Below are 57,671 nucleotides of genomic sequence, written 5' to 3' on the forward strand. Positions count from 1 at the left end.
GTTGAAGAATGGGGTACTATCTATCGTATGCGGTCACTCTGAAAATGGTGTGAATCCGCCGAGATTGGACATGCAAAAGACCCATCCTTGCCGGATGGGTCTCGCGGAAAAAGGTTCACTTTTGCTGTTGCAGGGCTTCATAATCAATCCAGGTATCGACGTCTGCAAATGGTCGTTCGTCCGCCCAGTCGACCGAAACAACACAGCCCGGGTTTTTCTGGATCAGATCCCGGCCTCCCCGGTCACCGGTCAGTGTTGACAAGGCAGATCGCCAGGCGGCGCCGAAGAGGACCGGGCTGCGCCACTGTCCCTCGTGCCGGGGAACAACGATGGCGCGCCGATCATTTTTTTGAAAAAAGGCGTCAGCCATGGCTGTCACCAGAGTCGGTTCTATAAAAGGCTGATCGCCCGGCAAAAAGACAAAGCCGGACAGGCCATCTAGTGGGCACAACGTGGAGACTGCCAGCCGGACCGAAGACGCCTGGCCTTCCTCGCGCCATTCGTTGTAAACGGCCTGAAACCCCCGACTCATAGACAGATCGGCGAGCGATTGCCTTGGCTCACCGATGACAACGAGCCGACGGCCCCAAGGCAATTGGTTCATCCGGTCCATGGCATGGGCCAAGACAGGTTTCTCTCCTAAGGGCAACAGAAGTTTCTGCTGCCCCATGCGTCGCGAGAATCCTGCTGCCAGGATGGCGATGCCCAAAGAAGAGAAAGAAGCACCGCCATGCGGTGAAGAGGAAGAGGCGCATAAAAAGAAAGAGGGCACTCCCTCTTCCCTATCGCGGCTGATAGACCCGCAGCGCCCGCAGTTCTCGGCCATATCCTTTTGTCCGGATGACGCGCTCAATGCGGCCGTCCCCTTCCTTCCAGATCTGGTCAACGATCGCTTCTGTCCAGCGCCTATGCAGGTCCTCCTTGTCTCCTCCGGCGTCGCCGCTGTTCAGCACAAGCGTCCGTTTTCCCGCCGCGCCCCGGAAAATCCCCTTCGGATGGAGGGCCAACCGGGCCAGGTCAACCGGTTCGATGGGTTCCCCATTCTCCTTTCCGATGATGGGTCGAACAAGTCCTGGGCGATGGACGACAGTCGTGTCGATGGCATTTCCGACGGCCCCGAGATGGAGAACACCGACCGTCAGATCGCTGCGAGAAGGCACAGCCGGTTCATGGGCGGCCGGCGCTTTGATCAGGCGGCCGCCGGCGCCGTCCGCTTCGATGACCAGATGCCAGGAACATCGATAGTCACAAAGGCGATCCACCCATTCCGGCGGAACGCCTTTCACTTTTTCATCGGAAAAACTCCGGAACCAACCGGCCCGGCCGAAGCGCCCCAGGTCGGAGAGCACCTGCAAGAGCCCAGGTTGAAATTCCTCCTGAAAGATGGGCGCCAGGTGCTCCACCTGGGCATAAGCCATTCGGGTGGTCGTCGTCAACACATAGGGGATCCGTTCTGCTTCCCACTGGTCGGTGAGAGACATCAGAAGCGAACTCTTTCCGCCTGCCCCGACGACCGACAATACCGTCGGGCTCATGATGCCTAACGCCTCTGATAACCGCACCGTATCTACCTCCGGAACGAACGCTTCCTCACTGCGTTACGAATACTCTTATCGGACGATCCCGGCCCTGCGGACGACACGGTTGATGGCTTCACTCGCGTCGCGGAGCAGGTCCTTTTCATCGATCGTGGTCAGTTTCCCTTCCTCATAGACGATTCGACCGTCGACCATGGTCAACACCACGTCGTTTCCCCGCGCCTGATAGACCAGTTGGGCGTACACATCGGCGCCCTCGATGGGGGCGCAGTGAAGGCCGTTGAGATCGAGCATGGCCAAATCGGCCCGCTTCCCCACCTCGAGAGAACCGATGCGGTCCGCCATCCCCATCACCTGTGCCCCGCCTAAGGTGGCCAGCTCAAAGACCTGCCAGGCCGGCATGGCTGTCGGGCCATGGAGCGCTTTTTGGATCAGCGCCGCAGTGCGCATCTCGGTGAAGGGATCGAGGTTGTTGTTGCAGGGGGCGCCGTCGGCCCCGATGGAGACGGCGATGTTCCGGCGGATCATCTCCGGGATGGGCGCGATGCCGGAGCCGAGCTTCAGGTTGCAGGAGGGACAGTGGGACACCTTTATGCGGCGACGTTCGATCAAGTCCAGTTCCGTCTCATCGAGCCAAATGCAATGGGCAAGGATCAGGTTCTCGCCGGCCATGCCCAAATGGTCAAAGTAGAGGACGTTGCGCATCTTGCGCTCTTCCTGGACGATGGCGATCTCGCCCCGGTTCTCCGATGCATGGGTGTGGATCATGACGCCGTAGCGCCGGGCTAGGTCGCCCACCTCGAGGAGCAGTTCCTCGCTGCAGGATATGGCAAAGCGGGGCGCAAAGGCGTAGTGAAGCCGACCATCGCCCTTCCCATGCCATTTTTCCAGGAGATCGACGCTCTGTTGGAGCGAGTCCTCCCGCTGTTCCATCAGGGTGGCCGGAACATCCTGCCCCCAATCCATCATGCACTTGCCGCTTAAGGCGCGGATGCCTGAGTCGACGATGGCTTGAAAGACCGATTCGGTGTGGTGGACGGTGGCCATGTCGACGATGGCGGTAGTGCCGCAGCGAAACATCTCGCCGATCCCCAGCCGGGCCGACGTGTAGAGGGATTCGCAGTCATGGGCGCCTTCGAGGGGCCAGATGCGCAGTTTCAGCCAATCCAGCAGTTCCAGGTCGTCGGCCTGACCGCGAAAGAGGGTCTGGCAGAGGTGGATATGCCCTTGAATGATCCCGGGGATGACCATGCGTCCCTTCGCATCGATGATCCGGTCGGCGACGAAAGGGGATGGGGGGCCGCCTTTAGGGTAAAGATCGCCTCCAGGGTCAGGGTTGCCTCCAGGGCGGATGGCCGAGATCACCCCATCGCAGATAAACAGGTCTCCTCGGATAACTTGGCGTTGCGGATTCATAGTCACGATCAATGCGTCTTTGATGATGATGCGGCGGGACAATCGATTCACCTCAATTCTCGGAAAAGGGTAAAGGGGTTTCCTTCCATCGTGAGCGACACGCTGAGCCTTGGATTTCGCTGCTGACTTTTATCGTTCCTCCCGGTTATACGATAATCCCAAAGCCTCCGGCGAAGCGACGCGGCGGGTCTTCGTCTCACGGGTGACGACGATGAGGACGACGATCGTGAAGACGTAAGGGAGCATCTTCAGGAAGAAGGAGGGGATCTGGATGCCCAGGGTCTGCATGGTGAATCCGAGCACATCGATGGTCCCGAAGAAGAAGCTTCCGAAAAAGGCGCGAACCGGGTTCCACATGCCGAAGATGACGAGGGCGACAGCGATCCAGCCCCGTCCAGCCGTCATGTTCTCCAGCCACGAGGGCGCATAGGCCAGGGACAGGTAGGCGCCGGCGATGCCGGCCAGCATGCCGCCGGCGATGACACAGGCGTAACGGGTGGCAAAAACGTTGATGCCCGCCGCGTCGGCAGCCGCCGGGTTCTCGCCGACAGCGCGCAGCTCCAGGCCGGCCTTGGTCCGGAAGAGAAAAAACCAGATGAGGGCGATCAGCGCATAGCTGATGTAGACGAGCACGTCATGCTTGAAGAGGATCTCGCCGATGACGGGGATTTCGCTGAGACCGGGGATGGGGACGGGTTTGAAGGTGTTGGCCAGGGGGACGCCGATCAGGTTTTTGCCGAGGTAGCCGCTGAGGCCGGAACCGAAGATGGTCAAGGCGAGGCCGCTGACGACCTGGTTGGCCCGCAGGGTGATGCACAAAAAGGCGTGGATGAGGGCCATCAGGCCGCCGGCGACAGTGGCCATAGCCAAACCGATCCATTCGTTCTGGGCGCTATGGGTGACGAGAAAGCCGGTGACGGCGCCGACGAGCATCATGCCCTCGACGCCCAGGTTGAGGATGCCGGCTCGCTCCGTCAGGATCTCACCGAGGGCAGCAAAGAGGATCGGGGTGCCGGCGATGACGCCGGTGGCCAGGAGGGATATCCACATCGATGTTTCCATATTACCGCCCCTCCTTCCCGCCGGTCTTCAGTCGGTAGTTGACAAAGATTTCGCCGCCGACGACGAAGAACAGGATGGCGCCCTGCAGCATGGAGACGGTCGCTGCCGGGAAACCGCTCGTTTGGATGCTGTAGCCGCCGACGAGGAGTCCGCCGAAGATGAAGGAGACGAAGACGATCGCCCATGGGTGCAGCCGGGCCAGCCAGGCGATGATGATGGCTGAGTATCCGTAGCCGGGCGAGATGCCGTGCTGGAGCCGCTGGGTGATGCCGGAAACCTCGGTCATGCCGGCGAGCCCGGCCAGGGCGCCGCTGATGAACATGACCATGAGGATGTTTTTGACGTGGTTCATGCCGGCGTAGCGGGCTGCCGACGGGCTCTCGCCGCTGACGCGGATCTCAAAGCCCCAGCGGGTGTGGCGGAGGACGAAATAGAGAATGGCCGCCGTGATCAGCGCCAAGAGGAGGCCCGTGTGGATGCGGCTCGTCCCGAAGGACGGCAGGATGGCGCTCGGGGAAAAGGGCGCCGTAATGGGGAAATTGAAGCCATTGGGGTCTTTCCAGGGGCCGTAAACGAGGTAATCGACCCAGAGGATGGCGATGTAGTTCATCAACAGGGTGGTGATCGTCTCATTGACCTTCAGATAAGCCCGGGGGATGGCCGGCAGGAGGCCCCAGAGTCCGCCCATAACCATGCCCATGATCGCCATGGCGGGGAGTAACACAAAAGCCGGCCAGTCCGGGTAGTTGAGGGCGACCCAACTGGCGCCAAAAGCGCCCATGTACAACTGACCTTCGGCGCCGATGTTCCACAACTGCATCCGAAAGGCGATGGATACGGCGAGGCTGCAGAGCATGAGCGGGATGGCCTTGACGACCGTTTCCGATATCCCGTAGGAGGATCCGAAGGCGCCTTCCAGCATCAGCGAGTAAACCTTCAAGGGATCCTTGCCGGTGGCGGCGATAAACAGACCTGAAAAGATTAGTCCGATGACGATGGACAGCACCGGGACGAGGACGAGCACCATCGTGGAGGTGTTGCCTCGCTTTTCAAAGCGCCAGTCAGAAAGGCGCAGGCGTCCGGTGAATCCTTGTTTTTCTACCCGATCAGGATGCATCGGCCTTCACCCTCCTCCCTGCGGCATCCATCCGCTCACCTGCCATCATCATGCCCACCGCTTCGATGGTTGCCGCCCGCGGGTCGACGACGCCCATGATCTCGCCGCCATGAAGCACGGCGATGCGATCAGACAGGGCGAACAGTTCTTCCAACTCCTCCGAGATGAGCAGGACGGCGACGCCGGCGTCACGCTGGGCCACCAGGAGGTTGCGGATCGTCTCCATGGCCCCTACGTCAAGGCCGCGCATGGGGTACATGGCCACGATCAGCCGGGGGTTGTTGGAGATCTCCCGCCCGAGGAGCAGCTTTTGCAGGTTGCCGCCGGAGAGCATCTTGACCGGCTCCTTGGCGCTGGCGATTTTCACGTCGAAACGTTGAATGATCTCGTCCGTATCCTGGGCCGCTTTTTTCCAATTGATGACGCCCCGTGCCTCGCCGCCGCCCTTCAACAAGTAGTTTTCGACGGCGTTCATGTTCGGCGCCAGACCGGTGCCGAGGCGGTCCTCGGGGATGTAGCTGACGCCGGCCTGGATCATCGCTTTCGGCGTCGCCTGGGTCATTTCGGCCCCGCTGATCTTTTTCACACCCGTCTCAATGGCCCGCAGCCCGGCCACCACCTCGGCCAGTTCCCGCTGGCCGTTGCCGGCCACGCCGGCGATGCCCAGGATTTCACCGCCGTAGATGTCCAGGGAAAGAGACTTCAAAGCCGGAAGCCCCCGGTCATTGAGGGCGGACACATCGGCCAGTTCAAGGATCTTGTCGCCTCGTTTCGCCGGGGCCTTGTCGGTGCGCAGGATGACCGTCCGGCCGACCATCATCCGCGTCAGTTGTGTCTCGTCGGTTTCCGCCGTGTTGACGGTGCCGACGGAGCGGCCGCCCCGCAGCACTGTGATGCGGTCCGTGTTGCCGAGCACCTCGCTCAACTTGTGGGAGATGACGATGATCGCTTTGCCCTCCCCAGCCATGCGCCGCAGGGTCGCGTACAAGTCCACGGCCTCCTGGGGCGTCAAGACGGCCGTCGGTTCGTCGAGGATGATGATGTCGGCGCCGCGGAAGAGGATCTTCAGGATCTCGACCCGCTGTTGTTCCCCGACAGACAACTGCCACACCTGGGCAGCCGGATCGACCAGGAGGCCGTATTTCTCACTGGCCGCCTTCACCTGGGCGTTGATGGCGCGAATGTCATAAACCTGCCGGATCCCCTTGAGGCCGAGCAGGATGTTTTCCGATACAGTAAAGGGCTTGACCAGCTTGAAGTGCTGATGCACCATGCCGATGCCCTGTGCGACAGCGTCCCGCGGGGACAGCAGTTCCACCGGCCGCCCGTTGATGCGGATCTCGCCGCCATCCGGGCGGTAGAGTCCGGTGAGCACGTTCATCAGGGTGCTCTTCCCTGCGCCGTTCTCTCCGAGCAGGGCGTGAATCTCCCCTTTGCGAACGGCAAAACTGACCCGATCATTGGCCAGGACACCGGGGAATCGTTTGGTTATGTCGATCATCTCGACCATATAGTCCATCACATGCACCCTACCCTATGTTGTCGTTTGCAAAAACAGCCCCGACAAACGGCTTGCCGCCCGCCGGAAAACCGGCGGACGGCGACCATCCTAAAGTTGCTTGAAACCTGCGTCATGAGATGCCTTTGACCTTGGGAAGCCTCTGATTTTACGAAAAAACGTTGTTTGCTGGAGAAGGGCTGTTTGAAGAAAGCGCTTTTCGCATCAACCTTTTTGCTTGAAAAAGGCTGTTGGCGCCGAATGTGTGAAAAAGGGGTTTACTTGGGAATAGTTCCGTCCACACCCTGGACGAACCAGTTGAATTCGAGCATTTCCTTGTCGGTCATCTTGGCGCCTTCTTGCACCTTCACCTGACCGGACTGGTCTTTGATCGGGCCGTTGAAGACGTCCCATTCACCCTTGACAAGGGATTCTTTCTTCTTGGCGATCAGGGCTTTCGTGTCATCGCTTACCATGGCGCCATAGGGGGCGAGGTCGACGATCTTATCGGCCATGGGACCCCAGTACTGCTCAGACTTCCAGGACTTGTCCATAACCGCCTTGACGGTCTTCACGTAGTAGGGACCCCAGTTCCAGACGGGACCGGTCAGCACGGCTTTGGGCGCGAAGGAACTCATGTCGGTGTTGTAACCGACGCCGAACTTGCCTTTTTCCTCAGCAGCCTGCATCGGGGCAGGGGTGTCCTGGTGCTGGGCGATCACGTCGGCGCCAGCGTCGAGAAGGCTCTTGGCGGCGTCTTTTTCTTTGGCAGGGTCATACCAGGTGTTGGTCCAGACAACTTTGACGGTGGCGCTGGGGTTGGCTTCCTTCACGCCCAGGGTGAAGGCGTTGATGCCGCGGATGACTTCGGGAATGGGCATGGCGGCCACATAGCCGATGACATTGCTCTTGCTCTGTTTGCCGGCGGCGAGACCGGAGAGGTAACGGGCCTGATAGATGCGGCCGAAGTATGTACCAACGTTGGGCGCCGTCTTATAGCCGGAGCAATGGAGGAAGGTCACATCGGGGAACTTCTGGGCCACTTTGATCACATAGTCCATGTAGCCGAAGCTGGTGGCGAAGATGATCTTGTTGCCTTTGGTGGCCAGCTCGGTGAGCACCCGCTCGGCGTCAGCGCCTTCCGGCACCGATTCTACGATGGATGTTTCCACATTGGGCACTTCTTTTTCCAGGTACTTGCGGGCCTGGTCATGGGCGTAGGACCAACCGGCGTCGCCGACAGGTCCGACATAGACGAAAGCCACCTTGACTTTGTCTCCGGCGGCTTTGCTGTCGCCGGCAGGTTGGGAGGCGGTAGGTTGTCCGCCGCAGCCGGCCAGCACGAGACCGAGGACGAGGGCTAGGCTTAAGAGAATCGCCAGCGTCTTGGATTTGAATTTCACGAATGCATCCTCCCTGCTTTGTTTTTTGTTGTATTTCGGGCTGTTGTAGCGAGGGTTGTTGGTTCCCTATCCCCCGCCGACTTTTCCATCCCTCCTCACGCAAGTTCTATGAGTCACAAATAAAAGGCCCTTCACCACGCGGCCTCTTCCCTTCGCGGTGAAGGGCGCCATTGCCCTTCTGTCATTCCATTCGCTGATCCGATCCAGTTCCCACTGATACTTGTAATTTTATTCCCAGAACGGTTGAAAAGCAAGACCTGAACAGCCTATTCCTGACTTTCGGCTTCATTTTTCGCCGTTTAAGGTGAAAGACGCCGTGGCTTTTTGACCGGCCATGGTGGCTTTTCCCTCTTTTGTAAAGTCTTCAGTTGGGTTGAACTTGTACGGCAAATACGGGGCGTAGGCCGATGAAAAGGGGATCAGTCTTTTTGTCGGCTCGCGGCGATCTTCTCGTTGTAGATTTTCACCTTCGCGTACTGATCTTCCCAGAAGCCGGCTTCGCGCATGGCGTTGAGGAAGTCGATGCTGTAGCCGAACTTGAGCCAGTCCTTCTCCTTCTGCTGGAAGAGCCGCTCTTTTTTGTCGGCGCGCCGGACATCAAAGACCTGCTGGTCATCGGCGCCGAGGAAGATGTCCTTGGCCCACCGTTCAAGGACGAAAGGCGCCGTCTCCAGGTAACGGTTGTCCAGGTCTTCCATGACGGAGTGGTAGCGGTCAAAGCCGTCGGTGGCGACGGTGACCACGTTGTCGCCAGGGCCGAGGCGGAGGAACTTGGCCATCTTGATGGCGCCCAGGATGTTGCAGATTCCCGAGGGACCGAACCAGTCGCGAATGGACAGGGCGAAATCGCGGTCAACACCCATCTGGACGAGGGCCTCTACGCCGTCCCGGAAAACTTTCAGTCCCTGGACCGTTTCCTCGTCCCGGATCAGGATGATGAAATCGGTGGTCAGCACGTTGTGGATGAGGGTGCACATCTTGTCGCCGATGCCCTCGATGCGGTGCTGGCCGCGCCCACCGTTCGCCAGGGTCGAGCACTCATAGGGTTCCAGCGCCCCGATCTTGGCCTCCGGGAAGACGGCTTTGATCTGATCACCGGCGGCGAGGGTGCCGGCTGATCCGGGGGCGGAGACAAAGCCGGCGACGCGCCCGTTGCCGACGCCCTGGACGGCCTCGATGGCGCTGTTGCCGGTCACGTGGCGGTGGAAGCGGTAGTTGGGGAAGAGTTCGAACTGGGCCAAGGCTTTGTAGGCGGGGTTTTTCATCATCTCATGAGTCCGTTCCAGCGTCAGGATCACATCGGATTCACTGCCTGGCGTCAGTTCCAGTTGGCCGCCGTATTTTTGGATCCGCTCATAGCGCTCCTTGCTCATGTTGTCGGGCATGATGACGATAGCCTTAAAACCGAGCAGGTTGGAGATGTAGGCGGTGCCGATGCCAAAGTTGCCTGTCGACGGACCAAGGATGGTATGTACGCCGGGGACGATCTCGCCGTCGACAAGCCCTTCGATCAGGGTGCTGTAGGCAGGGCCGACCTTGTGGGATCCCGAGGGGAAGCCGTAGCCAAGCATGACGACGATGTTGGCGTCAACACCGGTGAGAGCCGGCGGCAGGACGACCTTGCGGACTCCGTTGTCGCTGTTTTTCCAGGTGATATTGAAGAGGTTGATCGGGTCCAGTTCGTTCTCTCGCAGCGCCGCGAGCGCCTGGGAACGGAGCGAGGCGTCCAGTGTCTCCGGGTGCAGCATCTCATCGTAGGTCGGTCCAAAGGGAATCCGGGTCATATCTCTTCCTCCTCCGGGGGTAAAACCCATATTGGGCGAACCCCGATGTTGTGAAAGCACTGCCATTTTCTTCTTCGCCGTGATTGTGCGAACTTCCTCCTGATACCGTGTTGCCTCTCGCCGGTGGGTGGACCCAATGTTCCGGTATGTCGCCTGTTAGGGATTGACGATGCGCCGGACCGCATCCAGTTCCGGCGCCACCGGCAAGGGCTGCCCAGCGGCCCGAATGGCGCTGGCGATGTCTTTCAAGCCGTTGCCGGTGACGATGAGGGCCACCGAATCGTCAAGGCTGATGATCCCTTGACGGCGAGCCTCCTGGATGCCGGCCACGCCGGTGACGCCGGCCGGTTCGCCGAAGACGGCGGCCTTGCGGGCCAATGTGGTCATCGCTTCGAGGATGGCATGGTCAGGTACGGCGACATAGGCCCCACCCGATTCTGTCACGGCCCGCAGCCCTTTGACAAAATTGCGGGGGTGACCGACAGCGATGGAATCAGCCAGGGTATCGGCCTCGCAAGGGGTGAGCCCTTTTCCCTCCCGCCAGGCGGTGACGAAGGGTTGGCAACCGGCGGCCTGCACGCCCAGGATCTTCGGTGTCTTTTCGATCCAGCCGATGCGCTGCATCTCTTTGAATCCTTTCCAGACGCCGCCGATGGTGCAGCCGTCGCCGACAGAGACGACAACCCAGTCGGGGAAGGTTCCCCGTTCCCGGAACTGCTCGACCAGTTCCAGGGCGACCGTTTTCTTCCCTTCAATTAAGTAGGAGTTGATGGCGCAGTTGCGGTTATACCAGCCGAAGTGGCTGCTGGCCGCCATGCATAGTTCCCAAGCCTGGTCATAGGTCCCCTGGACGGAAAACACCTGGGCGCCGAAGACGAGCAACTGGGCCACCTTGGCTTCCGGCGCCCGCTTGGGCACGAAGATAGAGGCCGGCAGCCCGGCGGCGGCGGCAAAGCCGGCCAGTGAGGAAGCGGCGTTGCCGGTGGAAGCGCAGGTGATCCGGGAGGCCCCTTTTTCCAGGGCCTTGAGTACCCCTACGGCGCTGGCCCGGTCCTTGAAAGACGCCGTCGGGTTACGGCCCTCATCTTTCACCCAGCAGCCGGCCACATCGAGCGTTTCCGCCAGCCTTGGGACTGCATAGAGGGGCGTCCAGCCGACCTGCAGGTGGCTGATCCGCTCCGGTTCGGCGACCGGCAGGAGCGGCAGGTACCGCCACATGGAGCGCGGTCCCCCCGCGCTGAAGATGTCAGGATCCATCTCCGCCTTGACGGCTTCATAGTCGTAGATCACGTCGAGGATGCCCTCATGGTAGCCGCAGGCGGGACAGTAATAGTCCACATCGCAGGGATCATACTGTTTCCCGCAATGGATGCACTGAAGCGCTTGCACGTGTTTCATTGTCTCACCTCTGCCTGATCGTACATGCAAAAAGCGGGCCAACGGTGGTCAGCTTTATATATTTATGTATTTCGATAATACAATCACTATCGTATCGCTTTTCTTCCCCAATGAGTTTAAAAAGCAACAAGACAAAAAAAAGAAGATCCGCCTGGTTTAAAACAACTGTCTTGTTTTGATACAACTGTTTCTATATGAAACGCTGTACCCCTTTTAGCGGCTGGCGTCCTTTCCCTTTCCTTCACCGGCGAAGAGCTTTTTCGCCCACTCTCGACCGGTCGGCGTTTCTGCCAGACCGCCCCGCGCTGTTTCACGCAAGGTTGCAGGCAGGGCTGCGCCGACGGAACCCATGGCGTCGATCACCTCGTCGACGGGGATGACGCTCTTGATCCCGGCGAGGGCCATCTCGGCGGCGACGAGCGCTTGGGCCGCTGCCCCGGCATTGCGCTTGACACAAGGCACTTCGACCAGACCGGCGACGGGATCGCAGACGAGACCCAGCATGTTTTTCAGGGCCATTGCGACGGCCTCACCCACCTGGGCCGGTCTCCCGCCACAGAGGTCCACCGCTGCGCCGGCCGCCATCGCCGCCGCAGCGCCACATTCGGCCTGACATCCGCCGGCGGCCCCGGAGAGGGTCGCCCGGGAGGCGACGACCATGCCGATAGCGCCGGCCACGAGCAGCCCCTCACCCAACTGCCGGTCCGATAGCCCATGGGACTTGCCCAGGGCGAAAAGCACCGCCGGCAGCACGCCGCTCGACCCGGCTGTGGGCGCGGCGACGATGCGGCCCATGGAGGCGTTGGCCTCCCCCACGGCCAGGGCCATCGTGATGGCTTCGGACAAGACCGGACCGACGACGCTTTTGTCGGGGTTTCCGGCGCGAAAGGCCTCCATCTTGACCGCATCGCCGCCGACGAGGCCGCCGATGGAACGCTGTCCACGCAAGCCGGCCTGGACGCTGTCTCGCATAACCGGCAGCAGCGCCTCCATCCGCGCCAGCAGCGCCGCTTCCGTTGTTTCCATGTCTGTAGCCTGCCGTTGCAGGCAAAACCTTGCAAAAGTGAGGTTTTTCTCTTCTGCCTGCGCAATCCATTGTTGCAGAGACAACTTTTGGGCCACGAATCGCGCCCCCTCGGTCAGTCTATTTGGATGCGTCGCGCCGCCTCGACGGGCGGCAGTGCGGCGATGGCCCGCAGCGCTTCGTCGGTGACCGTCTGATCTGTCTCGAGCACCATCAGCGCCCGGGCGCCCTTCTGCTCCCGCGAGACCCGCATCTGGGCGATATTGATCCCTTGATGGCCTAACACACCTGTCACCAGGGAGATGACGCCAGGCCGGTCACGATGGGTGACGAGCAGGGTGGCAAAGTCGCCTGTCAATTCAACGGGAAAGTCATCAACGCGCGTCACCAGGACACGTCCGCCGCCGATGGAGGCGCCGGTGACCTCAGAACGCCCCCCCTCCTGCCCGGTCAGTTCAAAACGAACCGAGTTGGGGTGGGCCAGTTCGCCCAGATGGATTTCCGAAAAAGCCACTGTGAGTCCGGCCGCCTCGGCGAATTCGAAGGAACGGGGGATGCGCAGGTCGTCGGTAGCCCAGCCGAGCAGGCCTGCCACCAGGGCCAGGTCGGTGCCGTGGCCCTGGTGGGTCTCGGCGAAGGAACCGTGGAGGCCGATGCGGGCCTCCCGGACCGCTTCGCCCAGGATGAGACGGGCCACATTGCCGAGGCGCACAGCGCCCGCCGTATGGGAGCTGGACGGGCCGATCATGATCGGCCCGATCACATCGAAAATATTCATGGGTCCGCTCCTGTGCCTGTCCTATCCGCTTTATTTCAATTCATTGCTTATGGGCTCCGGTGTTAGTGCCCACTCCATGCAAAAGCGCCTCGATACGCCGCTTTTTTACACAAGCCAAGCCGCTGCTTTCTGGCGCTTACTGCATAAACTCCTCAAAGTTCGGCTCCACTGCCCTGGGCGCGTCACCCCAGAGGCGTTCCAAAGCATAGTGATCGCGCGTCTCGGGGCGGAAGATGTGGACGACCACGTCGCCGTAATCCATCAGCACCCAGCGGCCTTCCCGGTAGCCTTCGACACGAAAGGTGCGGCGGTCGTAGTCCTTCAGTTTTTCTTCGATGTGCATGCAGATGGCCTGCACCTGAGGCGTTGAATTGCCGTTGCAAAGGACGAAGTAGTCGGTCACATTCGACTTGCCGCGCAGGTCGAGGAGCATGATATCGTAGGCTTTCTTATCGGCGGCCGCTTCCGCCATGGCGATGGCCGCTGCTTTGCTGTCTTGTACCAAGTGATCGGTTCCTCCCTGACATTAATGTTATCAACTGGGATTTTGGGGTTTTTGTTTAGATATGTTGTTGACCGCCAGCTCCATCTGTATTCCGCTCGAGGAGCATCTGATTGCGCATGTCCACCGTGAGGGGATGCAACAGCGTCCCCTTACGGAGGACATGCTGGATCGTCTGGTCTAGGCAGGCGAGGACAGCCCGGTCCAGCGACTGTTCGGCCAGGGTGCGGAGCGTTTCCACTCCCTTGTAAGACCGGTTAGGCTCGATCTTGTCGGCTAGGTAGACGATTTTCTCCAATAGGCCCATGCCTGGATACCCCACCGTATGATGACGCACGGCCCTAAGCACTTCGTCATCGTTCAGACCATATACCCTTGCCGCCCACCAGGCCCCGGCGTAACCGTGCAGGAGTTCCGCCTGTCTTCGCTCCCATGGTTCAAGCGTGACGCCCGCTTCGTCACAGGCTTGCAGCAAACGGTCGGATGACCATTCGCGGGCAATGTCGTGGAGCAGACCGGCGACACATGCTCGCTCGGGATTTGCACCCCAAAGGACAGCCAATCGGAAAGCCGTTTCGCCGGTCCCCACAATATGGACGTAACGCCGCGGGCTCAGCTCGCGGGCTAAGTCTTCTTTAAGACGCCGGTTGATGGCTTGCCAATCCCCCAACAGGATCATCCTTTCCGTCATGGACAATAATAACCTCCTACCTATCTATCACAAAATGATTATTATTGTTTATGACGTTTATAAATAATTATCCTGTATGGCTTTCATGAATCTTGCTTTCTGAAAACCTGGTGAAGGGAACAGACTTCACACGAAACAAGGCCATTATCGTTAAAAGACCTGCATCCGTGAGCCGATCATTCCTAGCTTACTACAAATAAAACAAAAAGAATAGATGTATCGGTCGTTAGGTCCGACCCGGAATAGCTTCGGACAGTCAAAAAACATGCCTGCTCAAGTATGTTTTACTTTTTTCGTCCGGTAAATACTAAGAACTTGTTTCTTTTTTTTACCCTTATAGATATCCCTATGATAGTGTTCAATTTCTACCATAGGGATGTTCCATCATAGCAGCCTTTTTGGAAGTTGCGTTGCGTCAGAGAAACCGGGGTATATGAATATTAATTAGAACGCGGAATTTTATTTGGATCATTTGGATCACTAGAATAGGGCAGGTATTTATTGCATCCGTCGATTAAGCCTACAACGTAAAGCTCCCTATTGCTACTGTTGATAAAAATGTCTCCAAGTTCCTGTTTATCAGAATAACCGTCATGGTCACTATCGGTATTATAGGGATCTGTAGGCTTAATGGGTATTTCTTGTCCATCTTCCGGTTGTAGCAAAACAAAACCTTTACGCTCAGCCCAATCGGAGATTCCGTCTTTATCTGTATCTTTGGTTAAGTTTATGTTTCTACTCAATGCGATTTGATCAAATGTTGTTTCGATCAAACTTGCATCTCTCACGACAAAATACTCACCGCCAGTATCATTAGCAATCTTACTTAAAAGTTCTTTGTTGTGAGTTTCTCCCAATCCTATTGTGTAGATATGTAACCAGTTGCTATACGCTGCATCCACTTGGGCCTCCAAAACGGAGGGTTGCCCGTTTTCATCATTGCCATCGGTTAAAAGAATAGCTAACTGTGATCTATCATCTATCCACCCAACCTTATGAAATTCTTTTATTGCTACTTCTATACCGCGGCCAATGTTTGTGCCTCCGCTAGAATCAATCGCGTCAATCGCTGAGTGTAATGCATCTTTATTGTTACTCATACTTGCGCGAACTAGGGCTGAGTCATCAAAATCTACGATTGACACTCTATCAATCGATGCTAGTTCGTCAACTAAGTAATTAGCCGCCTTTTTTCGCAGACTATTTTTATCACTTTCTTTCATACTGCCCGAACTATCTAAAATAATAACTAAATCAACGGGCCTTCTTCTATTGGGGTTATACTTGCTGTTTTGATTTATCAAGCTTTTTGTTCTTATCAAATCATCATACTTTCTACAGGGGGAGAACTCGCTCCGGTACTTTAACCCTCCTGCTTCTACTTCAAGTACTATGACATCTTCTTTTTTATAATTTTCTATCGATTCTTTACAATATCCCTGAGTAAATTTGACTGGTATTCTTCTTTCACCATCTTTTCCTGTAATGATTATATTTCCCATTCCGTTATATTTAATCTCTTCCCCTATGTTTTTCTTCCACTCATCATCTTTATCGATGTGGTGCTTAAAAAGGCCTTCCACTAATACACTATCCCGTTCATCCCTTTTTACGCTAAAATCCAATGTCATTGTCGGAATAAAGCTGTTAATTACTTCTGCATTTGCTCGAATTGCTAGTGGAATTAAATATTTAGATTGTTCACGCGCAAAATATATAGGAACATGATAGGATTTCGTAGTCGGATTATTCCTTGTAAAATATGATTTGTACTCCTCTTCTATCAATGGCACATAAATATCGTTGTTAAGTCTAATCCCATAGGATATGCCATCCTTTCCTTTGACAACTCCAGGAGTGTTAAACTGAGGTGAATCATAATTTGCTTTTTTATTTCTCGGTAATATACTAGGATTGTCAATATTATTGTCACCTTTGTTATAAATTGTGTCATCTGAATAAAAGTTTTGATTTGTATATTTGGATAACAAATCAAAAATATTTTCTAGCTTTAACCCTTTGTCCTTACTCTCTTTTATAGAAAAAATACTATTTAGGAGATTGTCCTGCATATTAGAACTAGCGAAAGTAACGTATTTTTTATTTGTATCTACTGTGTCTTCTATCGGTTCTTCTCTCATATGTCCGTCATTTCGAACGTGGGCAGGTTGGGTCATATCGGCAACTAAATGCATTGTATGCCCTAACGCGCGAAATGATTCCGCAAAAAATTCGTCATCATTTTTTTCCATACCATTTTTATAATATGTTAGCGCCTTTACCCAGGAAGAGCCTCTTGAATCGTTTGCTTTTGCCCATTCGTTAGACAAAGCCCACTTTTTTGCCGATATTTGTGGGTTAGGAACTACACCCGGAATATCGGTTAAATAATCTGTACCGTTAAATTTCCTTAATGGATCATAAAAATGTCGTAACCCCATATCGATGGCAGGAATATCGGCTGAATAGCCACCTTCTATTAACCATTCCTTCATCGTGTAGTTTCGATCACTAAGAAGCCCCTTTGGTTCGGTAATATTCAATCCAATATTTTTTGTAAAATTATTTATGTCAAAACCATTTCCTGTAAATTTTATCTCTGCAAACTTAATATCGTTATATTTTTTGGACGAATTAGTAATACTGTCAATGAAAAAGTCATAAGATTTTTCATTGATCGTTGGGTGTGTATTAATATTTCCCCAACTATATCCTTCTGTTGGGTTTAAGAAAAAGCAGGCAATTAACAAAAATAAAGTAAAATACCGCATTTACTTCATCACCTCTTATTTTCTTAAAATGATTCGAAGAACCATTGGTTATTTATTTTAATCATTTTTATGTGAAAAACTTTTGAATCAAACGGCAATGCTAGTTCCCCGCTCTTTACTATCTCTTGATTGATTATTTTATCCGATGTAACAAAAGTTAATTTAGCTTCACTAAATGGTTTCGCCATATCTGGCATCAGTTCTCTGTATTTTTCAAAAAAGGGACGATAGTGCTCCATCTTCTCGGGTGTAAATAAATTCATAGTTTTTTCAATATCCCTGTCATGCAATGATTTTTGGAGTACACTTATAGTCTCTTTAACTTCTATTTGTTCTTTTAGTAACTCTTTTGATGTTATAACAACACTATACGTTTCCGGTATCCAGTCCACAATAGTGTCATGGCTTTCCGCTATAAACCTCAATGGAACCATAGTTCTATTGTCGTTAATTACTGCATTCGTATCTAACGAAATTGTTAAATTATTTACCAAAGCGTATTTCTTACCAATTTCTAAATAGATTTTTGTGTTTTTATAATTAATCTCTACGGCGTTGCTCTTTTCGTTCCAATTTACATTGCTACCTAAGTGCTCCGATATAAATCTAATCGGAACCATCGTTCTATTGTCTTCGTTTATGTAAGGCTTACTGTCCGGAAAATTTACTCTATCACCATCTACATATACAGTGATTTCTTTTGCGTAACCATAGGTTACAAAAAAAATCAGGTTAAAGAGTTGGGCCATCCCTATGATTAGCATAATTAATTTTTTTTTCACGTCTTTGCCTTTCTCCTCTATCTTTATACTGCGAGATAAACAATACGGCATATGATAGAAAAATCCTACATAGTGAATTAAATATTTTAATAGACTACTCTATTGTAATAAATAAACCTCCTATCCCGTTACGGTCTAGGAGGTGCATATAAATTCTTTTATTGGTCCTGTCTGGGCTTGGCCTCGTTGACGGTCAGCATCCTGCCTTCATACTCGGCGCCGTTCATGGCTTCCACCATGCGCTCGGCGTCTTCATCTCTGACCTCGACGAAACCGAAACCTCTTGAACGGCCAGTCTCTCTGTCTGTGATGATCCGGCTGCTCAATACCTCCCCATAAGGGGAAAAAAGATCTGTCAGGTTCTCGGGCTTGGTTGCCCAAGGCAAATTGCCCACATAGAGGGTCCGAGTCAATTCCATTCACCTCACCATAAACCCTGATTCTCGGCTTCAAGCGATGTTCTTTTTCGCCCTGCGCTCGCGACTTAGTATGACCGGAAACGGCGGGGTTATTCGCGAGGCTGCCGATGGCAGGATGATGGATGGTAGCTTCCGGTTTCGACAATGCGGTGGATCACCGGCTCAGGCAGAAGGTATTTGACGGAGCGACCTTGATAGAGGCGCCGGCGGATATCGGTGGAGGAGATGGCCAGGGCCGGCACCTCGACCAGGTGGATCCGCCCGGAAAAAGCCTCCATACGCGCCACCGCTTCCCTGAGGTGGTCCCGGTCATAGCCGGGGCGGTAAGCGGCGATGAAGCGGCATTCGGCCATCAACTGGTCGATCTGACGCCAGGTCATGATCTCCAGGATGGCGTCGGCGCCGGTGATGAAGAAAAACTCGGCCTGCTCTCCGTACTCACGCCGGAAGGCGCGGACCGTATCAATGGCGTAGGAATAGCCGGGGCGGCTGACCTCTACGTCGGACATGCGAAAACGGGGATTGGAACAGGTGGCCAGTTCGGTCAGCCGGTAGCGTTCCCAGGGATCAGTGACAGCCTGGTGTTGCTTGTGGGGCGGTCGGCCTGAAGGCACAAAGACGACGACGGATAGGTCGAACAGATCGGCCGCTGCTTCGGCCGTCACCAGGTGGCCGTAGTGGACAGGGTCGAAGGTTCCGCCCATGATGCCCACGCGGACCATTGCTTCCCCTGTTTGCGCTGCCTCGTTTTTGGGCACTTTGATTTTAGGCACCTTGATCCCGAAGGTGGTGTCCACCCACTCGTAGTTGGCCAGGTCTTCGGGGATGGAGATGACGACACCGTGGGGACCGATGATAAAGCCCTTGCGCTCAACAGGGTGATTAACGGATCTGTCCATCGCCGTAGCAGACGTACTTGATCGTCGTCAACTCATTTAATCCCATAGGGCCGCGGGCATGCAGTTTTTGGGTGGAGATGCCGATTTCGGCGCCCATTCCGAATTGGAAGCCGTCGGTGAAACGGGTGGAGGCGTTCACATAGACGGCGGCGGCGTCGACACGGCGGGTGAACTCACGAGCTCGGCTGTAGTCGCGGGTGACGATGGCCTCCGAGTGACCTGTCGAGTATTTGCGGATATGTTCCAGTGCCTCGTCAAAGCTGTCGACGATCTTCACGGCCAGGATCAGGTCGAGAAACTCAGCGGCATAATCCTCATCGGTAGCCTCCTTGATCCCGGAAAAGAGGCTCAACGTGCGGGGGCAGCCGCGCAGTTCCACGTTCATCTCCGTCAACAGTTTGCCGATATGGGGAATGAACTTGCGGGCCACATCCTGGTGGACGAGGAGCGACTCGGCGGCGTTGCAGACGCCGGGGCGCTGGCATTTGGCGTTGATGATGATTTTTTCAGCCATCTCCAGGTCAGCGTCGGCGTCGACGTAGACGTGGCAGTTGCCCACGCCTGTCTCGATGACCGGCACGGTGGCGTTTTTGACGACAGCCTGAATCAATCCGGCGCCGCCGCGAGGAATGAGCACGTCCAGGTATTCGTTCATGGTCATCATCTGCTGGGCCACTTCGCGGCTCGTGTCCTCCACCAGCTGGATCGCCCCTTCGGGGATGCCCGCCTCTTCAGACGCTTTGGCGATGACCTTGACGATGGCCATGTTGGATCGGATCGCCTCAGAGCCGCCGCGCAGGATGACGGCGTTTCCTGTCTTCAGGCAGAGACCGGCGGCGTCGACGGTGACGTTCGGCCGGGCTTCGTAGATGATCCCGACGACGCCAAGGGGAACGCGCACCTGGCCGATTTCCAGGCCGTTGGGGCGGCGCCACTGGCCCTTCACCTCGCCGATCGGATCGGGCAGGCTGACAAGGGCGTAGAGGCCTTCCGCCATCTCTTCGATGCGCTTTTTGTTCAGCATCAACCGGTCCAAAAGCGCCTTGGACATGCCTTTTTGCCGTCCCGCCTCCACATCGAGGGCGTTGGCGGCCAGGATCTCTTCTTCCTGGGCCACCAGGGCGTAGGCCATCGCTTCAAGGGCCTTGTTTTTGACCTGCGAGGACAAAGACCCCAGTTTGTAGGCGGCGTCCTTGGCTTTTTTGCCCTTCAAGGACAGTTCGGAATACATGATCATGCCTCTTTCCCCCTGTTTCGCCTTTGGTTCTTTTGCGCGTGCGCTATCCGATATGCCGGGAGACCATGACGGTCAGATTGTCCCGGTGAACAACCTCGTCGACGCCTTTCATGCCCAGAGCGGCTTCGATGTCCTGGCACTGTTTCCCCATGATGCGCCGGACCTGATCGGCCGAGTACTGGGTAACGCCGCGGGCCACTTCCAGGCCTTCCGGCGAGATGATGCTGACCATGTCTCCGCTCTGAAAATCACCTTCGGCGCCGGTGACGCCGCAAGGAAGCAGGCTTTTGCCGCCCAAGACGATGGCCTCGGCTGCGCCGGCGTCGATGTGGACGCTGCCGCTGGAGGCGGAGCCGAAGGCCAGCCAGCGTTTGTAGCCGGGCAGCGGCGTTTCGTTGGGGATGAACAATGTCCCCACCTCTGCCCCGTTCATGATCTCGCGAAGCCCGTTGGGGCGGCTGCCCTGGGCGATGACCATGGCCACGCCCGATTCGACGGCGATCTTGGCCGCTTGCAGCTTCGTCGCCATGCCGCCGGTGCCCAGGTTTGTGCCGGCGCCGGCGGCCATCGCCTCGATCTCCGGTGTGATCTCGGGCACCTCGGGGATAAAGACCGCCTCAGGATCAACGCGCGGGTTGGCTGAATAGAGTCCGTCAATATCGGTCAGCAGGATCAGCACGTCGCCTTGGACCAGGCCCGCCACCAGCGCCGACAGGGTGTCGTTGTCGCCGAAGCGGAGGCGGATCTCGTCGATGGCGACGGTGTCGTTTTCATTGATGATGGGGATGACGTTCATCCGCAGGAGCGCCTCCAGGGTGTTGCCGGCGTTGATATAGCGCTCCCGGAAGGCGAAATCGTCCCGCGTCAGCAGCACCTGGGCGACGACGAGGCCGTACTCGGCGAAGATCTTTTCGTACATATGCATCAGAATGCCCTGGCCGACGGCGGCGCAGGCCTGTTTTTCCGGCACCGATTTGGGCCGCTTCTCTAGGCCTAATCGCCCCATCCCGGCGCCGACGGCGCCGGAGGTGACCAGCATGACCTGATGGCCCCGGTTGGAGAGATCCGCCAGTTGCCGGACGAGCTTTTCCATCTGCTCCAGGTTGAGCTTGCCGGTCCCGTGGGTCAAGGTGCTGGTGCCCACCTTGACGACGACGCGACGGGCCTTGGGCAGGTCTTGGCGTCCAAACAATGGGCGCACCTCCAAAGTGAATTCATTACATGAAATGAAATGAGCGGCAAATCGTATGAATCGACAGCGACCTGTATTGTACTGTATACAGGATCGCCGGTTTTGTATTGTGCTTTATTCTCGACGCAACGAGAGTTTCCTGCCTTGACCCTTTTTACACATTTTTTTCAGAATCGAGCAAATTGAGCAAATCGTTTACTTTCCGTCATCTTCACGATCGGCATACTGAGCCGCATACTCGATAAAGTCAAACTCCAGGTCGCGGATGCGGACCGGATCGCCGTGCTGGCAACCGGCATCTCGCAAGGCCTGATCGACGCCCATGACATCGAAGATGCGCTGCAGGCGGGCCACCGATTCCTCGTTTTCCATGTCGGTCATGGCCACGTGGCGCTCCACTTCCTTGCCGGTGACAACAAAAACGCCTTGTTCGTCACGGTGGATCTTGAAGCGTTCCTCTGTCTTGCCGGTAAAGCGGACATCCATGTGGGCATCGGCGGTGACCGTCTCAAAGACGACAGGCCCCAGTTCCTCCAGCCCTTTGTGAACATGGTAGATCAGCGGGTCCAACCCCTGCCGTGTGGCGGCGGAGATGGGGAAAATGACGGCCTCTTCGCCAAGCTTTTCCCGCAGGCGCGCCAGGTTTTCCTCGGCGCCGGGCAGATCCATTTTATTGGCGGCGACGACCATCGGCTTATCGGCCAGTTCGGGTTTGTAGAGGGCCAGTTCCCGGTTGATGGCGTCGTAGTCTTCCAGGGGATCGCGCCCCTCGCTGCCGGAGATGTCCAGGACATGGATCAGATAGCGGGTGCGCTCGGTGTGGCGCAAGAAGTCATGGCCCAGGCCGGCGCCGGTGTGAGCGCCCTCGATCAGCCCGGGGATGTCGGCCATGACGAAGCTCTGGCCCTCGGCGATACGTACGACGCCCAGGTTGGGTTCGAGGGTCGTGAAGTGGTAGTTGGCGATCTTGGGACGGGCTGCCGAGACGTTGGCGATGAGGGTCGATTTGCCCACATTGGGGAAACCGACGAGCCCTACGTCAGCCAGCAGCTTCAGTTCCAACTCCAGCCACTGCTCGTCGCCGGGTTCGCCCTTTTCGGCGATCATGGGCACCCGGTTGGTGGAACTGACAAACTTGGCGTTGCCTCGTCCGCCTCGCCCGCCCTTGGCAGCGATGTGCTGCTGACCGTCGCGGGTGATGTCGACCAGGATCTTGCCCGTCTCGGCGTCTTTCACGACAGTGCCGATGGGCACCCGGACGGTCATATCCTCGCCGTCGCGGCCATGCATGTTCTTGCCCATACCGTGCTCGCCCCGCTCGGCCTTGTAGTGGCGCTGGTAGCGGAAGTCGACGAGGGTGCGCAACCCTTCGTCGCCGATGAAGATGACGTTGCCGCCGGCGCCGCCGTCGCCCCCGTTAGGGCCGCCTTCAGGAACGTATTTTTCGCGGCGGAAGGAGACGATGCCGTTCCCCCCGTCACCGCCTTTGACGAATATCCTCGCCTGATCGTAAAACAACGGCGAAAACCTCCTATTGGAATCGAACCTTTACTGTCAGTTCAATGATGCTGTTACGGTGCTGATGTTTAATGCGTAACCCTGCTGCAGTTCTGACGCAATGCTACGGATGACTATTTCTTGGTATCTTCTTGTAAAAAGGTGGACAATTCTACCATCGCCATCGTCTCATCACGGCCCAGCCAGTATGCTTTCAGAATGGGCTCAGGGCCGCAAAAGCGCAGGCACAGCGCCGGTTCCTCCTCTGACTGGTCCTGCGTCGGGAGTAATGACTCGATCGTGGCCGACGCAGCAGACGCAAGTCGGCGGGCGTTGTTCTCGGCCTGCCATGGTTGCGGGTCCCATCCCCGGTCAACCTGGACACGCAGGTCAATGGCCCGTTCCCGCAACTCCTGACCTTTGAGCAGCAGATGGGCGATGACCGGCAGGATGCCGAGGGTCATGATGCCGCCGGCCTCCTGGATCCGCTGGGCCACATGGCGGAGGTATTCGAGGGAGCGCTCCCCTCGCCCCACCTGGATGTAACCCAGGATCGTCTGCAGATGGTTGATAAAATCGTGACGGAGTTCCCGCCACAGTTCAACCCATTCAGCAGCATCGGGACTAAAGCCGGCCATGTGTGTCCCAGCGGGACAACTTCCTATCGGGGCATTCCAATCCGGTGCTTCCGGAAAACCACTCTCCGCCATTGGAAACCACTCCTGGCGGCGCCGGATCCCCGTAGATGGACGTCATGCTGTAATTCCGGCGCACAGTATTAATATTGACAAAAAGCCCCCGGATTTCTCCGGGGGCTGCTTTGTTCTTAGACAGCGTAGACGCTGACCTGTTTTTTGTCCCGACCTTTGCGTTCGAATTTAACGACGCCGTCGATCAGGGCGAACAGGGTGTCGTCACTGCCCAGACCCACGTTGTTGCCGGGGTGAATCTTGGTGCCGCGCTGGCGGACCAGGATGTTGCCGGACAAAACGGCTTGACCGTCGCTGCGCTTGACGCCCAGGCGTTTGGCTTCGGAGTCGCGACCGTTTCGGGAGCTACCGACACCTTTTTTGTGGGCGAAGTACTGCAGATTCATGACTAGCATGGGACACACCTCCTCTTCTCGACGTGAAGGAAACGCGGATAGACTTCCGCGGTTTGTTGCAGACCAAGGACCATTGTTTCCAGGATGATCTGGGCCGTCCGCGCCGCTTCCGGCGCCAGCGGGTCCCGCAAGAGGCAACTCAAGTCACCCGGCTTGGGGGCGCTCACCTCGGTCGCCTCGGCGCCGAGAAAGTGCTCCAAACCGTTGACAGCTGAGAGGGTCAACGCCGACACGCCGGCGCATACCACATCCTGTCCGCGAGGCGCCGCCCCGGCATGACCCAGGGCTTCAAATCCCAGAATCCGTTGCCCTTCATCGACATAGACCGTTACCTTGACCATGCGCGCCGCCCAGCCTTAGGCTTGGATGGCTTCGACACGGACCTGGGTGAAGGCCTGACGATGACCTTGTTTGCGGCGGTAGTTCTTCTTGGGCTTGTACTTGAAGATGATGATCTTCTTGCCTTTCCCGTGGTCTTCCACTTTCAGCAGGACTTTGGCGCCTTCGACGGTCGGGGCTCCGACCTTCAGCTCCCCATCCTTGCTGACGGCGAAGACGCGGTCGATTTCGACCACATCGCCAGGATTGGCTTCGAGTTTCTCCACCTTGAGCACATCGCCTTGTTGAACTTTGTACTGCTTGCCACCGGTTTCAATAATCGCGAACATGAATGCTACACCTCCCATACTAGACTCGCCAGGTATCAAGGCGCGGCCGAAGCCGACTTCCCAAGCCCGTCCTGAGCGGTTGCGAACAGAGGACAGATACCTACAAATCAGTATTTTATCGAGTTAGGAGACCTTTGTCAAGAGATTCGACTTCATTTTCATAGGGTAGACGGCACTCAACAGAGACTACCCGTTAAAACGATATCCCGTCCCCCAGAGCGTTTCTATATAAACCGGGTTGGCGGGGTCTTTCTCCACCTTCTTGCGTATTTTTTGAATATGGACGGCCACTGTCGCCAAATCGCCGACGCTATCTTCTCCCCAGATCTTATCAAAGAGTTGTTCCTTGCTGAAGACGATGTTCGGATTGGAGGCGAGGAACAAGAGAAGGTCATATTCCTTCGTCGTCATCGGAACCTCTTTGCCATCGACGAAGACCTTGCGTGAAGCCGTGTTAATCTCCAGGCCTTTATGACTGATGACCTCCATGGCTGCTCGTTTGCCTGTCAGTCGCTCATAGCGCTGGATATGGGAGTTCACCCGGGCCACCAATTCGGCGAACCGGAAGGGCTTGGTCAGGTAATCGTCGGCGCCGACAGCCAAACCTCGGATGATGTCGATGTCCTCCGTCTTCGCCGATAGGATGATCACCGGGATCTCCATGCTCTTGCGGATCTCTCTCACAATCTCGTAACCGTCTTTGCCAGGCAGCATCAGATCGACGAGCACCACGTCGTAGATGCCCGAAAGAGCCCGCTTCAGACCCAGCGCGCCGTCGGGAACGATGTCGACCGTATAGCCATTTAGACGAAGATAATCGCGCTCCAGTTCGGCGATGTGGATATCGTCTTCAATGATCAGAATGTGCTTCATGGCTGCTCCTTTCCACCGGGAGCGAAAGGGTGAAACGAGCCCCCTCGTTCTCTCGGCTGGAGACGTTGATCCTGCCGCCATGGGCTTCGATCAGTTCTTTCGCGATGGCCAATCCCAGACCGGTGCTGCCGAGGTCCTTCGTCCGCGCCCGGTCGATGCGGTAGAAGCGGTCAAAGATCAAAGGGATTTTTTCCGCCGGAATCCCTGGGCCGTTGTCCTCGATGCTGAGGCAGACGAAGTCGCCCTCGCTGTACAGTTCGGCGGTGATGGCAAGGCCCGTCTCAGGACCATACTTGACAGCATTGTCGATGATGTTGCGAACAGCCTGATTGATCCGCTTGCCGTCAATGGACACCTGGTGAGCATCGGTGAGGCTATCCTTGAAAGTGAACCGGCATTGCCGCTCTTCCACTTCGAATTTGAATTCCTCCATCAGATCGGCCATGAAGGGACGGATCGAAAGGGATTGGACATGCAGCGCCAGCTTGCCCAGGTCCAGTTGGGAAAAGAGAAACAGATCGTCGATCAGCTTGTTGATGTAGACGGTGTTGCGCTGGATCGTTTTGAGGTATTTCTCCTGCCTTTCCGGTGAGTCCGGAACGCCCTCCATGAGCGCTTCCACATGACCCTGAATCGCCGTGATCGGCGTCTTGAGATCATGAGAGATGTTAGCGATCAAAGTCTTCCGGTTCTCTTCATATTCCTGTTGCAGTTTCTCGCCTTCACGCAACTTCCGAGCCATCTCATTGAATGAAACGATCAGGGCGCCGACCTCATTGGGGATGTCACAGTCGATGGTCACATCGTAGTTTCCCTTGGCGATTTCCTTGACACCCTGGTCAAGCTCTTGAACTGGCGCAAAGAGCCGCTGTTCGAACCGCCGGAGGAAGATGAGATGGATCACTTCCTTCACAACGATGAAGGCGGCGAGAAAAAACCAGATGGCCCTGTTTCCAATCCAGGAAAACAATGCATAGAGGATCAGCAGGTTGAAGAGGAAGACACCTGGTCTCACCCATCGGAAGTAACGGTGAAACTGGCGAAAATCGTGATGATGCCGGTGGTTGTGGAAGTAACGCCTGTTTCTCATCTCATCCTGTTCCCTTTCAGCGATCGCTTACCTGCTTCATAGAAAAAGGGCGACGACAAGATAGTTCTGCCGTCGCTCTCTTTTGTCCTCTTTTTACGCTTTTTACTATATATCCGATCAGGATGACGTCTGCTTTACCAGATAAAACGAACCTGGGAGGTCAGATGCACATCCTGCCGAGTTTCCCCTTCGGCCTGCCGCTTTCCTTCCACGTCGATGGACAGCATGATGATCTCTTTCGCATCGTTGATCAGCGCCTTGCAACGGACCCTTCCCTGCTCATATGGCAACAGTCCATGGACCAGGCCAAGGGGCCCGTGGCAACCATGCTCGCCATGGAATCGCGGCCCACCGTGGAACCCTCGCTCACCGTGGACCTGCCGATCACCGTGGAGCCGCGGATCCCCGTGGAACCGTCGCTCATTGTGGAACCGTGGCCCACAGGGTCCGCCCTCTCTTGGGAAACCGTGCATGCCATGGAGATGCCGCTCTTTGATCCGTTGAGAAATGGCGTCCTTGATATCGGCGGGAAGCGTGTCGGAATCAAAGGTGAGGAGAACTGTCTTGTCTTCCTGTTCCTCCATATGGACGTTGGAGAGAATGGTCAACGCGAGGGACAGGCGCTCAAAGACCCCCTTGATTCCGCGCGGCCCCCCCGGCCTACAATAGCCATGCATGCCATGGTGGAAATGATGGCGCCGTCCGCCAGGACCGCCACAAGGAAGGGAAAACTCGGTGCTGCTCTCATGCTTCAGCACCCGATCACCGTCGTTGACCTCGGCGCTGATCTTGGCCTTCACCCGGTCCGTCACTTCAAAGTCATTTCCGAACTTCAAAACGGTAACGCCGTCTTTCACACCCTCCGCAGTGAGGGCGCCTTTCAAGGTCTCCTTCTCCTTCATCGCCTTGGCAACGTCAAGCAACAGTTTCATTTTGTTCATCAGAACAACCTCCTTCATTTATCGTGTGAGGTTATTCTAATCAGCAAGATCAAACTGCAAATAAAGGGTTTTTAAAAAATTCATAAACGATCATAACCTATTTTTAAATTTGAGACGCTCATCGTCGGGTTTGACGCGGAAAAAAACGCCCCTCGCTCCACAAGTCCGGGGCGTATTGGCCTGCGAGCGGTTTGGGCGGACCGGCGAGTGCGAGCGATGGGGGGGTTTAGGGCGTCTCCCCCTTGGCGACCCTCCCCCGCCCCTCACAACACTCACAAGGCGCAGTCAACAGCGAGGCCAGGCTCTGCCGCACCTTCTTGCGGGTCATCTCCACAAGCCCGAGCGCCGTCAAGCCAAGCACGCTCGTCCGCGTCTTATCTCGCGCCAGGTGGGTCTCCAGCGTCTCCAGCACCTCAGCCCGGTGCCGCTCGTCGCGCATGTCGATGAAGTCGATGACAATGATCCCACCGATCTCACGCAGGCGGAGTTGGCGCGGCACTTCCCGGGCCGCCTCGATGTTGGTCTGGCGGATCGTCTCCTCCAGATTGACCGTCCCGGTAAAGCGGCCCGTGTTCACATCGATGACGGTGAGCGCCTCTGTCTCCTCGATGACCAGGTAACCGCCTGACTTGAGCCAAATCTTAGGCCGCAGGGCTTTTTCGATCTCGCTGTGCAGGTTGTGCTCAGCCCAGAAGTCGCGCCCCTCTTCCAGACGCAATCGGGGGCGCAGGGCCGGCAGGTTCTCCTCGGCCCACTCCCACATGCGGCTATACACATCGATATCATTCACGCGGATCTGTTCGACGCCGTCATCAATGCGATCACGCAAGAGCCGCTCGACCAGGTCGCCGCTGCTCTCGATCAAGCAGGGCGCCGGTCGGCGGCTCGCCTTTTCCTGAATCCGCGCCCAACGCTGCCCCAGTCGGGCCACATCAGCCGCCAGTTCCTCCTCGGAAGCGCCGGCGGCTGTCGTGCGGACGATGAGACCCATCCCGGGTTGGCGCACCCGTTCGGCCAGTTCGCGCAGGCGTTCCCGTTCGGCCGGGTCTTCGATACGCCGGGAGACGCCTCCCTGATCGCCATCGGGCAGCAGGACGACCCAGCGGCCCGGGAGGGTCAGGTGGCAGGTGACCCGGGGACCTTTGCCGCCGATCCCCTCCTTGAGCACCTGCACCGTCACTTCTTGGCCCGGTTTGAGGATATCGCCGATGGACAATTTGGCTCGCAAGTCCTTCAACTGAGCCGGCAAAGCGTCGGCAAGGACGAGGAAGGCGTTCCGTTCCCAACCGATATCAACAAAGGCCGCCTGCATCCCCGGCAAAACGTTCTCCACACGGCCCCTGTAGATATTGCCCACCATAGCGCCCTGGTCGTTCTGCTCCCAGTGGACCTCGACGAGGCGCTCCTCCTCTAGGACAGCCACCTTTGTCCATTCCTTGCCGGCTTGCACGAGGACGGTCTTGTTCATAGGACATCCATAGGCGTCAGCAACCGCTCTCCCTGGGCGACAAACAAACCGAGCCGCAGGATGCGCACCCGCTCCCGGTCAACGGACAGATTGCCGTAGCGGCACACCGCCTCGAGGACCTCCTCGGGGCGCACATTGCCCTCGCTGCCTGTCTGGACAAGCATCTCCAGGATCAGCGCGTCGTCGGTGCGAGATCCGGTCAGTTGAAACAGGCCGGCGCGGATATCCTTTGTCGATACCCCTTTCTTCCCTTCCCGCTCGACAAGCCAGGATGTTTCAGCAAGGCTCCGCGACAGGGCCGCTGCGATGGCCGTCTCGTCGAGCGGCTCTTGCAAGGGGACGCGCAGGCGGTACTGGGCCCGGTTGACGGCGGCCATGAGCGCCTGTGTTCCCGGTGGCACAGCCTTGACGCCATGGATGCCGAATCCCTCCGGCATGGCCTTTTGCAACCGTTCCCGCACCTCTGCCGTATCAATGGCGGCAGCCAGATCGATATCGACATACTCGCCGAAAGAGACGATCCCGACGGCCAGCGCCGACGCAAAGGCGATCTTGGGGTGGGGATTAAAGCCTTCCGAGAAGGCCAGAGGGATGGCAGCGCGACGCATCGCCCGCTCAAAGGCTTTCTGGGTGTCCAGATGAGAAAGCCAGCGGACCGGATCCTGTTTGCTAAAGGCGATCCGGACTCGGAACATGGTCTCCACCCCGCAAATCGATACTTACCCCTAAAGTCGGACAAACGCCGCATCCGGCACAGGTATCGGCCCGGCAGTCCCGGGTCAGCGCTGCGGCCAGGGCGTTTTTATGTTCCCGAATGAGATACCGGCGATCGACGCCGAAGTCGAGGTGGTCCCAGGGCAAGGGGTCGTCATAGCCGATGGCACGGTAGGCGTAATCGGCCGGGTCGACGCCGCATTCCTGAAAAGCCTCCAACCAGGTTTCGTAACGGAAAAATTCGGACCAGCCGTCAAAGACGCAGCCTTTTTGCCAGGCCCGGTGCAACACCTGGCCGAGGCGGCGGTCGCCCTTGGCGAAGACAGCCTCGAGAAAACTGATCCGGGCGTCATGCCAGTTGTAGCTGATCCGGCGGTCGCGGAGGCGCTTCTTCAAAAAGGCCTGCTTCTCCTCCAGGTCGGCCATGGCCGCCTGGGGCTCCCACTGGAAAGGCGTCTGGGCTTTCGGCACAAAGGAAGAGGTGCTGACGGTGACACGGACGCTCTTTTTGATGCCCTTCTCCCGCAGGATCCCCGTCCCCTTGTAGACGACCTGCTCGGCCAGACGGGCGATCCCTTCCAGGTCCTCTTCGGTTTCCGTAGGCAGGCCGATCATGAAATAGAGCTTGAGACCGGTCCAGCCGTTGGAAAAGGCGCTCTCCACCGTCTCCATCAGGTCCGCTTCGGTGACACCCTTGTTGATCACGTCGCGCAGGCGCTGGGTCCCTGCTTCCGGCGCAAAGGTGAGACCAGTCTTGCGCACCTTCTGGACCTCCTTGGCCAGATCGACCGAGAAGGCGTCCACCCGCAGAGACGGCAACGAGAGACCGACCTTCTGCTCCGCATGGGTGGCGATCAATTCCTTAATCAGCGGCTCCACGCAGGTGTAGTCGGCCGTGCTCAAGGAAGTCAGGGCGATCTCATCGTACCCCGTCGCCTTGACCAACGCCTCCGCCTGCCGCTTCAACGTCTCCGGCGACCGCTCCCGCACGGGCCGGTAGATGCTCCCAGCCTGGCAAAAACGGCAGGCCCGGGAACAGCCGCGCAAGACTTCAAGCATGACCCGGTCATGGACCACATCCATGAAGGGCACCAGCGATGTGGTGGGAAAATAGGCCTTGTCCAGATCGGCCACGATCTGCTTCTTCACCTTCGCCGGAACACCCTCCCGGGTAGGCGTCGTGCCGAGAAAACGCCCGTCGGCAGCATACTCGGACCGGTAGAGGGCAGGCACATAGACACCAGGGATGGCCGCCAAATGAAGCAACAGCGCCTCCCGGCGGGAGCGATCCCCCCCTTTCGCCGGGTCGTCTCCTGCCTCTGCTGCGCCCCCGGCTATCGCCCCAAGGCCCGCATCTCCTTTGAAGTCAGCGACGGCCTGCAAGACGCGTGGCAACAATTCTTCTCCCTCACCGAGGAGGATGAGATCCATAAAAGGCGCCAGGGGCTCCGGGTTGACGGCGCAGGGACCGCCGGCCATGATCAGGGGATCGCCGTACACCCGCTCCTCGGCAAAGAGGGGGATGCCGGCCAGGTCAAGCATGTTGAGGATGTTGCTGTAGGACATCTCATACTGCAGAGTAAAGCCGACCACATCGAAGTCGGTCAGCGGACGCCGGCTCTCCAGGGAGAAGAGGGGCACCCCGCGCGAGCGCATGGCTTTCTCCATATCCGGCCAGGGGGCGAAGACACGCTCCATGGCCATGCGCGGCTGTTCGTTGATCAGGTGGTAGAGGATGCGCAGACCCAGGTGGGACATGCCGACCTCATAAACGTCGGGAAAGGCGAAGGCCATGGCCACATCGACGCCAGACCAATCCTTTTTCACCTGGTTATGCTCGCCCCCCGTGTACCGGGTTGGTTTCGTCACCTTGCGCAGCAGTTCATCTTCTAAGATTTGGCTGATATCACTTACACGACTCAAACTGGTATCCCCGCCTCACGCGCTGATTCGTTCAATTATAACCGATGTACAATGGAACTTACGATAAGATTATCCCCTTTATCCCGGAAAGACAACCCCAGAAGACGCTTTTTTGCCCTGCTGCGACACCCTTCTATTTTACTTAAAGGTCCCGAACAGCGAAAAGCGCCTGGCTTCATCCGCCCCTGCGAATCAGTTCCCCTACGGCAAGGTCCTCCTTGCCCTGCAGCATCTGTTGGAGCAGATCGTTCTCACTGACCTGTCCGATGATCGCGCCATTTTCGTCAACGACGGTGACGAGCAGGCAGCGCTCCGGCACGATGCGGGGCAGCAGGCTGGAGACGCGCACATCGCGCCGGGCCACGACCACCTCGCCGTTCCAGGCCGCCTGGCCCGCCAGCTTGCGCCGCTTCACCCGGAGCAGGTTCCAAAAAAACATGGGGCCGTTGCTCCTTTCCTTATGGGCGCCGAGAAAGAGAAACCCGGCGATCAGCGGAAGGTCGAGTCCGTTGCGCCCCCCGTAGAGTCCGGCGATGGCCAGCAGGCCGAAGAGCAGCGCCAATGCCTCCCCCCAACCAGCGGCGCGCAAGGATGCCCGCATGACTCCCCACCGCCCAGCCAGCCAGGCGCGGCAGAGACGTCCGCCGTCCAGGGGGAGGATCGGCAACAGGTTGAACAGACCGATGGAGAAATTGACATTGCGCAAAAAATCGAAATAGTCTCCCCAGTCGATGCCCAGCCGCATCCCCCCTTCGAGGATCAGCAAGAGGAGAAAGGAGAATATGGGGCCGGCCAGGACAACGGGGATCTCGTCGCCGGGACTCTGCTCCAGGCCCGGTTCAAGTCGCGCAACGCCGCCGAAAGGAAAAAACTCGACCTCCTGCACGGCAAAACCTTTGCGCCGGGCGACGAGCACGTGGCCCAACTCATGCCAGGCCACGCAGGCAAAGGCCAGTGCCACTTCCACGGCCACACCGGCCCAGACGTAAAGCGCCGCAAGCACAATGAGCCATTCGTTAATCCGCACGTCCACCCCGGCAAGGCGGACGATCCTCACTGGGGCTGTCCCCCCTTCTCACTCTCCAAGGGGTCGACGCTGCAACCCTCCCGGCGGACCTCGAGATAGAGCTGCGCCTGGCCGTCCGCCTCGCTGCGGGCCAATCGGCCCAACACCGTACCGGGCTCAACCGGCTGGCCGGCTTTCACCTCCAGCTTCTCCAGCGGGCCTACGATACGGACGGTTCCATCATCGGCGATGATTTGAACAAAGTGGCCGCCGTTTTCCACCCATTCCAGGGCCACCTTGCCGGTCACGCCGGCAGTCACCGGCGATCCCGCCGGCGCGGCGATGCGAACGCCAGGATAAAAGTGGCCGCCGCGCTGCCCGAAGGGCTGGACAAGGATGCCCTTCACGGGCGTCTCAACGGGCAGGCCAACCCGAGCCGTTCCGCCGGCAGGGGCGAAGACGGGGGCCACGGCAGCCGCGTCCGTCCAAAGGCCGAGACGCAAGACGGCCTCATGGAGCGCTTCGTATTCCACGTTCTCCGTGGCAACCCGCCGGATCTCCCCTTGCAGCCAGCGGGCCCAGGGCTGGTCGATCTGAAAGAGTTGCCAGGTCGCCGCGAAGAGGGCCAATGAGATGGCCGTTTGCCAAAGCCAGCGACGAAGCGGGGAACCCTCTCCCCTCCCCGGCGGCGATTCTCCCCAGCGAGCCGTGGGATCGCCAGGGAACCAACTTCGTGATGACTGCCCACCGAAACGGCCGAGCCAGCGGTTTCCCCCGCCGAGACCGCCGCCCCCGTCAGCCGCGCCGACCCTTCCGTCTATGGGCGATTCAGCGGCGCCCTCTTTTTCCGCCTCACGAACTGCCTCCCCAGAGGTTGCCGGACGCCTACGCCGGCGGTTCGTGATCCAATCACCGCCGTCGGGAATAATAGACTTTTTCACACCTGTCCCCCCTATCCCCACACCTGATACACTCTATGCGCCAATCTGGAAAAAATAGGACATCCTTTCTTTTTCCAGTCATTCACGCATCGCGAGGAGAGGCGGCGGGCATACTCCTAAGTAGGAGGTGGTGTGTATGGCCCGGATCATCCCCTTGCCTAGACCGAACCTCGCCGGCAAGTGCTCCGAATGTCCGATGGCCCCCTGGTGTTACACCCAACCGGCGGACCGCATTTCCATCAACCCCGTACATACACGAGCGATGAAGCGAGCTTTTGAACAATGCATCCACCGGCGCAGCAATGAAAAATAAGCTGTCGAACGTCCAGGCGATTGTGGGATAGTCCTGATCGCCTTTTTTCTTTGTCCGCCTGCGAAGGACACTTGTGCAAAAAAGAACAAGTGATTATAATATGTGCTTGTCGACACTTCCCCAGTGATACCTAAAACCAAGGCAGGGAAAACTTGTTTCGATCCTCATGTTCCGAAAAAACACCTCTTCCCGAACCTTATGCAATGAAAGGAGCCTCTCTTCATGAACCTCTGGCGGAAAAAATCCCTGGATCAGTTGATCGAGTTCGCCCAAACGAAAACAGGCCTGAATAAAACACTGGGCGCCTTTGATCTGACCCTGCTGGGCATCGGCGCCATCATCGGAACAGGCATCTTCGTGCTGACTGGCATCGCCGCCGCCGAACATGCCGGACCGGCGCTGGTCCTCTCCTTCGTCCTCGCCGGACTGGCCTGCGGCTTCGCCGCCCTGGCCTATGCGGAATTCGCCGCCCTTTGCCCTGTGTCGGGCAGCGCCTACACCTATTCCTACGCCACCTTAGGCGAATTCATGGCCTGGCTGATCGGTTGGGCGCTTATCCTCGAATATGGACTGGCCTCTTCTGCCGTCTCCATCGGATGGTCGGCCTATTTCGTCAAACTTATCGAAGGGCTGGGCTTTCACCTGCCGGCGGCGCTGGTCAATCCGCCGGCAGGCGGCGGGATCATCAACCTTCCGGCCGTCATCATCGTCCTGATCGTTACCACGCTACTATCGATCGGCATCCGGGAAAGCGCCCGCGTCAACAACATCATGGTCTTCATCAAGATGGCTGTCGTCCTCCTCTTCATTGGCGTTGGCGTCTGGTACGTCAAGCCGGCCAACTGGAGTCCCTTTATGCCCTACGGCGTCTCCGGCATCTGGTCCGGCGCGGCCATCGTCTTTTTCGCCTATATCGGCTTTGACGCCGTCTCGACCGCTGCCGAAGAGGTGAAGAACCCGCAGCGAGACCTGCCCATCGGCATCGTCTCTTCGCTGGCCATCTGCACCGTCCTCTACATCATCGTCTCGGCCATCCTGACCGGCATCGTTCCCTATTCCCAGTTCAAGGGCGTTTCCGCGCCGGTGGCTCTGGCCATGCAGGTGGCCGGCCAGAACTGGGTGGCCGGTTTCGTCTCCATCGGCGCCATCGCTGGGATCACGACGGTGCTCCTGGTGATGATGTTCGGCCAAACACGCGTCTTTTTTGCCATGAGTCGAGACGGCCTCCTGCCTCCCTTCTTCTCGAAGGTGCATCCCCGCTTCGCGACGCCCTTTGTCTCCACATGGCTAACCGGGTTAATCGTCGCTTTCGTGGCCGGTTTCGTTCCCATCGGGATCGTGGCGGAGATGGTCAACCTGGGCACCTTGTCCGCCTTCGTCTTTGTCTCCATCGGTGTCATCCTGCTGCGCCGCCAGCGCCCCGAACTGAAACGCCCCTTCCGCTGTCCCGGTGTACCCTTTACGCCCTCGCTTGCCGTGCTGTTTTGCACCTTTTTGATGGGCTCCCTCCCCTGGATCACCTGGAAGCTGTTTCTGATCTGGATGAGCGCGGGCATCGTCGTGTATTTCCTCTATGGCTACTCCCATAGCAAGATCGCTGCGCCAGCCGGAAAAGCGAACACGTCGGAGAAGTAATTCGAACCGAACGAAAAAAGCAAAAAAACCCGCCCTCTTCCTTAAAAAGGAAAAGAGCGGGTTTTTCATTGTCCATACAAAGCAACCCTGTTATTCGGCAGGATAACGAGTCCCGTACTCCTGCAGCGGTGGAAAACGCTCCCTCGATTGGCTCTGTCCAATCAACCGCCGAACCGCCTGTGGGTCTAGCCGATGTGTTTTCCGGTAGGTCTTCTTTTGACCCAGTTCCAGCCAAATGACAGCCCCGATGAATAACGCCAACAGGGCAAGTATGTACATCAGCCGCCTTCCCCCTTTCCTCGCCTTCCAGCGGAATCATCCATTAATCCTCAACCGTCGGATCCGATTGAGTCTTTCCATGTTAGAACGATAAAACAAATTCGCGAAATCAACTAGTAATTCCTTCCATTTGCTTTGTTTTTCGTTCGTCATTATCCGACTCGAAATGCGGGGACGGGGGTGCGGTCTGTGTACATTCCGACATGCTTGATCGGCCGATGATTGGAAAACAGGTAGGTTTACGGGCGCAGCGGCCGTTTAAGGTATTCCATCATCGCGGCGACAATCGCCCGGGCAACGCGGTCTTGAAAATCCGCCTTGAACAACAAATTTTCCTCTTCAGCATTGGAGATGAAGACGGTCTCCAGCAATGCAGCGGGAACCTCGGAGGTCCGCAGGACATAAAAGTTCGCCTGCTTGACCCCCCGATCATCTCTCCCTGTCGCCGGCTGCACCTTCCGCTGGATCGCCTCGGCAAGAGAACGTCCATTTTCAGCGCACATCCATGTCTCCGTTCCGCCCGCCTCCGATCGGGCGGCTGCGTTGGCATGGATGCTAAAAAACAGATCAGGACGGATTCGGTTGTTGATCGTTCCCCGGTCGGCCAGCGACACATCCATGTCGACGGACCGGGTCAGCAACACATCCACATCCTGTTTGACCAGAAGATCACGGACCTTCAAGGCCATGGGCAAGGTGAAATCCTTCTCCTGTTTACCTGTCGGTCCCAACGCGCCAGGATCGCTGCCGCCGTGGCCGGGGTCTAGCAGGATTAATGGGATTCCGGCGCGTCGCAGCGCCGTTGTCCCTGGTATGCGGATGCGCAGGCCACCGGATTCGTTCTGAATCTGGGGCTTCGCCGGTCCGTTCAGGTCGATGACGATCCGGGCCGTATCCTCCCGGAACTGGCCAAGCCGCACCTGTTTCACCGGCCCCAGGTTGATCACCCTGTTCTTTGGCAGGCCATCTCCCAGTTTAGCGCCCGGCAAATCGACGACCACCCGGTCAGGTCCGCCCAGGACCGACAGTTGAAACTCGGTCCTGTCGGTCTTGGCCAAGATGATGATGTCCTTGTTGTTCTCGATCTGCCAGTCGATGTCAGTGAGTTGGCCCGCTTGAGACAAAGCCGTTCCGGGGGGCTGTGCTGTTCCGGGAGGCTTCGCCGCGCCGGAGGGCGTTGTCGTTCCCGAGGTGCTTGACGGAGCCGGTGGATTTAATGAACCGGGTGTCGCCGGCGTTCCCGGCGCCTGCCCCACCGGATCCGCCGGAGATGACGGTGACGCCGTCTTCGATGCAGCCGCCACATAGGCCGTGCGGCTGGCGCTGTCCCAATCGATCTTCCCGCCCATGGAAGCGCCGACGAAACGCAAAGGGACAAAGAGCCGGTTGTCCCGGAGTTGGGCCGGGGCATCCAAGGAAACCGCCTTGCCGTTCACATTGGCCTCCCGTTGACCGGGACGGAGGAGAATCGTCTGCCCTTCCCCTTCCAACGTGGCTTCGTATTTTTCGCTGTTCCAGGCCGCCTTCAGTCCCAGTTGTTCCGACACGACGCGAACGGGCACGAGCACCCGGTCCTTCACGATCACCGGTGGTGAATCGGGGATGACAGACTTGCCGTTGATGACCAGTTTGACCGTTTCCGGAGACGGAGAAGCCGCATCGGCCGGCAAGGAATGTCCAAGGAGAAAAAGGGCGGTCAGCCAGCCCCCCAGCAGAACGACAGCCGCAAATGACCGGCGAGCAAACAGAAAAGACAATTGACGAGATATAAACAACAACTTTAGCACTCCCTTAGAAAAAACAACTGCCTCCGATGAACTCACGCAGGATCGAGTTGTGGGGAACCTCCAGGTCCTCCATGGGGCGGAAATAATCGAGCAGCGTCAAGAGGCGCTGCGCCTCACCGTAGACCTTTGAGTCGCCGTCGATGGCCTCCAGGAGCGGGGCGGCGTAGCGGGCCAGCACCGCCAGTTCGTAGACGAGGGCGGAGTTGAACATGACGTCCGCCTCCTCTTGAAAGGGGAAAATCCACCGTTCCTCGCCGCGGCGGACAGAGGACCACATAGTCAAGGTCCGCGGCGCGTCATGGGAACGGAACCGGTGATCCCGGACGATGCGGCGGATGCAGCGGGCATCGGTCGTCTTGATGTAGTTCATGGGAGTCAGGTTAAGTTCCATGAGAGCGCTCACGTAGATCTTAAACTTATGATCGCGAGCCACCGCCGCCGTCAATTTTTCATTGAGCCCATGGATCCCTTCCACGATGATGGGCCGATCGATGCCGGCCTGCACGATGTCCTGATGGTATTCGCGATCGCCCGTGTGGAAGTTATAACGGGGGATTTCGACAGCCTCTCCAGTGATCAACTTCATCAGGTGGTCGTTAAAGAGGGCGCAATCGACGGCGTCGATGGACTCAAAGTCGTAGTTGCCCGAGGCGTCGCGGGGCGTCCGTTCCCGGGGAAGGAAGTAATCGTCCATCGACAGGGTCACTGGGTCAAGGCCGTTGACGCGCAACTGGATCTTCAGGCGCTGGGCGAAGGTGGTCTTGCCGGAGGAAGAGGGACCGGCGATCAGGATCAGCCGCGCTTTTTCCGGTTCCTCGGCGATCCGATCGGCGATCTGGGCGATCTTCTTCTCATGGAGCGCCTCGGCGATACGGATCAACTCACCCGTCTTCCCTGCCTCATTGTGGCGATTGAGGTCGCGCACATCGCCCACCTTGACGATCTTCGTCCACTTGTCCGACTCGCGAAAGATGTAGGCCAGCTGCTTCTGTTCCACATTGGGCGGAATCCGGTAGGGATCAGACTGATCAGGATGGCGCAGGAGAAAACCGGAGAAATAGTGAACCAGTTGATAGGTGGTGATCATCCCCGTATGGGGAACGAGAATCTCATCGCTGTAGGCCATATAGCCGCCACAGGTATAGATGTTGACCGGTTCACGGCTGCGAAAGCGGAGAATGTCAGCTTGATCCTTGCGGCCTGCGGCCTCCAGGATGTGCAGCGCCTCAAAGCAACTGACCACCCTGCGCTCGATCGGTTCTGCGGCCCGGACAACCTCCCACATGCGCTCGCGCAGGCGGTCGACCATCTCTTCCGTTAAGGGCTCATCGCCCAGGAGTTCGCCGTAAAAACCCTTATTCAACGAAAACTGAATCTCCAACTGCTGACCGGGAAACAGTTCCCGCGCCACCCGCATCAACACAAAGGCGAGGCTCTGCCCGTAGACGCGCAGGCCCGTCTCTGTCGACATATCGACCATTTCCACCCGGCAGTCCCGTTCCGGGACGTATTCCAAGTCCTCCAGCACATTGTCGACACGGACGGCCACAATGGGCGCGGGGTACTCGGGCTGCAGTTCCCAGGCGAGCGCCTGCAGCGGCAGGCGACGGTTCCACCACCGGCAGAAAAAGCCTGTCTTCGGAGAGGACACGGTTAGGCCCAGACAGTTCGATGTGTATTCGTTCATCGTCCCCGTTCCTCCTCTGTTCACCCCGGAACGTGTGTTCCGAGTCGCTCTTTCATTATACTTCGTAACGCCTTATATCGACAGGGCTTTTCGTCCCAAAAAGAAACCCCGCCGGTGGGGGCCGGCAGGGTTACTGCATACCTTGGCTACGCATCTCGCGCTGTCTGGTGAAGATAAACTGGATCACCCGTTCCTGCTCTCCCCGGGAGATGTTCAAAAACTCGATCCCGAGGACATAGACGACATCCTTTCCCTCCCCTTCGATGAGGGAGCGTTTCACCTGCCCGCCGACGCGGAGCCGGTCCTTGCCGAGCGGCAGGTCCACCATGATCTTGTCGCCCACGTGCAGTTGTTCCTTGACAGTCAGGCAAACGCCGCCACCGGAGATGTTGCGGATAACCCCCTTGCACCAGGTCCAGTCCTTGGGCTCCACATCTTTCTCCTGTTTGCAGTACTGAGTGGCGATGGTGATGGGAAAACGGTAAAAATTTCGGCGCTGCACCTTGTCGGCGCGGATCGGTTTTTTTACGATAATCACGGGAAGCGGGGCAGATCGGCGCGACTGAACGACCGTCTGGTAGACCCAGACCCCGTTCTCGCTGGCCTTGTAAAAGATCAGGTGCTCGCCGATGTGCAGCGGGATCAGTTGTCCCTCTTTGAACGGCAATGCCAGCGTCAGAGTGTCTTCTGTCATATCCTCGATCCGGCTCTTGTAATGACCGGAATAGATGCTGCCTGCCGGTATGAGGATTTGGATAAGGTCATTGACGTTTAGCCGGTCCTGACTCATGACATGTCCACTCCTAAAACATTATCGACTGTCTACGCCAGTATACGTTGAGCAGCAAACCCAGACAAACCAGATTTGTCAGCATCGCCGAACCGCCGTAGCTGACAAAGGGCAAGGGGATGCCCGTAACCGGCATGATGCCTGTCGTCATTCCTACGTTGACCAGGACATGAAAGAGCCACATGGAGACAATACCTGTCACGATGAGCGAACCGAAGGTGTCCCGGGCATCGAGGGCAATGCGAAGCCCCCGAAGGATGATCACGAAGAAGAGCGCCAACAAGCCAACGGCGCCGATAAAGCCGAGTTCTTCCCCGACTACGGAAAAGACGAAGTCCGTGTGGTGTTCAGGTAGAAAGTTCAATTGGGCCTGGGTGCCCTGAAAAAGCCCCTTGCCGAAAAGCCCGCCGGAACCGATGGCGACCAGCGACTGGCGGATATGGTAGCCATCCCCGAGGGGATCCAGGTCGGGATCCAAAAAAATGATCAACCGTTTAATCTGGTACTCCTTCAACGGCAACGGCCAACCCCAGGTCAGGTGTCCGTAAATGGCGACGATCACCACCACAAGACCGGAAAAAACGAGGAGGCCCAAGACCTTCTTGTTCGCTCCGGCGGCAGCCAGCATCCCTAGCATGATGGCGATAAAGACAAGGGATGTGCCCAGATCGGGCTGCTTTAAGATCGGCAGCATGGGCACGGCCACAAAAGCGAAGCAAGGCAACAGGTCCTTTAGTGTCTCCATGCGCCCCTGACGTTTGGACAGGAAGTCGGCAAAGGTGATGATCATGAGGAGCTTGGCAAATTCAGAGGGTTGAAATTGGAATCCGCCGATGTTGATCCAGCGGACGGCCCCGTTCACATTGACGCCGAGACCTGGGAGCAGCACGGCGATCAGGATCAGCAGGTTTAAGCCATAGAGATACCAGGAGTAGCGCGACAAGGTCTGGTAGTGAAAAAACATGGAGATGATCACAAAGGCGATGCCGATAAAGACCCAGATGGTCTGTTTGCGGGCGAATGCCAGCGGATCGGCGCCCACGTTAGATGAGGCGCTGCGCATGATGACAATGCTGAAGGTCAGCAGGAGAAGCACAACGGCAACCAGTGTCAGATCCAGGTTCCGCGCAAGTTTCAAGCGCAAAGGTGTTCCCCCTGACTTATGGTCTGAAGACAACCCTATTATAGGGGATCGTTCAGACAATGAAAAGCCCCTCCCATTTTGGAAAAAGAGGGGCTGGACGCTTTTTGCCTTGCCAAGCGCAGGGTTCAAACGTTGCGGCGTTTCAACCCCAGCACGGGAATGTTGGCCACCAGGGCGACGGAGGCTTCGTCATTGTTCAAATTGACCTCCAGCGATCTTTCATCGATTTCCAGATAGCTGGAAATCACCTTGATCAGGTCCTCTTTGAGGGCCTCCATGATTTCAGGCGAAACGCTGCTGCGGTCGTGAACCAGCACGAGACGCAGGCGCTCCTTTGCGATGTTCTTGCTGTTGCCGCCGTCGCGGCTGAACATGCGATTTAAAAAATCCAGCACCGCCATGGGCTTCCCTGCCCCCTTTCCTGCTGTTAGCGGTTCATGCCGAAGATCTTACGAACCTTGTCAAAAAAGCCTTCTGAAACCTCCAGATCCATCAGGGGCACCTCGGCGCCGGTCAAGCGGCGGGTGATGTTGCGGTAGGCCTGACCAGCCCGGGAGTTATCGTCGAGAACAGCCGGCTCGCCTTTGTTCGTCGAGATGACGATGGTGTCGTCTTCCGGCACGACGCCGAGGACATCGATAGCCAGGATGTCCACCATGTCTTCGATAGACATCATGTCCCCCTGTTTGACCATCGTCGGCCGCAGGCGGTTGATGATCAGGCGGGGGTTGCGCAGACCGGCCGCCTCCAGGAGGCCGATGATGCGGTCGGCGTCGCGGATGGCCGAAACCTCCGGGGTGGTGACGACGACGGCCTTCTCCGCGCCGGCGATGGCGTTCTTGAACCCCTGCTCGATGCCGGCAGGGCAGTCGATGAGCACGAAGTCAAACTCCTGCTGCAGGTCTTCACAGAGTTTTTTCATCTGGGCCTGGTTGACGGCAGTCTTGTCCTTCGTCTGGGCTGCCGGCAGCAGGTTGAGACGACCGTCAGGGAAACGCTTGTCCTTGATCAGCGCCTTGGCATACGTCACCTGACCGCTGGTCACATCGACGATATCATAGACGATCCGGTTTTCGAGACCCATAACGACATCCAGGTTGCGCAAACCGATATCAGTATCGACGAGAACGACTTTAAAACCGAGCGCGGCCAGCCCGGTGCCGATGTTGGCCGTTGTTGTCGTCTTGCCGACGCCGCCTTTGCCTGAGGTGATGACAATCACTTCACCCATGTGTGTTCCTCCCTTACACGTCTTTGCCGTAAGATTTGGTTCCGTAGTGGTAGCGCTCAATCGTCACCATGCCATCCCGGATGCGAGCGATTTCCGGATGATCGGGACCTTCCTCCTCTTCATCAGGCGGACGGGTGATGTGATTGGCAATGCGCAATTGTGTCGGCCGGAGCCGGTAGGCCGTCACCACCGCCTCATCACTGCCCATGGCGCCGGCATGGGCCACGCCGCGGAACACCCCCATGACGATGATGTTGCCCCCTGCCACGATTTCCGCGCCAGGGTTGACATCGCCCAGGATGACCACGTGTCCGGGATAGCGCACGGTCTGGCCGGAACGGAGCGTCCGCTGGATGAGCAGCGTCCGTTCATCGCCCCCCTGGGTGAGGATGGCCGTTTGCGAATCGGAAGGGCTGCCTCCGAAGTGGTCGGCAGGTTCTGTTGTCGCCTCGACATAATCCGGCGCGGCATCGACCGGCGAAAAGCTCGGAGCGGAATCGTCTCGGGAATCGCGGCTCCTCGCCGCGCCATCAGCCCGTTCAGTCGATTCATAGAGGTGGTTGGCGATTTGGTAGATGCGTTCGCGGTTTCCTTTTAACACGACCCTTTCCTCCTCGTCATGTTGACCGGCCGGATCAGCCCAGGAATTGATTCCCCGCAAGATGAGCCCGTAAGACGGGAAGAGGGTCCGGAGACGTTCAATCTGGTCCGGGTGGAGTTGCCGTGTCCCTACGTCGACGGTGACATGGGCGCCCACAAGAAAACAATCGGCTGACGCCAGTTTCGCTTCAATCGCAGCGGCCAGTTCGGAAAAATCGCACTGGGAGTCCAGAAAGAAGGTAAGCCCATCTTTGGAACCCTTGATCACGATGTCTGCTTTTCGCATTGCCGTCCACTCGCCCCCAGCCGATTTCCATATCTTTACCATTTTCGTCCACCAATGAAATTCTACGCCCTGGGGGGAATTCCTTCAAGCAAAACAAAAAAACGAGGAGCCAGGCTCCTCGTTTCCCTTATTCTTCGACACGCCCAAAGGGAACCAAGGCTTCCGGATTGGTGGGGTTAACGCCGAAATAGGCTTCAAAGGCGGCTCGCGCCACGATGCCGGCAGAGGAACCGCCATGGTAGCCGTATTCGACGACGCCGGCGTAAGCCACTTCCGGGTTGTCGTAAGGCGCAAAGGCGACGAAGACGCCATGGTAATCCTTTTCCTTGTTGTCGCCGGCCCGGCCTGTCTCGGCCGTGCCCGTCTTGGCGCCGACCTTGACGGGGAAATTGTTGAACAGGTAGGACGCTGTCCCACCCTGCTCGGTGACAGCCAGCATGGCCCGCCGCACCATGGCCAAGTTCTCCGGCGACAGGGACACCTGATTGAGGATGGTCGGCCCGAACTGCTGGACCACCTGCTTCTCTGGTGTTTCAATCCGGTCAACCATGTAGGGCTGGAAGCGGGTGCCCCCGTTGGCCAGGGTGGCGATGTAGTTGGCCAACTGCAACACCGTGTACTGGCTTCTCCCCTGGCCGATGGAGGTGTTGTAGGTCTCGAAGGGCTGCCAGTAGGGCCAGTAGTTCAGATCGTTGCGGTAGTCCCGTTCGATCGTCTTGCGCATGGACGTGTCTTTTTTCTGGATTTTGGCTTTTTCCTCTTCCGTCTGCGCGTTGGTCAGTTCCTCTTGGGTCTTTTTGTCCTGTTCGCGCATGCGTGCCTGGTAGCGGTTGTTTGCGTAGGAGCTTCCCCAAGCGCGCTTCCAGTCCCGGCCAGGCAGAAGGCCCTCCTCCTCGCCGGGCAGCAGGATGCCCGTCTCCTGGCCGAGGCCAAACTCGCGGGCGATGCGGCTGATGTTATCGATGCCGGCCCGCCGCCCCATCTCCTGAAAATAGACGTTGCAAGAACCGGCGACAGCCTCGTTCAAGTCGACAGACCCGTGAACGCTCCAACAGCGGATGTTTGGTTTCTCCCAGTAGGCGCCGGTGCAGTTGATGTGTTCGTGGGGATCAAGTTTTCCCACATCTAGCGCAGCCATGGCGGTGATCGGTTTGAAGGTCGAACCTGGCGGATAGGAAGCCTGGATCACCCGGTTGATTCCCGCCGGCGGATCGGAACGGAAGTAGTAATCGGCCGTCTCCTGGTTCATCGTTCCGACAAAATCATTGGGGTTGAGGGCCGGTCGGGAAACCATGCCCAGGATGGCGCCGGTGCGGACGTTGATCATGACGGCGGCGCCGGCTTTGGCCTTCGGGTTCTCACGCTGCAGTTGGCTCAAGGTCCGGTCCATCGTCTCTTCCATCGTCTTTTGCACCTTGGCGTCCAGGGTCAGGACCAAGCGGTCGCCGGGCGTGGGGGTGTGGGTGAAGAGATTGCGAATGGGCCGATTGGATTGGTTGATCTCGACCTGCTGGTAGCCGTCCTGGCCGCGCAGGTACTTTTCATAGGCCTTTTCCAGGCCCGTTTTCCCGATCATATCATCGAGGCGGTATTTTTCATCGCCATACTGTTTCAACTCGTCGGCGCTGATCTGCCGGACGTAGCCAAGCAGGTGGCCTGCGATCTGGCTTCCCTCGACAGGTGGATAATAGCGGACCGGACCTTTTTCGACGACGACACCCGGCAGTTCGGCCCGGCGTTCCTCCAGCATGGCCACTTCTGTCTCGCTCAGGTTTGATTTGATCAGGATAGGCTCGTAGAGCCGAGACCGGCGTTTCTTAAACAGTTCGGTGATATAGTCGGCTGTGATCGCCGGGTCATTGGCGCCCAGGATATGAGCCAGCTTCTGCACGACCGCCTCCCGGTCGCTGTTCTGGATGCCCAGGTAGGTGATGTAGGCGTTGAAAACGGGCACCGATGTGGCCAGGGTCACGCCGTTGCGGTCGACGATGTCTCCCCGCATGGCCGTGATAGGCAGCATCTTGATGCGGTTTTCCTCGGACGTAGTCGTGTACTCTGTGGCGTCCACGAACTGGAGATAAAAGAGGCGGCTCACGAGGGCGAAAAAGACGAGGATCGTCGCCACCGCAAAGAGCCGCAGCGTCTTTTCCAGGTCTTTTCGACGCTTGGCGGCAGGGGGGTCGATGGTCATCTCATTGGCCATCTCATTGACAAGGTTGTTTAAATCGAGGCTCATGAACCCACCTCTTCCTTCGGCAACCACCCTTTGCGGGCGGCCCGGTAAAAGGGACCGTACAGCAAGGGCACCGCCGCTGTGTTATAAAGAGCCTGGGTCAAGAGGGTCATGAAAAAGCCGCCGACGGCAAAGGGCAGTCCGGCGAAACTTCCCAACAGGAAGGCGAAGGTGTGGTACGCCAGTGTGCTGGCTAAGACGCAGCCGATGGGAACGAGCAGGTTGTCCTTGTACAGACGCCCTTCGATGAAGCCGCAGAGGCCGGCCGTGGCGGCCAGGGCGAGGGCGTTCAACCCGATATAGCGGCCCGTCAGCATGTCCAGAAAGAGACCGGCGCCAGCGCCGAAGAGGCTGCCGAAACGTCCGCCCTTCAGTATGGCTGTAAAGACGACAAGGAGCAACACGAGATGAGGTGTCACGCCGGCAATGGCCAGATTGGCCATCAGGGTCGTCTGCAAGGTCGTGCTCGCCAACAGCAACAGGACCAGGTTCAGATGGCGCAACTACTCTCCCTCCTGGCGCAGGACCTTTTGGACGATAAAGACCTCTTCCAGGCGCTGGAAGTCGACAGCTGGACGCAAAGCGGCTCGTTTTGTCAGGCCGTTCGGTTCCGGTTCCAACCCGGTGACATAGCCGACGCGCAAGCCTTTCGGATAGAGGGACCCCAGACCGGAGGTGACGACCAGTTGTTCATCCTGAACGGGCGCGTCGCGGCGCAGGTGAACCATCTGCAACAGGCCAGAACCGTCGCCCTTGGCCTCGATGATGCCGGGTTCCCGGGTCATCAGCAGCATAGCGGGCACCGGCGCTTCCCGGTCGATGATCAGCAGGACCTGACAGGAATGGGGCGACACGGAGGTCACATGACCGATCAGTCCGTCATTGTTGATGACGACCATGTCCTTCTCCACCCCGTCGGCTGCCCCCTGGTCGAGGGTCAATGAACGAAACCACGTCGATGTCTCACGGCCGATGACTCTGGCCGCGATCATCTGGTAGTTTCCCCCTTTTTCTTCTTTAAATGCTAGCATCTCTTTCATGCGGAGATTTTCTAACTGGTACTGGCGAAGCAATCCGTTTTCGCGGCGCAATTCACCGTTTTCCCGGCGCAACGCCTCGTTCTCCTCCTTGACCTGACGGTAGTTGATCACCGCCTGGCCCATGGCCTCCCCCTGTCCGGTCACATAGGCAAGACCAGCCTGGAATGGCGCCAGCAGCGCATGGCTGGAACTCTCCAGAAGGGTCGTGTCCCACCGGTCGTTGCTCGTCATCCGGAGAAGCCCCAAGCCGATGACCGTTCCAAGACCGACGACAAGAAGTGTCTTTCTCATTCTTGTTCGGGCCAAAAAGGCTTCCCCCTTAATGGAATCCGCCGCATCCGTCCACTCTTTCGCTTTACCCTGATCGCGTGTGAACCTCGTTCTGAAAATGCGAGGGCGCATGGATAAAGCTCGCTAAGAGCTCCGCGGCTACTCGCTTGACGCCGCAGCGGGCGCGCCAAATACTTGGGCTTTTCTGCATGTCTGATGGCGCGCCTTACCGCTGCGACCTCTGCGCTCGCTTACGCCGCTCCGCTCAAACCGCTCGCTTTACCCATGCGCCCGTGCTACGGAATCGTCTCAGACTGCCACCCAACTATTGTCGATCAAGGGTGCAAAATAATCAACGGGTTTTTGCTTTTTTCAACAATTTCCTATTAAATCTGTGCTGTCTATGCTTGATGACACCGGAATAGATCCGTCTGATCACGCTAGATGAGGCTGCGCAGCGTCAGTCGCGAATGGGCCTAGTTGAGCCGCTTCTGCGGGATCAGGACGCGCTTGAGGGCGGGGATATTCTCCAGGACGCGACCGGTGCCAAGGGCGACGGCGGAAAGAGGCTCGTCGGCCAGGTACACGGGCATGCCGGTCTGGAGGCTGACGAGGCGGTCCAGTCCGCGCAGGAGGGATCCGCCGCCGGCCATGACGATGCCGTGTTCCATCAGGTCGGCCGCCAGTTCGGGCGGCGTTTTCTCCAGGCAGACCTTGATGGCGTCGATGATGGCGGCCACCGGCTCGGAGAGTGCCTTCTGGATCTCCTCGGCTGTGACGGTGACCGTTTTGGGCAGGCCGGAGACGAGGTCGCGGCCGCGCACATCGATGGCCTCCAGCAGTTCTTCGGCACGGTCCAGGTAAGCCGAACCGAGGCGGATCTTGATCTCCTCGGACGTGCGCTCCCCGATGGCCAGGTTGTACTGGCGCTTGATATAGGCGGCGATGGCTTCGTCCATCTCATCGCCGGCGATGCGGATCGATTTGGAGGTGACGATGCCGCCGAGGGAGATGACGGCCACCTCTGTCGTGCCGCCGCCGATGTCAACGATCATGTTGCCTGTCGGTTCATGAACAGGCAGCCCGGCGCCGATGGCGGCAGCCATGGGCTCTTCGATCAGGTAGGCCTCTCTGGCGCCGGCTTGCAAGGCCGCTTCCTTGACGGCGCGCTCCTCCACGGCGGTGACGCCGCAAGGGACGCAGACGACGACGCGGACGCGGGAGAACAGGCCGGTGCTGGAGCCAAGGGCCTTGCGGATGAAGTAGCGGAGCATGGACATGGTGATGTCGAAATCGGCGATGACGCCGTCTTTCATCGGACGGATGGCGGTGATGTTGCCGGGAGTCCGGCCGATCATCTGCTTGGCCTCCTCCCCCACAGCCATGACAGAGCCGCTGTCGCGCTGGATGGCGACGACGGAAGGCTCCCGCAGGATGATCCCGCGTCCTTTCATATGCACGAGGGTGTTGGCGGTGCCGAGGTCAATGCCCAGATCTTTTGTAAACATATTCCTATCTCCTTACCGGATCAGACGTATCCATGTTCTTAGACATATCCGAGTTCTTTGAGGCTGCTGTAGCGGTTGTCGCCGATGATGACATGGTCAAGGATCTCGATCCCCAAGATTCTTCCTGCTTCAACGATTCGCCGCGTAATCTCGCGATCCTCCCGCGACGGTGTCGGATCTCCGCTGGGATGGTTATGTATGAGCACAACCGCAGCGGCGCTCTTGCGGATCAGCACTTTGAACAGTTCCCGCGGATGGACGATCGATGACGACAGGCTGCCCACAGAGATATCCTCAATGCTGAGGACCTGGTTCTTCGTGTTTAGGGCGATGGCGCGAAAGACCTCTCGATCTAAAAACCGCATGTCTTCCATCACCAAGCGACTGGCGTCCTCGGGCGACCGGATGGCGGGACGCGATTCCGGCGCCGTCGAGGCGATGCGACGCCCCAGTTCCACCGCTGCCTTCACCTGGGCCGCTTTGGCGGCGCCCAAACCTTTAAGGGCGCTCAATTCGTCGGCTGTAGCCTCAGCGAGAAAACGCAGGCCCCCCTGGCGGAGGATGCGGTGGGCCATGTCGATGGCCGTCTCCCGGGTTGTTCCGGTCCGCAGCAGAATGGCCAACAGTTCAGCGTTGGTCAATGCCTGCGGACCTGCCGACAGGAGGCGCTCACGGGGGCGCAGGTCCTCCGGCAGGTCTTTGATGGTCAAATGATAGTTGTCACTCACGGCCAAGCCCCCTCTGTGATGGGGAACCGGCTATCATTGTGCGGCTGCTAGGCAGGAGATGCGGTGCGGCTGTTCCCTTCAGTTGCGAGTTGCATCAGGGAAATCCCCCACGGGCGAAGCAACTTGTCCAACCGGACGAGCGGCAAACCGACGACGTTGAAGTAGTCTCCCTCCAGACGTTCCACCAGCAAGGCGGCCAACCCCTGGATGCCGTAAGCGCCGGCTTTATCGAGGCAGTCGCCAGTGGAGACATAGCGGTTGATGTCCTCTTCCGAAAGTTCGCGGAAATAGACCAGTGTCTCCTCATAGCCGCTCGTTTCATGGACGATGCGACCGTTTTCAACATGAAACAGGGCCAGTCCCGTGATCACCCGGTGGGATCGGCCGGAGAGGCGGCGGAGCATCTCCCGGGCTTGATCCGGTGATTTCGGTTTGCCGAGCACATCCTCGTCGATGACGACAATGGTGTCGGCGCCCAGGATGATCCCGTCAGACAGGCGTTCACAGACGGAATGGGCCTTGCCGCGGGACAGCGCCAGCGCTTGCGCCTCCGGCGCCAGGCCGTCGACCCCTTCTTCAGAAAAATCGCTGGGCAGGACCGAAAAGCGGATGCCCAGGTCGGAAAGCAACTGGCGACGACGAGGCGACGCCGATGCCAGCACGAGGTTCAAAAGAATCCCTCCAGGCTAGAATCGCCGGTAAAGAAAAATGCCGGCGAGCATCCCCACGGCCCCGGCCAGGTTGAGCTTGATGTTAAGGCCGAGGGTGAAACTGAATGACACGAGGTTGATGTGAGCCGGGCCGAGTTCCACGTCCTTGCTCAACTTCATGACAGGGACGACAGGGCTCAAGGCCTCCCCGATCAAGCTGCCAATGATGGCGCCGACGATCATGAACAGGACCAGCATGCCGATTTGACCGGCGCCGACACGAATCCCCTTCACAGCCCGTACCCCCTGTGCAATAAAAAAGGAAAGCCGGGAACACCCCCGGTATTCCCAGGTAACTCGGAAATTATTCGTCAGATACCATGAAAATCCTGCTCCCCATACTTTTTTCAGCTTTTTCTCATGGGCGGAAGGCGGCGGTTGTCAGTGTTCGGCTTTTCCGCCTAATCAACGAAAAACACTCACTCGAATCCACTCGTTTCAATAGCATCGACTAAAAACCAATCGCCTTCCGCCACAACGCCAACGCCCCCTCCCGCTTCACATCCAGCACAGGAACCTTCAGCCTCCGCCCCAATCGCCCCTCCAGCACCCCGCCGGGCAGGTAACGTGGCTGGTAGGTCTGGCTCTCAGCGTCGTATTCCGGGTAGAAGGGGTTCACCGTAACGGCCAGGAGAGGGATGGATCGCCGCAAAACCGGCGTTAATCCCGATTCACGCAATTGCCGCAGCATCAGGTCGGTTTCACCGGGGTTGTCGCTGAGCAACAAGGTGACGGGGTCGCGAAAAAAGATCCGCCATCCCCTCAATCGGGGGCCTGCCGTCGAGAGCATGGAACGAATGGCGGCGGTGGTCACCAGTCGCGACAGGGCGAGCAGGCCCTCGGTGGGGTTGTTTGTCTCACCGTCCGTTACACTAGCGAGAAAAGCAAGGATCTGCCCCCCGAGATCGCGACCGTCCTCGACCGTCAGCATCTGGGCATCGGCCAAAGGCATCTTGCGCCACTGCCCGTTGCGCCGGCAGGCGACGCCGCCGCCATCGGCAAAGACGGCTGTGCTGCCTTGGGGCAGCCGGAAAATCTGGGCGATGCTCTCCGTTTCGGCCGTCAGCCGCCCGGGATCAGCATGACGGGCGGCGCCGGTGGCCAAGATCACCCCGTCTGTTTCAACCATAGGCGCAATCCGGTTGAGTGCGCCGTCAACCATGAGCAGGTCGGGGCGATAGCAGGCGAGACGGCCTTTCACCCGGCCCACCTCGACGGCCTTATTCGGTCCGGCGACGACGACGAGTCCGGGCGATAGGACCTCGCCGATGATGATGGCGCCGAGGGCGCTGGGGATGTTCGTGTCCTCCAGGATGCGGATATCGGCGGTCGACGGCGGCAGGCATTTACGGGCTGTGGCGACAAGGGTTCCCGGTTCCAGGGCCAGCCGCGGCTTCGGGAGGCCGGTGATGTTGTCCAATTCCTCTCCGTCATAGCCGATGGAGGTCACGGCAACACGCCGCCGCCGCCGGTAGGCCTCTCTGAGCAGAGCCGAAGCGGTCGTCGTCTTGCCAGTGTTCTTTGCTGTTCCGGCGATGCCGACCGTCTTCATTCTTCGGTGACGGTTCCCCGTCCGCCCCGACCCGGATAAGCCCCTTCTTCCTTGCTGCCCAGCAGACCTGTATACATGGCCTCGGGGAATGAGGGCGCTGCAGCCACCGCTTTTAACACCGTCTCGATCTTCTCGACGATCTCCGTCGCCCACTGGTTGGCTTTTTTCGTCGGCTCAACGCGGCCCTCGCCGAAGAAGCGGAAACCCTCGGCAACGGCCCGCAACGTGTCGACGCGAGAGGCGGCGACGATGGGACCGCCGGAATAGGCCTCGTCGGAGGAAGCGATGGACACGGCGTCCACGTTTAACGAGGCTGCCAGGGCGGCGTGCAGGGAGGTGGTCATAGAGGATTGCACCCGGTCCTCTGTCTGGGTCAAAAAGCCGATGGGCGCCCCCGGCCAGATGGGCGCGTCGATGATCGCCCGCAAGGCCTCGATCTTGGCGGCGTTGAAATCGATGTAGTTGTCGCGCATCTGGCCGCTCACCATCACCTCTGGGCTGAAGGCGAAGAGCGGTTGCAGCATGGGCCGGCCGCCCAGGCGGCGGGCCAGGGCAGCCACGATCAGCATGCCGGCAAAGGCCTTGTGGGCGGGAACGCCGGCCAACTCCTCGTTGGTGACCACGTCAAAGGGGAGGTTGTACTTGACGGCCATGCGGATGGCTTCCACCCCATCGACCGTCAGACGGGCTGGATCGGTGCCGGCGGCCAAGGCGCCGTAGGCGATGTTGATCTTGGTCAGGTCGGCGCCGAGCTTGCCGGCCAAGACGACCGTCTCCGGCGTGTTCAGCCCCCGGTGGGCGCGCACCTGCCAAAGGGTCGACGCCTCCAGGGCGGCCTTGATCCAGGAAAGGTTTTCGGGGGTGATGACAGAGCCGTCTTCCTGGTGGGTTAAAAAGTCGCCGATGAAACCCTCCGTGCGAGCGCCCCAGGAAGGGTCGAAGTGGACGACGCCGTCAGCCCCCCAGGCTTCGCAGACCTTGATATGGGCGATGTCCATAAAAGGACAGCCGGTGCCGTACTGAATGAAGACCTTGGGCTGGCCCTCCCGGTGCTGCAAACGGCGGACCGTCATGCCTTTTTCGACTGATGTCAGGTAGTCTTCCAGGCGGGCGATCTCTTCCTTACTCTGGCGGCGCGTTTTCGGATGCACCTCTCCCTTGCGGTAAAAGGCTTCAGCCACAGGGTCGCAGAGCGCCGCATAGGCGTCATTGAAGTTGCCGTCGAGCTTGCCCTGCCGCCAGGTCTCCACATCCCAGGCCTCATCGCGCAGTCGCGCCCGTTTGATCCCCGGGGAGGTCTTCCCCTCGGCCCAGGCCAAAATACCGTCGACAATCCCTTCCAGCAGTTTTGCGATGGCCGGGTGTCGGTATTCGTAACCGTAGCGGGCGGTGAGATCGGCTTTTTCTTTGCGGATCCCCGCCGCGTCCGGCTTGTAGGGCCGGCCTTCGATGTAGGCCACTACCTCGTCGACTGATGTGCCGGGGCCGAAACCGGCGTCAAAGCCGAGTTCTGCCGCCAGTTCCGGTCGAATGGCCATGCCGCCAACGACCAAGGTCGTCCTGTCGCGCAATCCCGCTGCGTCGGTCAGATCGACGAAGCGCGCCAGGAGTTCGGCCACGCCGTAGCCGAGGGTGCGGCTGACGAGCACCTGATCGGGGCTCTCCCGGCTGATGATGCTGACGATCTCCTCAGGCGGCAGATCGGGCGGCAGCAGCATCGTCTGGTGTCCGGCCTCATCAAGGCCGCGGCGGATCATTTTCAGCCCGATGTCATGGACGGGGTCAAGAGGCACCAACAGCACTTTTTTCCGTTCCAGGCAGTTCGCCATCGCCCTCACCCCTTCCCTTCCCGGTCGGCATTGCGGACCCAGGCGTAGTCCTGGCCTGGACGGTAGATGTAGGCCCGCGCCCGGACGCGCGCCCCTGGCCCGGCAAACTGGATGAACACCAGATCGACGTCTTGAAAGCCCAGTGTCTTCATCAGGCGGATGGCCATCTCCTTCCCCTCGTCCTCGCTTGAACAGATGAGGAAGGTCTCCAGGTCGAGGGCATCGAGCACCTGGGATAGAACCCCTTGCGCCAATTGTCTTCCTCCTTGCAAAGGTTCCTGCGCGGAACCTGTCCTGCCATTTGGGATTATTTTCTCCCCAATGGCGAATTTTATTTTCCCACGACTGCAAGGGTCAAAAATCGCAGAAAACGGTGATGACCTGTCAGGTCGCAAGCGAAGATGAAACCGACTTTTCATAATAAAAGCGGTTGACGAGGTGGTTAACCTCTCAACCGCTTCACGCTGCTCTCATGAACGAAGGTGACGCAGGGGCCGAGTCGCCTCATCTGGCGTTTACATCAGCAGGATGGCGACGATCGTCGTGACGGCCAGCCCCGAGATGACGGGGATGAAGTTGCGGCGGGCCAGTTCGATCGGGTTGACGCCGGCGATGGCCGCCACCGGGATCAGCCCCCAGGGGATGATGGTGCCGCCGCCGGTCCACACGCCGGCGATCTGGCCCAAGGCGGCCAACGTGGCCACATTCAGGTCAGGAAGGGCAGTGCCGAAGGTGGCTGCGATGGAACCGACCAAAGGCAATGGCGAGAATCCGGAACCGTCAAGGCCGACGATCATGCCTGCCGCCAGTTCAATCACGGCCACAGCCGCTTTGTTCAGCGGAACGGCGTTGGACAGAGCGAGACCGACATCTTCCAGGAATCCAGGCGCCCCCTTGCCGAGGATCTGCTGGGATAGTTCGCCTTTGCCGAGGAAGAAAAATCCGCCGATGATGATCACGGGGGCGAAGATCTTGATCCCGAACATGAACCCGTCCCGGACAAAATCGGTGATCTTTTCCAATGACTCTACGCCATACTTCAGCACCGATCCAAGGGCCAGCAGCAGCGCCGCTGTCCCGCCGACAAGGGCAGTCGCATCGCCGCCTTTAAGGTCATAGGTGAGCATCGCCCAGACATCGGCGATGAAGGCGATAGGAACGAGGAAGGCAAAGACATAGGATAGCGCCGTGATTTCCGACTTCTGGTTTTTATTCTCGTACTGTTGCCGCTCTTTATCATGGGCTGCCCGGTTGGCCGCAATGTCCCGCCGGACGAGGATAAAGGCGATGATCGAGGTGACCAGGCCCATAACCACCACCAGCGGTATGGAAGCGGAGACCACGTCTCCCGATGTCAGCCCTGCCGCCTTGGCCGTAATCGTCGGGGCGCCCTGGATCACATAGTCGCTGGACAGAGCGATCCCGTGGCCGAAGATATTCATGGCCATGGCCGCCCCCATGGCCGGCAATCCAGCCCGGACGGCGATCGGCAGCATGATGCCGCCGATCAGGGCCACTGCGGGGGAAGGCCAGACGAACCAGGATACGATCAGCATGGCAAAACCGAGGATCCAGAAGGCCACGTCGGCGTTGATCATTAACTTGGCCGCCGGCCGCATGATCAGGTAGTCGGCGCCCAGTTCGGTGAGCACCTTGGACATGGCCACGATCAGCGAGATGACCACGATGATCCCGAGAAACTCGATGCCGGCGACGACGAGGGCGTTAAAAACCGCCTGGATAGCGCCGCCCAATCCGCCGGTGTACATCCAGCCAATGTGCAGGATGCCGAGGATGCAGGGGATCAGGGGGTCTCGGCGCAAACCCATGACCACGATGACCACCAGCACATAGAAGAGAAAGATCCAGTGGAGCGTTGTGAGGGTAACCAGCGGCGACCACCTCCTAAGAGACCGGTCGTTCCATGACACCGGTCAAGCCGGCCGCTTCCACCCGCTGCCGGATGGCGTTGACATCGGTCGAATAGAGCCCTTGCTCCTTCATCCGTTGGAAATAGACGGAGCCGGAGAAGGTGTACTTTTTCGTCAGCCCCTCCTCGGTCTGCATCTGCTCGTTCACATGAGCGATGGCGTCACCGACAGCGAGGGAACGCGGCAGTTCGAGGAGCTGTTTTTGCAGAGCGAGGCGGACGGCGTTATGGCCGGCCAGGGCGCCCGTGACGATGGCTTCGGTGTGCCCCACCAGGAGGCCCGCCTTTTCGCCGGCGCAAAAGAGGTTCTCCGCATCGCCTTTGACTTTGAGGGTGTTGTCGCGGGGGCACATGCCCACGTAGCGCATGGAGTTGCCGATCCCGCCGGAGTAGGGGTCTTCAAAGCGGGCGTTCTCGAATCCGGGGATGTGGCGGAGCTTGTCTAAAGGATAGTAGGGCGACATGAGCTTGGCGTGGCCCGTGTCGAGGAGGATGATGTTTTCGGCGAACTCCTTGAGAGCGTACTGCTGGCAGGCTTTCTGGGAAAGGGCATCCTCCTTGCGCAGTTCCTGGGGGATGGGGACGACGGCGACACCTGTTTTGTTCAGGGTGTCTACGATGTCGTCGCGGATGGAATCTTTGTGCAACTTACAGGAGCCGGACATGGCGCCGAAACTGCCGTCGGCCTTTTTGCCGACAACCTCTTTAACGCCTGCTTTGCCGGCAATGGAGACGCGCCCGCCAAAGGTGGGACAGCGGTAGATGCACATGACACAGCCGTTGCCATACTTGCCGCAGTTGCCCTGAGGGCCCGCCGTGCCGCTGGCATCGACGAAAACATCTCCGGTGATCTCATCGGTCTCATCGATCACGACGCCGGTGATGCGCGATCCCTGCATGGTGATGTCCCGCACCCGGGCCAGGGTGCGAAAGTGGATGTTGGGGAATTTGGAGAGACGCTGGCGCACCGCAGGCTCCACCTTGGCCACGTCATAGAGGCTGGCGTGCTTGTGACCCGGGAACTCGATGTTCTTGTGCCGGGAGACCTCATCGGTGACCTCGAAGAGATCGCCGCCGCCCATGGCCAACATTTCCTCGGTGGCGGTGAATCGTCCGTTGTTGCGCATGATCCCGCCGACGAGGCCAGTGCCCAAAAACATGTCCGTACGTTCGAGCAAGGCCACTTCAGCGCCGGCTTTGGCCGCCGCAATCGCAGCAGCACAGCCGGCCCAGCCGCCTCCGACGACGACTACCTTCGGCATGCTGGCGCCACCTCCCTTTTCTCGCCGGTGTTCTTGTTGCCATTTTTTTCCATAATAGTTGTTTCTCTGCCGGTGTTCATCAGATCATGCCGGCGTAGCGGGCGGTGATCTCCATCAGGCGGACGAGGGCGCGGACGGCGAAGCGCATGTTCTCTTCGATGATCTGGCCGTCTTCATCTGTGGTGCCCAGGCCGGGCGAGATGTAGACGTTGGCGTCATAGGCGATGGTCGGGATGACGCCCATCTGGGCCAGACCGCTCTGCAGGATGTTGCTCCCGGCGTACATGTCTTCGATAGCGAAGATGGGAAGGCCGAGACCGCCCTCTTTCCAGGTGCCTTCGTAGTTGACCTCGACAGCCTGGGAGTTGTAGGACTTGCTGATCTTGAGGCCTTTTTTGATGTTCGGGTGGATCTTGTCGAACTCGTCGTTGACGATCCGCTCCAGGTCGTCGACAGGCTTGGTGAGGATCTCCGGCTTGTCCCGCAACACCCGCAACGTTTGCACTTGGCTGAGCAGGGCCTCTTTGCCGGGGTCGAAGGTGACATAGGCCGCTTTGCCGTAGGAGGCTGTCGTCCCCCAGCGGTCGCCGTGCATGCCCATGGCCCGGCGGATATGGGTCATCACGTCCTCACGGCCGATAACCAGGCCTGAGGTGGCGGCGCCGGAGGCTTTGTCCATGGCATAGGTGATCACATCGGCATTGACCTTGCGGGGGTCGGTGCCGACGAAGGGGATGCCCCAGGCGTTGTCGATCAGGTAGGGCACGTTGTACTCATGGGCCAGTTCGCCGATGCGCTTCATCAGAAGGGGCGCGCCGTCCTCATCCTTGGCGCCGTAGCCGTAGCCGGGGGTGTCATAGCCGAGAGAAGCGAAGCCAGTCAAGAAGGGGGCATGCACCTCAGCGGCCAGGGCCATCTGTTCGATCGATGCCTCGGGGTCGACCTCAGTGAGCAGCGGGACGGGATGGGCTTTGATGCCGTGGACAGGATATTGGGCGCCGACGAGCGGCACGATGACTGTGTCGAAGTTGTTCTGCCGCTTGCCGTAGAAGCCGAGTTCGCCGGCGGTAGTGCCGCGATCGGCGTAGATGTCCTTATACTTGGGCGGGAAGGGCCGGCC

55 protein-coding genes (1 of these 55 running past the window's edge) are annotated in these 57,671 nt (G+C 58.3%); 2 read left to right on the plus strand and 53 right to left on the minus strand.

Annotation, left to right across the window (positions count from 1 at the left end; genetic code table 11):
- Positions 1–115: 115 nt before the first annotated feature.
- The 32 genes from GTO91_RS10315 to GTO91_RS18655 all read right to left on the minus strand — a co-directional run bounded on the left by GTO91_RS10315 (position 116) and on the right by GTO91_RS18655 (position 33,737).
- Positions 116–826 (minus strand): nucleotidyltransferase family protein, encoded by a 711-nt coding sequence (locus GTO91_RS10315; protein ID WP_268894852.1) that lies wholly within the window; start codon positions 824–826, stop codon positions 116–118.
- On the minus strand, positions 783–1,562 hold the full coding sequence (gene yqeC, locus GTO91_RS10320; RefSeq protein ID WP_161258640.1) for a selenium cofactor biosynthesis protein YqeC: 780 nt from the start codon (positions 1,560–1,562) through the stop codon (positions 783–785). Before yqeC ends, GTO91_RS10315 begins: the two co-directional genes overlap by 44 nt.
- 48 nt (positions 1,563–1,610) lie before the next feature.
- The gene (locus tag GTO91_RS10325) at positions 1,611–2,996 is read right to left on the minus strand and encodes a 5'-deoxyadenosine deaminase (RefSeq protein WP_161258641.1); all 1,386 of its coding nucleotides are present in this window, start codon (positions 2,994–2,996) and stop codon (positions 1,611–1,613) included.
- A gap of 87 nt (positions 2,997–3,083) precedes the next feature.
- Positions 3,084–4,016, minus strand: coding sequence for an ABC transporter permease (locus GTO91_RS10330; RefSeq protein WP_161258642.1), 933 nt, complete (start codon positions 4,014–4,016; stop codon positions 3,084–3,086).
- A 1-nt stretch (position 4,017) separates the two neighbouring features.
- Complete coding sequence (locus GTO91_RS10335) at positions 4,018–5,133, minus strand: ABC transporter permease (protein ID WP_161258643.1); 1,116 nt, start codon at positions 5,131–5,133, stop codon at positions 4,018–4,020.
- Positions 5,123–6,652 carry an ABC transporter ATP-binding protein gene (locus tag GTO91_RS10340; RefSeq protein WP_161258644.1) on the minus strand — a complete coding sequence of 510 codons (1,530 nt, stop codon included), beginning with the start codon at positions 6,650–6,652 and terminating at the stop codon, positions 5,123–5,125. The genes GTO91_RS10335 and GTO91_RS10340 overlap by 11 nt, the downstream gene beginning before the upstream one ends.
- A 257-nt stretch (positions 6,653–6,909) precedes the next feature.
- Complete coding sequence (locus GTO91_RS10345) at positions 6,910–8,034, minus strand: BMP family ABC transporter substrate-binding protein (protein ID WP_161258645.1); 1,125 nt, start codon at positions 8,032–8,034, stop codon at positions 6,910–6,912.
- Between the two features lie 419 nt (positions 8,035–8,453).
- Entirely contained in the window at positions 8,454–9,818 is a 1,365-nt protein-coding gene (locus tag GTO91_RS10350; RefSeq protein ID WP_161258646.1) for a PLP-dependent cysteine synthase family protein, read from the minus strand.
- 156 nt (positions 9,819–9,974) lie between these two features.
- Positions 9,975–11,216: a threonine synthase gene (gene thrC, locus GTO91_RS10355; RefSeq protein ID WP_161258647.1), complete on the minus strand. Its 1,242-nt coding sequence runs from the start codon at positions 11,214–11,216 to the stop codon at positions 9,975–9,977.
- 213 nt (positions 11,217–11,429) lie between these two features.
- Positions 11,430–12,338: an L-serine ammonia-lyase, iron-sulfur-dependent, subunit alpha gene (sdaAA, locus tag GTO91_RS10360; RefSeq protein WP_161258648.1), complete on the minus strand. Its 909-nt coding sequence runs from the start codon at positions 12,336–12,338 to the stop codon at positions 11,430–11,432.
- Between the two features lie 17 nt (positions 12,339–12,355).
- Entirely contained in the window at positions 12,356–13,018 is a 663-nt protein-coding gene (gene sdaAB / locus GTO91_RS10365) for an L-serine ammonia-lyase, iron-sulfur-dependent subunit beta (RefSeq protein WP_161258649.1), read from the minus strand.
- A 136-nt stretch (positions 13,019–13,154) separates the two neighbouring features.
- Complete coding sequence (rsfS, locus tag GTO91_RS10370; protein ID WP_235919529.1) at positions 13,155–13,523, minus strand: ribosome silencing factor; 369 nt, start codon at positions 13,521–13,523, stop codon at positions 13,155–13,157.
- A gap of 55 nt (positions 13,524–13,578) precedes the next feature.
- Positions 13,579–14,211 (minus strand): bis(5'-nucleosyl)-tetraphosphatase (symmetrical) YqeK, encoded by a 633-nt coding sequence (yqeK, locus tag GTO91_RS10375; protein WP_161258650.1) that lies wholly within the window; start codon positions 14,209–14,211, stop codon positions 13,579–13,581.
- A 440-nt stretch (positions 14,212–14,651) separates the two neighbouring features.
- Complete coding sequence (locus tag GTO91_RS10380; protein WP_161258651.1) at positions 14,652–16,982, minus strand: VWA domain-containing protein; 2,331 nt, start codon at positions 16,980–16,982, stop codon at positions 14,652–14,654.
- 23 nt (positions 16,983–17,005) lie between these two features.
- The gene (locus GTO91_RS10385) at positions 17,006–17,764 is read right to left on the minus strand and encodes a copper amine oxidase N-terminal domain-containing protein (RefSeq protein ID WP_161258652.1); all 759 of its coding nucleotides are present in this window, start codon (positions 17,762–17,764) and stop codon (positions 17,006–17,008) included.
- A gap of 158 nt (positions 17,765–17,922) precedes the next feature.
- Positions 17,923–18,183 (minus strand): RNA-binding protein, encoded by a 261-nt coding sequence (locus tag GTO91_RS10390; protein ID WP_161258653.1) that lies wholly within the window; start codon positions 18,181–18,183, stop codon positions 17,923–17,925.
- Between the two features lie 89 nt (positions 18,184–18,272).
- Positions 18,273–19,082 carry a nicotinate-nucleotide adenylyltransferase gene (gene nadD, locus GTO91_RS10395; RefSeq protein ID WP_328793780.1) on the minus strand — a complete coding sequence of 270 codons (810 nt, stop codon included), beginning with the start codon at positions 19,080–19,082 and terminating at the stop codon, positions 18,273–18,275.
- Complete coding sequence (locus GTO91_RS10400) at positions 19,066–20,319, minus strand: glutamate-5-semialdehyde dehydrogenase (RefSeq protein ID WP_161258654.1); 1,254 nt, start codon at positions 20,317–20,319, stop codon at positions 19,066–19,068. Before GTO91_RS10400 ends, nadD begins: the two co-directional genes overlap by 17 nt.
- 43 nt (positions 20,320–20,362) lie before the next feature.
- Entirely contained in the window at positions 20,363–21,511 is a 1,149-nt protein-coding gene (proB, locus tag GTO91_RS10405) for a glutamate 5-kinase (RefSeq protein WP_161258655.1), read from the minus strand.
- Positions 21,512–21,706: 195 nt separating this feature from the next.
- Positions 21,707–23,029, minus strand: a complete 1,323-nt coding sequence (obgE, locus tag GTO91_RS10410) for a GTPase ObgE (RefSeq protein ID WP_161258656.1) — start codon at positions 23,027–23,029, stop codon at positions 21,707–21,709.
- 113 nt (positions 23,030–23,142) lie between these two features.
- Entirely contained in the window at positions 23,143–23,718 is a 576-nt protein-coding gene (locus GTO91_RS10415; RefSeq protein ID WP_161258657.1) for a Spo0B domain-containing protein, read from the minus strand.
- 116 nt (positions 23,719–23,834) lie between these two features.
- Entirely contained in the window at positions 23,835–24,113 is a 279-nt protein-coding gene (rpmA, locus tag GTO91_RS10420) for a 50S ribosomal protein L27 (RefSeq protein ID WP_012283722.1), read from the minus strand.
- Positions 24,107–24,454: a ribosomal-processing cysteine protease Prp gene (locus tag GTO91_RS10425; protein WP_161258658.1), complete on the minus strand. Its 348-nt coding sequence runs from the start codon at positions 24,452–24,454 to the stop codon at positions 24,107–24,109. Before GTO91_RS10425 ends, rpmA begins: the two co-directional genes overlap by 7 nt.
- A gap of 15 nt (positions 24,455–24,469) precedes the next feature.
- A complete protein-coding gene (gene rplU / locus GTO91_RS10430; RefSeq protein WP_012283724.1) occupies positions 24,470–24,781 on the minus strand; it encodes a 50S ribosomal protein L21 in 312 nt (103 codons plus the stop codon).
- A 186-nt stretch (positions 24,782–24,967) separates the two neighbouring features.
- Positions 24,968–25,654, minus strand: a complete 687-nt coding sequence (locus GTO91_RS10435; protein ID WP_161258659.1) for a response regulator transcription factor — start codon at positions 25,652–25,654, stop codon at positions 24,968–24,970.
- Positions 25,632–26,744 (minus strand): sensor histidine kinase, encoded by a 1,113-nt coding sequence (locus tag GTO91_RS10440; RefSeq protein WP_161258660.1) that lies wholly within the window; start codon positions 26,742–26,744, stop codon positions 25,632–25,634. Before GTO91_RS10440 ends, GTO91_RS10435 begins: the two co-directional genes overlap by 23 nt.
- A 134-nt stretch (positions 26,745–26,878) precedes the next feature.
- On the minus strand, positions 26,879–27,685 hold the full coding sequence (locus GTO91_RS10445) for a hypothetical protein (protein WP_161258661.1): 807 nt from the start codon (positions 27,683–27,685) through the stop codon (positions 26,879–26,881).
- A 226-nt stretch (positions 27,686–27,911) separates the two neighbouring features.
- Entirely contained in the window at positions 27,912–29,153 is a 1,242-nt protein-coding gene (locus tag GTO91_RS10450) for an Rne/Rng family ribonuclease (protein WP_161258662.1), read from the minus strand.
- Positions 29,150–29,848: a TIGR03936 family radical SAM-associated protein gene (locus tag GTO91_RS10455; protein ID WP_161258663.1), complete on the minus strand. Its 699-nt coding sequence runs from the start codon at positions 29,846–29,848 to the stop codon at positions 29,150–29,152. The genes GTO91_RS10450 and GTO91_RS10455 overlap by 4 nt, the downstream gene beginning before the upstream one ends.
- Positions 29,823–31,790 (minus strand): TIGR03960 family B12-binding radical SAM protein, encoded by a 1,968-nt coding sequence (locus GTO91_RS10460; RefSeq protein WP_161258664.1) that lies wholly within the window; start codon positions 31,788–31,790, stop codon positions 29,823–29,825. Before GTO91_RS10460 ends, GTO91_RS10455 begins: the two co-directional genes overlap by 26 nt.
- A 175-nt stretch (positions 31,791–31,965) precedes the next feature.
- Positions 31,966–32,847 (minus strand): site-2 protease family protein, encoded by an 882-nt coding sequence (locus GTO91_RS10465; protein ID WP_161258665.1) that lies wholly within the window; start codon positions 32,845–32,847, stop codon positions 31,966–31,968.
- Complete coding sequence (locus tag GTO91_RS18655; RefSeq protein WP_161258666.1) at positions 32,844–33,737, minus strand: murein hydrolase activator EnvC family protein; 894 nt, start codon at positions 33,735–33,737, stop codon at positions 32,844–32,846. The genes GTO91_RS10465 and GTO91_RS18655 overlap by 4 nt, the downstream gene beginning before the upstream one ends.
- A gap of 136 nt (positions 33,738–33,873) precedes the next feature.
- Here GTO91_RS18655 and GTO91_RS17765 point away from each other — a divergent pair, with 136 nt between their 5' ends.
- Together GTO91_RS17765 and GTO91_RS10475 are read left to right on the plus strand one after the other, a co-directional pair.
- On the plus strand, positions 33,874–34,050 hold the full coding sequence (locus GTO91_RS17765) for a hypothetical protein (protein WP_170294195.1): 177 nt from the start codon (positions 33,874–33,876) through the stop codon (positions 34,048–34,050).
- Positions 34,051–34,272: 222 nt separating this feature from the next.
- A complete protein-coding gene (locus tag GTO91_RS10475; RefSeq protein ID WP_161258667.1) occupies positions 34,273–35,685 on the plus strand; it encodes an amino acid permease in 1,413 nt (470 codons plus the stop codon).
- 90 nt (positions 35,686–35,775) lie between these two features.
- On the opposite strand, the gene GTO91_RS10480 is transcribed toward GTO91_RS10475, so the two are convergent.
- The 21 genes from GTO91_RS10480 to GTO91_RS10580 form a co-directional block, all read right to left on the minus strand.
- A complete protein-coding gene (locus GTO91_RS10480; RefSeq protein ID WP_161258668.1) occupies positions 35,776–35,964 on the minus strand; it encodes a hypothetical protein in 189 nt (62 codons plus the stop codon).
- A 239-nt stretch (positions 35,965–36,203) separates the two neighbouring features.
- Complete coding sequence (locus GTO91_RS10485; RefSeq protein ID WP_161258669.1) at positions 36,204–37,742, minus strand: N-acetylmuramoyl-L-alanine amidase family protein; 1,539 nt, start codon at positions 37,740–37,742, stop codon at positions 36,204–36,206.
- Positions 37,743–37,755: 13 nt separating this feature from the next.
- Complete coding sequence (locus GTO91_RS10490) at positions 37,756–39,438, minus strand: nucleoside kinase (RefSeq protein WP_161258670.1); 1,683 nt, start codon at positions 39,436–39,438, stop codon at positions 37,756–37,758.
- Positions 39,439–39,568: 130 nt separating this feature from the next.
- Positions 39,569–40,228 (minus strand): flagellar brake protein, encoded by a 660-nt coding sequence (locus GTO91_RS10495; RefSeq protein WP_161258671.1) that lies wholly within the window; start codon positions 40,226–40,228, stop codon positions 39,569–39,571.
- Between the two features lie 13 nt (positions 40,229–40,241).
- Positions 40,242–41,372 (minus strand): rod shape-determining protein RodA, encoded by a 1,131-nt coding sequence (gene rodA, locus GTO91_RS10500; RefSeq protein WP_161258672.1) that lies wholly within the window; start codon positions 41,370–41,372, stop codon positions 40,242–40,244.
- A gap of 125 nt (positions 41,373–41,497) precedes the next feature.
- Entirely contained in the window at positions 41,498–41,767 is a 270-nt protein-coding gene (minE, locus tag GTO91_RS10505) for a cell division topological specificity factor MinE (RefSeq protein WP_161258739.1), read from the minus strand.
- Between the two features lie 32 nt (positions 41,768–41,799).
- Complete coding sequence (gene minD / locus GTO91_RS10510) at positions 41,800–42,603, minus strand: septum site-determining protein MinD (protein WP_161258673.1); 804 nt, start codon at positions 42,601–42,603, stop codon at positions 41,800–41,802.
- A 13-nt stretch (positions 42,604–42,616) separates the two neighbouring features.
- On the minus strand, positions 42,617–43,489 hold the full coding sequence (minC, locus tag GTO91_RS10515; RefSeq protein ID WP_161258674.1) for a septum site-determining protein MinC: 873 nt from the start codon (positions 43,487–43,489) through the stop codon (positions 42,617–42,619).
- Between the two features lie 127 nt (positions 43,490–43,616).
- Positions 43,617–45,725 carry a penicillin-binding protein 2 gene (mrdA, locus tag GTO91_RS10520; protein WP_161258675.1) on the minus strand — a complete coding sequence of 703 codons (2,109 nt, stop codon included), beginning with the start codon at positions 45,723–45,725 and terminating at the stop codon, positions 43,617–43,619.
- Positions 45,722–46,225 (minus strand): rod shape-determining protein MreD, encoded by a 504-nt coding sequence (gene mreD / locus GTO91_RS10525; protein WP_161258676.1) that lies wholly within the window; start codon positions 46,223–46,225, stop codon positions 45,722–45,724. The genes mrdA and mreD overlap by 4 nt, the downstream gene beginning before the upstream one ends.
- Entirely contained in the window at positions 46,226–47,068 is an 843-nt protein-coding gene (gene mreC, locus GTO91_RS10530; RefSeq protein ID WP_161258677.1) for a rod shape-determining protein MreC, read from the minus strand. It lies immediately after the preceding gene.
- Between the two features lie 440 nt (positions 47,069–47,508).
- Complete coding sequence (locus tag GTO91_RS10535; protein WP_161258678.1) at positions 47,509–48,540, minus strand: rod shape-determining protein; 1,032 nt, start codon at positions 48,538–48,540, stop codon at positions 47,509–47,511.
- Between the two features lie 38 nt (positions 48,541–48,578).
- Entirely contained in the window at positions 48,579–49,268 is a 690-nt protein-coding gene (gene radC, locus GTO91_RS10540) for a RadC family protein (RefSeq protein WP_328793781.1), read from the minus strand.
- A 47-nt stretch (positions 49,269–49,315) separates the two neighbouring features.
- Positions 49,316–49,930, minus strand: a complete 615-nt coding sequence (locus GTO91_RS10545) for a Maf family protein (protein WP_328793783.1) — start codon at positions 49,928–49,930, stop codon at positions 49,316–49,318.
- 24 nt (positions 49,931–49,954) lie between these two features.
- A complete protein-coding gene (locus GTO91_RS18660; RefSeq protein ID WP_161258680.1) occupies positions 49,955–50,212 on the minus strand; it encodes a DUF4321 domain-containing protein in 258 nt (85 codons plus the stop codon).
- A 217-nt stretch (positions 50,213–50,429) separates the two neighbouring features.
- Complete coding sequence (locus GTO91_RS10555; RefSeq protein WP_161258681.1) at positions 50,430–51,530, minus strand: hypothetical protein; 1,101 nt, start codon at positions 51,528–51,530, stop codon at positions 50,430–50,432.
- The gene (locus tag GTO91_RS10560) at positions 51,527–53,359 is read right to left on the minus strand and encodes a cobalamin B12-binding domain-containing protein (protein WP_161258682.1); all 1,833 of its coding nucleotides are present in this window, start codon (positions 53,357–53,359) and stop codon (positions 51,527–51,529) included. The genes GTO91_RS10555 and GTO91_RS10560 overlap by 4 nt, the downstream gene beginning before the upstream one ends.
- A 5-nt stretch (positions 53,360–53,364) precedes the next feature.
- Positions 53,365–53,613 carry a hypothetical protein gene (locus GTO91_RS10565; RefSeq protein WP_161258683.1) on the minus strand — a complete coding sequence of 83 codons (249 nt, stop codon included), beginning with the start codon at positions 53,611–53,613 and terminating at the stop codon, positions 53,365–53,367.
- A 261-nt stretch (positions 53,614–53,874) separates the two neighbouring features.
- Positions 53,875–55,290: a hypothetical protein gene (locus tag GTO91_RS10570; RefSeq protein ID WP_328793782.1), complete on the minus strand. Its 1,416-nt coding sequence runs from the start codon at positions 55,288–55,290 to the stop codon at positions 53,875–53,877.
- Entirely contained in the window at positions 55,265–56,551 is a 1,287-nt protein-coding gene (locus tag GTO91_RS10575; protein WP_161258684.1) for an FAD-dependent oxidoreductase, read from the minus strand. Before GTO91_RS10575 ends, GTO91_RS10570 begins: the two co-directional genes overlap by 26 nt.
- A gap of 79 nt (positions 56,552–56,630) precedes the next feature.
- Positions 56,631–57,671, minus strand: the 3' portion of a protein-coding gene (locus GTO91_RS10580) for a PLP-dependent aminotransferase family protein (RefSeq protein ID WP_161258685.1). The gene runs 426 nt beyond the window's last position; the window shows 1,041 of its 1,467 coding nt (coding positions 427–1,467); its start codon lies beyond the right edge, outside the window; the stop codon is at positions 56,631–56,633.

Origin of the sequence: Heliomicrobium undosum (genome assembly GCF_009877425.1) — a bacterium.
Taxonomy (GTDB): domain Bacteria; phylum Bacillota; class Desulfitobacteriia; order Heliobacteriales; family Heliobacteriaceae; genus Heliomicrobium; species Heliomicrobium undosum.

What these genes read in the sequence shown, in the direction of transcription:
- GTO91_RS10495 (WP_161258671.1), bottom strand. Translation starts at nt 40,228, where the DNA reads ATGAGTCAGGACCGGCTAAACGTCAATGACCTTATCCAAATCCTCATA.
- GTO91_RS10415 (WP_161258657.1), bottom strand. Translation starts at nt 23,718, where the DNA reads ATGGCGGAGAGTGGTTTTCCGGAAGCACCGGATTGGAATGCCCCGATA.
- GTO91_RS10575 (WP_161258684.1), bottom strand. Translation starts at nt 56,551, where the DNA reads ATGCCGAAGGTAGTCGTCGTCGGAGGCGGCTGGGCCGGCTGTGCTGCT.
- GTO91_RS10535 (WP_161258678.1), bottom strand. Translation starts at nt 48,540, where the DNA reads ATGTTTACAAAAGATCTGGGCATTGACCTCGGCACCGCCAACACCCTC.
- nadD (WP_328793780.1), bottom strand. Translation starts at nt 19,082, where the DNA reads ATGGACAGATCCGTTAATCACCCTGTTGAGCGCAAGGGCTTTATCATC.
- GTO91_RS10490 (WP_161258670.1), bottom strand. Translation starts at nt 39,438, where the DNA reads ATGAACGAATACACATCGAACTGTCTGGGCCTAACCGTGTCCTCTCCG.
- GTO91_RS10440 (WP_161258660.1), bottom strand. Translation starts at nt 26,744, where the DNA reads ATGAGAAACAGGCGTTACTTCCACAACCACCGGCATCATCACGATTTT.
- GTO91_RS17765 (WP_170294195.1), top strand. Translation starts at nt 33,874, where the DNA reads ATGGCCCGGATCATCCCCTTGCCTAGACCGAACCTCGCCGGCAAGTGC.
- GTO91_RS10425 (WP_161258658.1), bottom strand. Translation starts at nt 24,454, where the DNA reads ATGGTCAAGGTAACGGTCTATGTCGATGAAGGGCAACGGATTCTGGGA.
- mrdA (WP_161258675.1), bottom strand. Translation starts at nt 45,725, where the DNA reads ATGAGCCTCGATTTAAACAACCTTGTCAATGAGATGGCCAATGAGATG.
- GTO91_RS10380 (WP_161258651.1), bottom strand. Translation starts at nt 16,982, where the DNA reads ATGCGGTATTTTACTTTATTTTTGTTAATTGCCTGCTTTTTCTTAAAC.
- rplU (WP_012283724.1), bottom strand. Translation starts at nt 24,781, where the DNA reads ATGTTCGCGATTATTGAAACCGGTGGCAAGCAGTACAAAGTTCAACAA.
- GTO91_RS10560 (WP_161258682.1), bottom strand. Translation starts at nt 53,359, where the DNA reads ATGGCGAACTGCCTGGAACGGAAAAAAGTGCTGTTGGTGCCTCTTGAC.
- rpmA (WP_012283722.1), bottom strand. Translation starts at nt 24,113, where the DNA reads ATGCTAGTCATGAATCTGCAGTACTTCGCCCACAAAAAAGGTGTCGGT.
- GTO91_RS10350 (WP_161258646.1), bottom strand. Translation starts at nt 9,818, where the DNA reads ATGACCCGGATTCCCTTTGGACCGACCTACGATGAGATGCTGCACCCG.
- thrC (WP_161258647.1), bottom strand. Translation starts at nt 11,216, where the DNA reads ATGAAACACGTGCAAGCGCTTCAGTGCATCCATTGCGGGAAACAGTAT.
- GTO91_RS10435 (WP_161258659.1), bottom strand. Translation starts at nt 25,654, where the DNA reads ATGAAGCACATTCTGATCATTGAAGACGATATCCACATCGCCGAACTG.
- yqeK (WP_161258650.1), bottom strand. Translation starts at nt 14,211, where the DNA reads ATGACGGAAAGGATGATCCTGTTGGGGGATTGGCAAGCCATCAACCGG.
- minD (WP_161258673.1), bottom strand. Translation starts at nt 42,603, where the DNA reads ATGGGTGAAGTGATTGTCATCACCTCAGGCAAAGGCGGCGTCGGCAAG.
- GTO91_RS10455 (WP_161258663.1), bottom strand. Translation starts at nt 29,848, where the DNA reads ATGTTCCGAGTCCGGATCGCCTTTAGCAAACAGGATCCGGTCCGCTGG.
- sdaAB (WP_161258649.1), bottom strand. Translation starts at nt 13,018, where the DNA reads ATGAATATTTTCGATGTGATCGGGCCGATCATGATCGGCCCGTCCAGC.
- GTO91_RS10315 (WP_268894852.1), bottom strand. Translation starts at nt 826, where the DNA reads ATGGCCGAGAACTGCGGGCGCTGCGGGTCTATCAGCCGCGATAGGGAA.
- GTO91_RS10475 (WP_161258667.1), top strand. Translation starts at nt 34,273, where the DNA reads ATGAACCTCTGGCGGAAAAAATCCCTGGATCAGTTGATCGAGTTCGCC.
- GTO91_RS10340 (WP_161258644.1), bottom strand. Translation starts at nt 6,652, where the DNA reads ATGGACTATATGGTCGAGATGATCGACATAACCAAACGATTCCCCGGT.
- minC (WP_161258674.1), bottom strand. Translation starts at nt 43,489, where the DNA reads ATGCGAAAAGCAGACATCGTGATCAAGGGTTCCAAAGATGGGCTTACC.
- GTO91_RS10335 (WP_161258643.1), bottom strand. Translation starts at nt 5,133, where the DNA reads ATGCATCCTGATCGGGTAGAAAAACAAGGATTCACCGGACGCCTGCGC.
- GTO91_RS10330 (WP_161258642.1), bottom strand. Translation starts at nt 4,016, where the DNA reads ATGGAAACATCGATGTGGATATCCCTCCTGGCCACCGGCGTCATCGCC.
- GTO91_RS10555 (WP_161258681.1), bottom strand. Translation starts at nt 51,530, where the DNA reads ATGAAGACGGTCGGCATCGCCGGAACAGCAAAGAACACTGGCAAGACG.
- GTO91_RS10390 (WP_161258653.1), bottom strand. Translation starts at nt 18,183, where the DNA reads ATGGAATTGACTCGGACCCTCTATGTGGGCAATTTGCCTTGGGCAACC.
- GTO91_RS10400 (WP_161258654.1), bottom strand. Translation starts at nt 20,319, where the DNA reads ATGATCATGTATTCCGAACTGTCCTTGAAGGGCAAAAAAGCCAAGGAC.
- GTO91_RS10445 (WP_161258661.1), bottom strand. Translation starts at nt 27,685, where the DNA reads ATGAACAAAATGAAACTGTTGCTTGACGTTGCCAAGGCGATGAAGGAG.
- GTO91_RS10450 (WP_161258662.1), bottom strand. Translation starts at nt 29,153, where the DNA reads ATGAACAAGACCGTCCTCGTGCAAGCCGGCAAGGAATGGACAAAGGTG.
- GTO91_RS10480 (WP_161258668.1), bottom strand. Translation starts at nt 35,964, where the DNA reads ATGTACATACTTGCCCTGTTGGCGTTATTCATCGGGGCTGTCATTTGG.